Origin of the sequence: Neptuniibacter sp. UBA6509, from assembly GCA_002435145.1 — a bacterium.
GTDB lineage: Bacteria > Pseudomonadota > Gammaproteobacteria > Pseudomonadales > Balneatricaceae > Neptuniibacter.
Genome location: DJLT01000090.1, coordinates 1 through 47,019, shown reverse-complemented (window position 1 = coordinate 47,019; position 47,019 = coordinate 1). Strand labels below are relative to the sequence as shown.

45 protein-coding genes are annotated in these 47,019 nt (G+C 42.2%); 15 read left to right on the top strand and 30 right to left on the bottom strand.

Features of this window, described 5'->3' with window-relative positions:
* The 4 genes from ilvC to B4K11_RS11230 form a co-directional block, all read left to right on the top strand.
* Nucleotides 1-1,078 (top strand): ketol-acid reductoisomerase (ilvC, locus tag B4K11_RS11245; RefSeq protein WP_292959381.1); only part of this gene is annotated, 1,078 nt, incomplete at its 5' end.
* A 150-nt stretch (nucleotides 1,079-1,228) separates the two neighbouring features.
* Nucleotides 1,229-2,674, top strand: a complete 1,446-nt coding sequence (gene modF, locus B4K11_RS11240) for a molybdate ABC transporter ATP-binding protein ModF (protein ID WP_292950448.1) — start codon at nucleotides 1,229-1,231, stop codon at nucleotides 2,672-2,674.
* Between the two features lie 239 nt (nucleotides 2,675-2,913).
* Complete coding sequence (locus B4K11_RS11235) at nucleotides 2,914-3,951, top strand: inorganic phosphate transporter (protein ID WP_292950449.1); 1,038 nt, start codon at nucleotides 2,914-2,916, stop codon at nucleotides 3,949-3,951.
* A 13-nt stretch (nucleotides 3,952-3,964) separates the two neighbouring features.
* A complete protein-coding gene (locus B4K11_RS11230; RefSeq protein WP_292950450.1) occupies nucleotides 3,965-4,609 on the top strand; it encodes a DUF47 domain-containing protein in 645 nt (214 codons plus the stop codon).
* Nucleotides 4,610-4,665: 56 nt separating this feature from the next.
* On the opposite strand, the gene B4K11_RS11225 is transcribed toward B4K11_RS11230, so the two are convergent.
* The gene (locus B4K11_RS11225; RefSeq protein WP_292959380.1) at nucleotides 4,666-5,607 is read right to left on the bottom strand and encodes a D-hexose-6-phosphate mutarotase; all 942 of its coding nucleotides are present in this window, start codon (nucleotides 5,605-5,607) and stop codon (nucleotides 4,666-4,668) included.
* A 126-nt stretch (nucleotides 5,608-5,733) separates the two neighbouring features.
* Between B4K11_RS11225 and B4K11_RS11220 the strand changes: the two genes are divergently transcribed.
* Both B4K11_RS11220 and B4K11_RS11215 read left to right on the top strand, forming a co-directional pair.
* Nucleotides 5,734-6,741: an MsnO8 family LLM class oxidoreductase gene (locus B4K11_RS11220; protein ID WP_292950452.1), complete on the top strand. Its 1,008-nt coding sequence runs from the start codon at nucleotides 5,734-5,736 to the stop codon at nucleotides 6,739-6,741.
* 96 nt (nucleotides 6,742-6,837) lie between these two features.
* The gene (locus tag B4K11_RS11215) at nucleotides 6,838-7,440 is read left to right on the top strand and encodes a DNA-J related domain-containing protein (protein WP_292950453.1); all 603 of its coding nucleotides are present in this window, start codon (nucleotides 6,838-6,840) and stop codon (nucleotides 7,438-7,440) included.
* 80 nt (nucleotides 7,441-7,520) lie between these two features.
* Here the strand turns inward: B4K11_RS11215 and B4K11_RS11210 are convergent, their stop codons facing one another.
* Both B4K11_RS11210 and B4K11_RS11205 read right to left on the bottom strand, forming a co-directional pair.
* On the bottom strand, nucleotides 7,521-8,780 hold the full coding sequence (locus B4K11_RS11210) for a DEAD/DEAH box helicase (RefSeq protein WP_292950454.1): 1,260 nt from the start codon (nucleotides 8,778-8,780) through the stop codon (nucleotides 7,521-7,523).
* Nucleotides 8,781-8,782: 2 nt separating this feature from the next.
* Nucleotides 8,783-9,877: a site-2 protease family protein gene (locus tag B4K11_RS11205; protein ID WP_292950455.1), complete on the bottom strand. Its 1,095-nt coding sequence runs from the start codon at nucleotides 9,875-9,877 to the stop codon at nucleotides 8,783-8,785.
* 76 nt (nucleotides 9,878-9,953) lie between these two features.
* Between B4K11_RS11205 and B4K11_RS11200 the strand changes: the two genes are divergently transcribed.
* Together B4K11_RS11200 and B4K11_RS11195 are read left to right on the top strand one after the other, a co-directional pair.
* A complete protein-coding gene (locus B4K11_RS11200) occupies nucleotides 9,954-10,508 on the top strand; it encodes a sugar O-acetyltransferase (protein WP_292950456.1) in 555 nt (184 codons plus the stop codon).
* Between the two features lie 100 nt (nucleotides 10,509-10,608).
* Complete coding sequence (locus B4K11_RS11195) at nucleotides 10,609-10,836, top strand: ribosome alternative rescue factor ArfA (RefSeq protein WP_292950457.1); 228 nt, start codon at nucleotides 10,609-10,611, stop codon at nucleotides 10,834-10,836.
* A 372-nt stretch (nucleotides 10,837-11,208) separates the two neighbouring features.
* On the opposite strand, the gene B4K11_RS11190 is transcribed toward B4K11_RS11195, so the two are convergent.
* The 3 genes from B4K11_RS11190 to B4K11_RS11180 form a co-directional block, all read right to left on the bottom strand.
* Entirely contained in the window at nucleotides 11,209-12,996 is a 1,788-nt protein-coding gene (locus B4K11_RS11190; RefSeq protein ID WP_292950458.1) for a 4Fe-4S binding protein, read from the bottom strand.
* Nucleotides 12,947-13,390: a hypothetical protein gene (locus B4K11_RS11185; RefSeq protein ID WP_292950459.1), complete on the bottom strand. Its 444-nt coding sequence runs from the start codon at nucleotides 13,388-13,390 to the stop codon at nucleotides 12,947-12,949. The genes B4K11_RS11190 and B4K11_RS11185 overlap by 50 nt, the downstream gene beginning before the upstream one ends.
* Nucleotides 13,391-13,595: 205 nt before the next feature.
* Entirely contained in the window at nucleotides 13,596-14,528 is a 933-nt protein-coding gene (locus B4K11_RS11180) for a winged helix-turn-helix domain-containing protein (protein ID WP_292950460.1), read from the bottom strand.
* A 477-nt stretch (nucleotides 14,529-15,005) separates the two neighbouring features.
* On the opposite strand from B4K11_RS11180, the gene B4K11_RS11175 reads away from it, so the two are divergent.
* Nucleotides 15,006-17,180, top strand: coding sequence for a glutamine synthetase III (locus tag B4K11_RS11175; RefSeq protein WP_292950461.1), 2,175 nt, complete (start codon nucleotides 15,006-15,008; stop codon nucleotides 17,178-17,180).
* A 149-nt stretch (nucleotides 17,181-17,329) separates the two neighbouring features.
* Here the strand turns inward: B4K11_RS11175 and B4K11_RS11170 are convergent, their stop codons facing one another.
* The 16 genes from B4K11_RS11170 to B4K11_RS11095 all read right to left on the bottom strand — a co-directional run bounded on the left by B4K11_RS11170 (nucleotide 17,330) and on the right by B4K11_RS11095 (nucleotide 30,839).
* Complete coding sequence (locus tag B4K11_RS11170) at nucleotides 17,330-17,608, bottom strand: hypothetical protein (protein WP_292950462.1); 279 nt, start codon at nucleotides 17,606-17,608, stop codon at nucleotides 17,330-17,332.
* 125 nt (nucleotides 17,609-17,733) lie between these two features.
* Entirely contained in the window at nucleotides 17,734-18,375 is a 642-nt protein-coding gene (locus B4K11_RS11165; protein ID WP_292950463.1) for a DUF3047 domain-containing protein, read from the bottom strand.
* A 342-nt stretch (nucleotides 18,376-18,717) separates the two neighbouring features.
* Nucleotides 18,718-19,161 (bottom strand): GNAT family N-acetyltransferase, encoded by a 444-nt coding sequence (locus B4K11_RS11160; protein ID WP_292950464.1) that lies wholly within the window; start codon nucleotides 19,159-19,161, stop codon nucleotides 18,718-18,720.
* Between the two features lie 163 nt (nucleotides 19,162-19,324).
* Complete coding sequence (locus tag B4K11_RS11155) at nucleotides 19,325-19,720, bottom strand: MoaF N-terminal domain-containing protein (protein ID WP_292950465.1); 396 nt, start codon at nucleotides 19,718-19,720, stop codon at nucleotides 19,325-19,327.
* 97 nt (nucleotides 19,721-19,817) lie between these two features.
* Nucleotides 19,818-20,474 carry a hypothetical protein gene (locus B4K11_RS11150; protein WP_292950466.1) on the bottom strand — a complete coding sequence of 219 codons (657 nt, stop codon included), beginning with the start codon at nucleotides 20,472-20,474 and terminating at the stop codon, nucleotides 19,818-19,820.
* Between the two features lie 206 nt (nucleotides 20,475-20,680).
* The gene (locus tag B4K11_RS11145) at nucleotides 20,681-21,013 is read right to left on the bottom strand and encodes a DUF4144 family protein (protein WP_292950467.1); all 333 of its coding nucleotides are present in this window, start codon (nucleotides 21,011-21,013) and stop codon (nucleotides 20,681-20,683) included.
* A gap of 70 nt (nucleotides 21,014-21,083) precedes the next feature.
* The gene (locus B4K11_RS11140) at nucleotides 21,084-21,500 is read right to left on the bottom strand and encodes a GNAT family N-acetyltransferase (RefSeq protein WP_292950468.1); all 417 of its coding nucleotides are present in this window, start codon (nucleotides 21,498-21,500) and stop codon (nucleotides 21,084-21,086) included.
* Nucleotides 21,501-21,647: 147 nt separating this feature from the next.
* Nucleotides 21,648-22,115 carry an NADAR family protein gene (locus tag B4K11_RS11135; RefSeq protein ID WP_292950469.1) on the bottom strand — a complete coding sequence of 156 codons (468 nt, stop codon included), beginning with the start codon at nucleotides 22,113-22,115 and terminating at the stop codon, nucleotides 21,648-21,650.
* A gap of 134 nt (nucleotides 22,116-22,249) precedes the next feature.
* Nucleotides 22,250-22,975: a dienelactone hydrolase family protein gene (locus B4K11_RS11130; RefSeq protein ID WP_292950470.1), complete on the bottom strand. Its 726-nt coding sequence runs from the start codon at nucleotides 22,973-22,975 to the stop codon at nucleotides 22,250-22,252.
* Between the two features lie 418 nt (nucleotides 22,976-23,393).
* On the bottom strand, nucleotides 23,394-23,831 hold the full coding sequence (locus tag B4K11_RS11125) for a hypothetical protein (protein ID WP_292950471.1): 438 nt from the start codon (nucleotides 23,829-23,831) through the stop codon (nucleotides 23,394-23,396).
* 24 nt (nucleotides 23,832-23,855) lie between these two features.
* On the bottom strand, nucleotides 23,856-24,032 hold the full coding sequence (locus tag B4K11_RS11120; RefSeq protein ID WP_292950472.1) for a hypothetical protein: 177 nt from the start codon (nucleotides 24,030-24,032) through the stop codon (nucleotides 23,856-23,858).
* A 445-nt stretch (nucleotides 24,033-24,477) separates the two neighbouring features.
* A complete protein-coding gene (gene serS / locus B4K11_RS11115; RefSeq protein ID WP_292950473.1) occupies nucleotides 24,478-25,752 on the bottom strand; it encodes a serine--tRNA ligase in 1,275 nt (424 codons plus the stop codon).
* Between the two features lie 28 nt (nucleotides 25,753-25,780).
* Nucleotides 25,781-26,152: a fluoride efflux transporter CrcB gene (gene crcB / locus B4K11_RS11110; protein ID WP_292950474.1), complete on the bottom strand. Its 372-nt coding sequence runs from the start codon at nucleotides 26,150-26,152 to the stop codon at nucleotides 25,781-25,783.
* A gap of 19 nt (nucleotides 26,153-26,171) precedes the next feature.
* Complete coding sequence (locus tag B4K11_RS11105; RefSeq protein ID WP_292950482.1) at nucleotides 26,172-27,470, bottom strand: replication-associated recombination protein A; 1,299 nt, start codon at nucleotides 27,468-27,470, stop codon at nucleotides 26,172-26,174.
* Nucleotides 27,471-27,519: 49 nt separating this feature from the next.
* The gene (gene lolA / locus B4K11_RS11100) at nucleotides 27,520-28,173 is read right to left on the bottom strand and encodes an outer membrane lipoprotein chaperone LolA (RefSeq protein ID WP_292950475.1); all 654 of its coding nucleotides are present in this window, start codon (nucleotides 28,171-28,173) and stop codon (nucleotides 27,520-27,522) included.
* Nucleotides 28,174-28,196: 23 nt separating this feature from the next.
* Complete coding sequence (locus tag B4K11_RS11095) at nucleotides 28,197-30,839, bottom strand: DNA translocase FtsK (RefSeq protein ID WP_292950476.1); 2,643 nt, start codon at nucleotides 30,837-30,839, stop codon at nucleotides 28,197-28,199.
* A 212-nt stretch (nucleotides 30,840-31,051) separates the two neighbouring features.
* Between B4K11_RS11095 and B4K11_RS11090 the strand changes: the two genes are divergently transcribed.
* The 5 genes from B4K11_RS11090 to infA all read left to right on the top strand — a co-directional run bounded on the left by B4K11_RS11090 (nucleotide 31,052) and on the right by infA (nucleotide 34,750).
* Nucleotides 31,052-31,882, top strand: a complete 831-nt coding sequence (locus B4K11_RS11090; protein WP_292950477.1) for a CZB domain-containing protein — start codon at nucleotides 31,052-31,054, stop codon at nucleotides 31,880-31,882.
* A 64-nt stretch (nucleotides 31,883-31,946) separates the two neighbouring features.
* On the top strand, nucleotides 31,947-32,903 hold the full coding sequence (gene trxB, locus B4K11_RS11085) for a thioredoxin-disulfide reductase (protein WP_292950478.1): 957 nt from the start codon (nucleotides 31,947-31,949) through the stop codon (nucleotides 32,901-32,903).
* A gap of 65 nt (nucleotides 32,904-32,968) precedes the next feature.
* Nucleotides 32,969-33,655: a leucyl/phenylalanyl-tRNA--protein transferase gene (aat, locus tag B4K11_RS11080; RefSeq protein WP_292950479.1), complete on the top strand. Its 687-nt coding sequence runs from the start codon at nucleotides 32,969-32,971 to the stop codon at nucleotides 33,653-33,655.
* Nucleotides 33,656-33,676: 21 nt separating this feature from the next.
* Nucleotides 33,677-34,393 carry an arginyltransferase gene (locus B4K11_RS11075; RefSeq protein ID WP_292950480.1) on the top strand — a complete coding sequence of 239 codons (717 nt, stop codon included), beginning with the start codon at nucleotides 33,677-33,679 and terminating at the stop codon, nucleotides 34,391-34,393.
* Between the two features lie 138 nt (nucleotides 34,394-34,531).
* Nucleotides 34,532-34,750: a translation initiation factor IF-1 gene (gene infA / locus B4K11_RS11070; protein ID WP_027853708.1), complete on the top strand. Its 219-nt coding sequence runs from the start codon at nucleotides 34,532-34,534 to the stop codon at nucleotides 34,748-34,750.
* A gap of 104 nt (nucleotides 34,751-34,854) precedes the next feature.
* Here the strand turns inward: infA and clpA are convergent, their stop codons facing one another.
* Both clpA and clpS read right to left on the bottom strand, forming a co-directional pair.
* Nucleotides 34,855-37,113 carry an ATP-dependent Clp protease ATP-binding subunit ClpA gene (gene clpA / locus B4K11_RS11065; RefSeq protein WP_292959379.1) on the bottom strand — a complete coding sequence of 753 codons (2,259 nt, stop codon included), beginning with the start codon at nucleotides 37,111-37,113 and terminating at the stop codon, nucleotides 34,855-34,857.
* A 12-nt stretch (nucleotides 37,114-37,125) separates the two neighbouring features.
* Nucleotides 37,126-37,470 carry an ATP-dependent Clp protease adapter ClpS gene (gene clpS / locus B4K11_RS11060; RefSeq protein ID WP_414689211.1) on the bottom strand — a complete coding sequence of 115 codons (345 nt, stop codon included), beginning with the start codon at nucleotides 37,468-37,470 and terminating at the stop codon, nucleotides 37,126-37,128.
* A 247-nt stretch (nucleotides 37,471-37,717) separates the two neighbouring features.
* Here clpS and cspD point away from each other — a divergent pair, with 247 nt between their 5' ends.
* Nucleotides 37,718-37,930, top strand: a complete 213-nt coding sequence (cspD, locus tag B4K11_RS11055; protein WP_067869571.1) for a cold shock domain-containing protein CspD — start codon at nucleotides 37,718-37,720, stop codon at nucleotides 37,928-37,930.
* 71 nt (nucleotides 37,931-38,001) lie between these two features.
* Here cspD and B4K11_RS11050 read toward each other — a convergent pair whose 3' ends face one another.
* The 6 genes from B4K11_RS11050 to B4K11_RS11025 form a co-directional block, all read right to left on the bottom strand.
* On the bottom strand, nucleotides 38,002-38,364 hold the full coding sequence (locus tag B4K11_RS11050) for an STAS/SEC14 domain-containing protein (protein WP_292949818.1): 363 nt from the start codon (nucleotides 38,362-38,364) through the stop codon (nucleotides 38,002-38,004).
* A gap of 130 nt (nucleotides 38,365-38,494) precedes the next feature.
* Nucleotides 38,495-39,331 (bottom strand): hypothetical protein, encoded by an 837-nt coding sequence (locus B4K11_RS11045; protein WP_292949819.1) that lies wholly within the window; start codon nucleotides 39,329-39,331, stop codon nucleotides 38,495-38,497.
* Between the two features lie 161 nt (nucleotides 39,332-39,492).
* Entirely contained in the window at nucleotides 39,493-40,473 is a 981-nt protein-coding gene (locus B4K11_RS11040; protein WP_292949820.1) for a tetratricopeptide repeat protein, read from the bottom strand.
* Nucleotides 40,470-44,213, bottom strand: a complete 3,744-nt coding sequence (locus tag B4K11_RS11035) for a LysM peptidoglycan-binding domain-containing protein (RefSeq protein WP_292949821.1) — start codon at nucleotides 44,211-44,213, stop codon at nucleotides 40,470-40,472. Before B4K11_RS11035 ends, B4K11_RS11040 begins: the two co-directional genes overlap by 4 nt.
* A 2-nt stretch (nucleotides 44,214-44,215) precedes the next feature.
* Nucleotides 44,216-44,764: a DUF4123 domain-containing protein gene (locus B4K11_RS11030; RefSeq protein ID WP_292949823.1), complete on the bottom strand. Its 549-nt coding sequence runs from the start codon at nucleotides 44,762-44,764 to the stop codon at nucleotides 44,216-44,218.
* The gene (locus B4K11_RS11025) at nucleotides 44,761-46,878 is read right to left on the bottom strand and encodes a type VI secretion system tip protein VgrG (RefSeq protein WP_292959378.1); all 2,118 of its coding nucleotides are present in this window, start codon (nucleotides 46,876-46,878) and stop codon (nucleotides 44,761-44,763) included. The genes B4K11_RS11030 and B4K11_RS11025 overlap by 4 nt, the downstream gene beginning before the upstream one ends.
* Between the last annotated feature and the right edge of the window lie 141 nt (nucleotides 46,879-47,019).

Below are 47,019 nucleotides of genomic sequence, written 5' to 3'. Positions count from 1 at the left end.
CGGTTTCAACATCGTTGAAGAAGGCATGAAAATCCGTGACGACCTTACAGTAATCATGGTTGCTCCTAAGTGCCCGGGTTCTGAAGTACGTGCTGAATACGTTCGTGGTTTCGGTGTACCAACACTTATCGCTGTTCACGAAGACAACGACCCTAAGGGTGAAGGTCTTGCACTAGCTAAAGCTTACGCTGTAGGTACTGGCGGTCACAAAGCAGGCGTTCTAATGTCTTCTTTCATCGCTGAAGTTAAGTCTGACCTTATGGGTGAGCAGACTATCCTTTGCGGTATGTTACAGACTGGTTCTATCCTTTGCTTCGACAAAATGGTTGAAGAAGGTATCGACGCCGGTTACGCATCTAAACTAATTCAGTTCGGTTGGGAAACAATCACTGAAGCACTCAAATATGGCGGCGTAACTAACATGCTAGATCGTCTTTCTAACCCAGCTAAGATTAAAGCATTCGATCTTGCTGAAGAGTTGAAAGTTATCATGCGCCCACTTTACAACAAGCACCAGGACGACATCATCGACGGTACTTTCTCACGCGTTATGATGGAAGACTGGGCGAACGATGATAAGAACCTTCTAGGCTGGCGTGCAGAGACTGCTGAGACTAACTTTGAGAAGACTCCAGCAGGCGACGTTGAAATTTCTGAACAGGAATTCTTCGACAACGGTATCCTAATGGTTGCTATGGTTAAAGCAGGTGTTGAACTAGCATTTGAAACAATGACTGCTGCTGGCATCATTGCTGAATCAGCTTACTATGAGTCTCTACACGAAACTCCACTGATCGCTAACACTATCGCTCGTAAGAAACTTTACGAAATGAATGCGACAATCTCTGATACAGCTGAATACGGTTGCTACCTATACAACCACGCTTGCCTACCTCTACTAGGCGACTTCATGAAAAACATCAAAACTGATGTTATCGGTAAAGGCCTAGAGTCTACTGATACTGGCGTTGATAACGCTCGTTTGATCGAAGTTAATGCTGCACTACGTAGCCACCCAGTAGAAGCGATTGGTTCTGTTCTACGCGGCCACATGGCTGACATGAAGAAGATCGTATAATTATTTGATATTTATACTTTTTTCTTAAGAGAAAAGATAAAGCCAGGACCTTTGGTCTTGGCTTTTTTTTGCTTCGAATACCCTACTAACCACTAAACCATCACCCATGGAGCGGCAAATATTCAACTGAATATTGCGCTAATAAAAGTCATGAATAGCATAAAAGTAGAAAACTATACGGCAGACTTTGGTGAATCTTTCACCTTAAAAAACATAAACTGGAACCTTGAGCCTAAGCAGCACTGGGTTATTACAGGTACCAATGGTTCTGGTAAGTCTGCCCTCTCTGCTATCTTGACCGGTGCGGGTGACAACATCATTGGGACCATTTCTGGCTTACCCTCTCATATCGAAATCGTCTCATTTGAAGCGCAAGCAGAACTGATTGAGCGCGAGTTAAAAAAAGATGATGCCGATATAATAGATGTTATCTCTGAAGGCACCCCTGTCAGAGAGATCTTAGAAGAAGGCAAAGCAACCTATCCTGAATTTGATACAGAGCTACTTAACGAACTCGTTTCACTATTCAACCTAGAACATATGCTAGATCGCAGCTTTAGAAAGCTATCGACAGGCGAAACCCGTAAAATCATGCTAATTCGTGCCCTAGCGAATAACCCAGACCTTATTATCCTGGATGAGCCTTTCGATGGTTTAGATGCTGATTCGATGAAGCTTTTGCACGACTTACTAGCAAGCAAAGTAGATTCAATGGGCATGATTCTAGTACTCAACCGTTTTGATGAAATGCCAGACTTTATCACTCACGTAGCTTACACAGATAAAGGCGAGCTTCACCACACGGTTGATATAAACGACAAGCAAGCTTACGACGATCTATACCAGCTGTTGCACCTCAAAACGACCGATCTATCTGTACCGGCAACGGATGAATCTGATCGTCCACCAGCACTTAACCCTGAAGATCCACTCGTTCGCCTATCCGACATTAAAATTGCGTATGCTGACTCAAAAGTGATTGATGGCCTGAATTGGTCGATAAAGCCTGGACAGCATTGGCAATTAAGCGGCCCTAACGGCAGCGGTAAAACCTGTTTGCTGAACCTGATAACCGGTGACCATCCTCAGTGTTACACCAATGACATCTTTGTTTTTGGTATGCAGCGCGGTAATGGCGAAACCATCTGGCAGATCAAACAATATATTGGATATGTCTCTACCGCGCTTCAATGGGAATATCGTGTCAGCATTAGTCTGCGTAACGTTATTATTTCTGGCTTTCACGACAGCATTGGCATGTACACCAAGAGTACAGACAAGCAGAAAGAAGTGGCTGACCAATGGCTTGAATTGCTTGGCATGAAAGATCGAGCTAACGAACCATACAATCAGCTGTCGTTTGGTGATCAGCGTCTATTACTGATAGCTCGCGCAATGGTTAAGCACCCTACTCTTCTTATCTTAGATGAGCCTTGCTTGGGGTTAGATGATATCAACCGCCAGCTTGTATTAGCGCTTATTGAAAAGATCTGCGCAAGTGGTGATACCACTGTGCTTTATGTGAATCATCATGCTGAAGATCAGATCAGTGGCATTAAAGAATATAAACATTTAGAAAAACTTTCTGCCGAGTAAACAGAGGCCTCCCTATCTTCTGTAAAGTTAGTCACTCTATTTAAAGCGCTTATAGGGTGCTAACTTTCGTTATCTTTAATCTTGCTCTCGATATCTATTCAAACTCAATTTTGCCATAGATCAGTAAAATACACTGCTACACTGATATTTTCACATTTTGCTAAAAACCTAATCATTTCAACGTCTATTATTAAGCGATAACCTTTTAAAACTATTCGAGTAAAGGTGGCCAGCAATAAATGGATAGCATCTGGCTTTTTATCATTATCGCTACAGTCATTGTTATCGTTTTCGACTTTACCAATGGCTTTCATGATGCATCGAATATGATTGCATCGGTGATAGCATCCCGTGCGATGACGCCCCTTCAATCGGTCATCGTTGTTGGTACTTTCACTTTTTTAGGGCCTATTCTCGGAGGGACTGCCGTAGCCAATACTATCGGGAAGTTTGTCACATTAGATCAACTACCCATAAAGCTCTCGCTCACTGTGGTTATCTGCGGTCTTTTTGCCGCAACAGCTTGGAACTTCCTAACGTGGTATCGGGGCCTGCCTTCCTCTTCATCCCACGCATTGGTTGGTGGACTAGTTGGAGTCGTCATCATATCTGCTGGTCCGGAACACGTATTGTGGGGCTTATCGCAGTTAGCCCAAGGCCATATAACGGGTGTTACAAAAGTACTATTGGCACTTTTTATATCCCCTTTAGCAGGCTTTTGGATTGGTTTTATCTTCCAACGAGTAACGTTATATCTACTTAGAACCGCCAGCCCACTTATTAATCGAGAATTACGAGGGGCGCAATGGATTACGACAGCAGGACTTGCATTTGCTCACGGAGCAAATGATGCGCAAAAAAGCATGGGGATACTGACACTATGCTTACTTCTTAGTGGTGATATAAGTGAATTTGTTGTGCCCTTTTGGGTCATTTTAGTCTGCGCTATCTCAATTACATTAGGCACAATACTCGGAGGCTGGAAAATCGTCAGAACACTGGCATTCGCCATCTATAAAATCAGACCCTTACATGCAGTCAATTCTCAAGCGACCTCAGCGGGCGTTGTTTTTATGGCATCACTCATTGGAGCACCGGTTTCAACAACTCACGTTGTCTCTTCATCTATTATGGGTATAGGAGCCTCAGAACGCGCCAAAGCCGTACGTTGGGCTAAAGCGCGTGAGATCGCAGTCACTTGGTTGCTAACCATACCCGGCGCTGCACTGGTGGCCATACTCTCTTATAGCTTTCTTTATATGACAGGCCTTACTTAGGCGGTATTAAATTATGAATCAGCCAAAGAAACCAAGCTTCATTACAAAACTACTGAATCGGATTATTCCTACACCGCCAGATTTTTTCACGCTACTTGCAGAGCAGTGTGCCTTAGTAACGGTCACTATTCGTAATCTCCATCTATATATGACAAAGCCTATCCCTGAATTAGCAGAAGTACTGGCTGCAGATGAACATCAAGCAGACGCAATAAAAATACGTAACCTACATCAACTCAACCGTGCATTCTCGACCCCTATCGATCGTGAAGATATTTATCGTGCTATCGCTTCTTTAGATTGGATCATTACCCACTGTAAAAGCACAATAAATGAGATGCTTGATCTGAATGTAGAACCTGATGAACATATGATCATGATTCTTGATGAGTTGTTAGCTGGTTGCGAGGCTTTGGAACGTGGTTTTAATGAGCTATCTACCTATCCAGCGGGCAGTGAAAAAGAGGCTCAAGCGGCACGCCATGCTCATAGAAGAATAGAAAGACGGTACCGCCACAGTCTTGCTGAGCTCTTCCAAGGTGAAGTAACAACTGAGATGTTATGCAAAAGAGAGATCTACCACCATTTGATGGACGGCTCCCGCCGGCTTCATGCCGCCGCTAATGTTCTTCACGATATTATGGTGAAATTAATTTAAGCGGTTTTCAAGCCATAGACAAAGTAAAATATTTAATTTGAGAGCTCTTTCAGAGTTCAATTAACACTTAACTTAACGCCAAAAACGATACTACTACCAGTTGATAATGATTCTGCATTGTCTAAAAGACGTGCAGTTTCAAGACAGATCATCTGCTTATAAGCATCATCATCGAAATGACTTAACCTTTTGGACTTATCAATCCAAGGGTTCCAAACAACCAGATCAGGGGCATTAGAAGCCGTAACCGTAATAGCCCGATTGAATTGCTTATCTTTAAGCTGAACAGGGGATACTACATTGCTATAAATTTGATCAAGTTCCTTATATATCGCAATGGGACGATTAGATTTCCTTACCCTCCAATCATCTAAGGTATCGAAATACTCATATCCCTCTAAGCCTAAAACCTCACAACTCTCCACAGTCCCAAGGTTAAGATATGTATGCAATGCAGAGGAAAAACAAAAGGTTTCAGAACCTGTATTTGTAACCGACAACTTGATATCTAACTCAACTCCAACACTTACCGTGAGTTTCAAAAGTGAGGGGTAAGGCCAAAGCTCGCTAGCATCGATTTCCAATGACAAAACAAGCTGGGTAGTTTCGCTATCGATAAGCTCTACTGAATCAAGCGCCCATTCCTGATCTCTCACAAAGCCATGAGCCGGTATGGATGTTTCAGAAGTTAGCTGAGGAATTTGATGTTTCACTACATCTGGATTTCGTTCTATATCCCCAAACCATGGCCAGCAGATGGGAATACCTCCCCTTAGGGACTTACCCGCTTTGTAATCGCATGACTCACTGAGCCATAGAACAGGCCTTTCACCTATTCGTTTATACTCAGCCACCTGAGCCCCTTGTAGAAATATTGTGGCTGATGCTGCTTCATTTTTTACCGAAATCGCAATTAACTGCTTATACAACTCAACCGTGACACCTTTTAGTGAGCCGTACTTTGCATATAATGCTTGGATTTTGTCACCCAAGTTCATCTATCTACCCATTTATTAGTATTATGTTGAGCATTCTACCCTTCTGTAGCCCTCAGATTAAGTACCTCAGGCATTGCTTACAGTAATATTTATAGTTAATATATTAACTATAAATAGGAGAAGTAAATGAGCATTAAACTGTCAGTTGTAGATCAATCCCCTGTACATGGTTCTCACCCAGCAATAGAAGCCCCCGGCTTGAGTATCGAACTTGCTAAAGCATGCGATGAATTGGGGTATTACCGTTACTGGGTTGCTGAGCATCACGACAGTATGCACTTTGCTAACCCCTGCCCTGAAATTTTAGTCGCCACCATTGCCAGTGTTACTGAAAATATTCGCGTTGGCAGCGGTGGCGTTATGCTTTCACACTATAGCCCTTTGAAAGTTGCTGAGAGTTTCAAAATGATGGCGACTCTTCACCCTGACCGTATTGATTTAGGTATAGGCCGAGCACCAGGCGGTTCGGGCTTAACGTCTCAGGCCTTAGCTGCACCTCATCAAGCCAGACATGGAGATCAGTACCCACAGCAGGCTTTTGACCTAAAGGGCTTTGTCGATGGTTCAATGCCAAACAGCAATCCCTTTCACACGATCAACGTGCTTCCTGACAGCAGCCCCAAACCAGAACTTTGGATGCTAGGCTCTAGTGGTGGTAGCGCTGGGCTAGCAGGCCATCTAGGTTACAATATTGCGCTTGCCCGTTTTATTGATCCCGATAACTGTAATCCTGCCATCTTCACAGAATATACTGAAGAATATAAACGAGCGGGCCATGAAGGATCACCGACCAAAATGCTCGCGATTGCATGCATCTGTGCGGGAACTGAAGAGGAAGCGAAGTTACGTGCGGGAACGGCGGTTTATCGTAAACTGGCAGCTCAGCTAGGATTACGTGAAGCCTTTTTAACACCGTCTGAAGTACAGGATCGTTACGCTCAATTTTCAGAATCGGACAAAGCACTTTATAACCAGATTCTAAATGGCTATACAGTGGGTACGCCCGACCAATGCTGGACAGAAATTGAACAGCTTTCAGAAGATTATCAATGCAATGAAATTGGTACTGTTGCCGTGACTCACAGTTTTGATGACCGTTTAGATAGCTATCAACTACTTGCTAAAGGGCTTTAAGCTTGTAGTAACAGCCTCTTTAGGCTTTTAAAACAAACTTATTCGCTCTATGCTGGGCCACTCTATGTTCTTAATAGCGTTCTTAGAAGTGGCCTCATGCAACTAAACCCTTTTATGTCCCCTATTGCTAAATTTATAAGAAGCAATACCGGGCCCATGTCTGAATACACTTTACTGAAACACCTCAACTTTTCAGATGACGATTTAAAACTCCCGAGCGAAAGTTCGGGGGATTTAGCCCTGTTCCGTAAACACTTCCTCGTCATGAACGCCCTTTATCAGCTTCAACCTATCTTTCATGATGAAGGCTACTACCTGGTTATCTCAGCATTAAAAATTGAGATCATTCCCCATACGGTTTCGGGGGCAACAGATAACATCCAGCAAGATCTTATTCAGCAAACCGCTGATGATAAGATAAAAGCCTATTACCTAGATTGGAACGAATTCACACAGAGTGACCCAAAAAGCGTCGAGCAACTGCTTAATAGCTTCTGGCAACGCTACTATGCAGCCGATGAAGAACAATCGGCATTCTCAATATTAGGATTAAAAACAGACGCTGAATGGCCATTAATTCGCAGCACTTATCAAAAGCTTGCTGCAATACATCACCCAGATAAGGGCGGTGATTCAGAGACCTTCATTTCGATTCGTGAAGCTTATGAACAGTTAGCCTGCTTAAAGCGTATCGATTAATTGAGGATCAATGCTTATGATACACGCCCTCTTATAGTAATAACTGCGCAGACATATTTACACGTTGAGGAATATACAATTTACTTCTTTTTAAAAGCCCGTTTCTTCGCCCTTCTCTTCTGCGCACTACGCGTATTTTTGTTACTTGTTTCTACAGTGCGTGTCAGATCAGGCTCAAAGCCGACTAACCATTGCTGTGCTAGCCGTGTATCTAACAGCACCTCAATCTCTTCAAGAAGATAGTTTTCCTCCTCTATCAGCAGGGTAATGGCTTTACCTTGTCGACCTGCCCGACCTGTTCGGCCAATGCGATGAACATAGTCCTCTGCTTTGTAGGGAACTTCAAAATTAATCACTGCTTCCAGACCTTGAATATCAATGCCTCGCGCGGCCACATCGGTAGCAACTAACACTTGTAGCACTCCGACTTTAAAATCAGCTAAAGCTTGCTCTCGGCTCGCCTGAGATCGGTCCGCATGTATCGCCTCTGCACGAAGCTCACTCTCCTGCAGAAAGGCAGTAATCTTATCTGCGCCTTGCTTTGTACGGCTAAAAATTAACGTTTGTTGCCAGCCCTCTTTAGTAATCAGATGGGTAACTAAAGCAAGCTTGCGCTCAGGGTCACAGTTATAAACCACCTGCTCAACATCTGACGATGCAGTACTACGCTGATCCACTTCAATAAGTTCTGGTTTTACTAAAAGGTTCTTACTGAAACGAAAGATATTGTCATTCAGCGTCGCTGAAAAAAGTAACGTTTGCCTCGGTTTTTTATCGCGTTTTGGGAGCTTGCTTAGGACAGAACGAATCTCATCCTTAAACCCCATATCCAGCATCCGATCCGCTTCATCAAATACCAAAGTTTCTATCTGTGAGAGATTAACGGCTCGCTTTTTATTAAGGTCGAGCAATCGACCCGGTGTTGCCACCAACAGGTCAATTCCCTTATTAATCTGCTCAATTTGTGGTTTTATTCCTACGCCACCGTAAACCACTGCGGACCTAAAATTACTGCCTTTTGCATAACGTTTAAAGCTATCATTAACTTGTTGTGCTAACTCACGTGTTGGCGCTAACACCAAGATTTTTAATGATTTATCTTTTTTGTTTTCATCTTCAGTACCATCGACTGATCCTTCACTCACACTCAATAGCTTTTGCAGCAAAGGCAATGCAAACGCAGCCGTTTTACCGGTGCCTGTTCTTGCACCCGCTAAGATATCCTTGCCAGCTAAAATAGCAGGTATAGCCGCTATCTGAATCGGCGTAGCATCATCGTAACCTGATGCCTCTATCGCATGTTGAATCGTCTCAGCAAATTCAAACTCAGAAAATTTCATCGCTAGCTTCCTAGAATTTTAAGCGGTAAAGCTAAGGCTTCACTGCCACTGTTCCCAAGTACCCAAATGATAGTGCACAACCCTCCAACGGTTAGGAAGTACCATAGAGCAGAGACTATCTGGCCGTAACGATCTAAAGGTAAAAGATCACTGAAGTGACGACGCTTCCATTCAAAAATAATCTCAATACTTCCTACTGCTAGCAGAAAACCCAACAGAGTAAGATTAAAGTAATAGCTCACCGCCACACCCGCAACAGCACCTAGGACACAGCAAATTAATCCAAATACAGAATTAACTGAAAAAGCGATGCTTTTAAGTACATGACCACCATCTAATGGCAAAACGGGCAAAAGGTTAAAAAGATTGAGCAAGGCATTAAAAGCAGCCAAACCTGCGAATAGCTCGACATCGGTAATCCAATAAACTACTAAGCAAACGCAAGACAAGATCAAACCAAAGAACGGCCCCATGATCGATATATAAACATCTTGCCAACGTGTATTTATGCGATCATCAGAGAGAGCCAATCCGCCCACAAAAGGGATAAGGTATATCCCTTTTGTTTTCAAACCAAAACGCTTCATAGCGCGAATATGGCCATATTCATGAAAAACTAGGCAAAGTATCAGGGCTATCGCAAACTCAATGGAGAAGAGCCATGTGTAAGCGGCTAAGCTCCCAGCTGCAAACAATAATTTTATGACTTTGGCACTTTTAAACAGCTTTAATCCGAGAGAACCCAGACCAATAATACTAATCTTATTCGGCTGTTTTGGCCTATCTTCTACCACTTGTTGCTCAATATCTTTTTCGCCTAGCTTTCCTTGACTTAACTCTTGCTGAGTTTGGCCATCATCAACATGCAGCGAATATGCAAGCTCAAACGGCTGCCAATTAAGCTTTAGATGTAACTCACAGTTAAGCTCTTGATCACCTGCCTGTAATTTAAAATGGTGAACAGGTGTTTCGCTAGGGTCAGCCTTAGCATCGTGCTGAGACACCAGTTGATTATCCCAGTACAATGCCTGCCAACCAGCCATTGAGCCTTCTAATCGAAGCTCGCGGCCTAAACAATCGATTCGTAGTAACTGCAAGAAAAAGTGCCTGCTATATCCAGATAATTAAGCGCGCATTATGTAGCAAGTTATGGATGCAAGAAAGTATAAACAGATGAAAACAAACAAAGAGAAGATGTTGGCCGGTGAAGTATTTAATGCGCTTGACTCAGAATTAGTAAACGAGCGGAAGCGCGCTAAAGCTTTATGCTTTGAATTCAATCAGCTGCACCCAGACCAAAAAGGCAAACGGCAACAGAAGTTAAGTTCTCTTTTAGGTAAAGCGCCTAAGCCCACAATCGAGGCGATGTTTCAGTGTGACTATGGATACAACATTCATCTAGGTCGTAACTTTTATGCCAATCATAACTGCGTTATTTTGGATGCAGCGCCGGTCAAAATAGGCGACGATGTCATGTTAGGACCCGGCGTAACCTTAAGCACCACCAGCCACCCACTTTCACCTCAGTTGCGCGGAAAAGGTGAAACCTATGCAAAACCAATCACAATCGGCGATAATGTGTGGATTGGCATGGGTGCCCAGATTCTTCCCGGCGTCACCATCGGCTGCAATGCAGTTATTGCTGCGGGCGCCATTGTTACCAAAGATGTCGATAAAAACTGTCTAGTCGCAGGCGTACCTGCCAGCGTCATAAAACAGATTGATTAGACGAAGATATCTACGGATAAGTATCAAACACCCCATCACTGATTTCTTCATCAACACAAGACTGTTCTAGGAACCACTATATTTTAAAAAAGGTACACACATGAAAAATAAACAGCAGCAGACCTCTGCTAAGTTAGTTAAACAAGGAAATGATGCTCGCCTTCAATCCGTTGATACCGGACGAGGTACAATCCGCGATAACCATTTAGCGGCATTAGTGACATCCAAGCTATTTAAATCCCAAGTAGTCAAAGCTAAAAAGGGCAAAGGAACTTACAAGCGTAAAGATAAACATAAAGGACGGGAGTCCTATTTAATTGCGGCTTAAAACGACTCACCTGCTGAGCCGCAATTGAAATAGGGTTTCTTCTTTCTATGCTACTAGCCTATCTATGATTAAAAGCCTTGTAAGCTTCCAACCTACCTTTTTCCTTACCTTTTCTTCTTCAATAATCTACTTACTAAAACTTCTTTCATTAAACCTTCGTATAAAACCTGCATTTATCTATTCTTGATCTATACTAAAGTCCCAGCGAGAAAAATAGACGTCCTTTAGTGCCGGTAAGTAAGATTTGCATAGCGATAGCGCCATGTTCAAGGTTGCTTGTGGTTCGACTCCACCTACCGGCACCACTTTTCTGCCCCTTATCCTTCTGCCCTCTCCCTTTATGATTACTAATCCCTATTATTTTTATGTCTATCAGCATGAGGCGATCAAATCTGCGTTATCAGTCTGTTTCAGTTTTCGTCCACCACGTTTATCGATAATGAGTGGTACACACATCTCATCACTGTCATGAATCACGACACATTCTAAGCACTGGAAACACTCGTTATAATCAATCGTCCCCTTTTTTTCTATCGCTTCATACTCACACCGATGCTTGCACAGTTGGCAAGGTGATCCGCATTCATCACGACGTGGCAACCAGTTAAAGATTCGAACACGTCCCAGGACTGCCATTGCAGCACCCAATGGACACAAATAGCGACAGTACCCTTTATATACAACGCTACTTAACAGCACCATCACTACTGCCCAAAGAACAAATGGCCATGAACGCTCATAATAAAACGTGATACTGGTTTTGAAGGGCTCTATCTCAACTAAACGATCGGTCCAAATCGGAGAAAAGAATGCGGCAGCAATAATCATGGCTAAAATGAGATACTTTAGCTTTTTTAACCACGCATCCCATTTATCGCAAGGATTTAGCTGCTTAATTTTTAAAAAAGAGAGCATTTTGCTAACCAACTCTTGAAGCGCTCCGAACGGGCACAGCCAACCACAAAAAGTCCCTCTTCCCCATATAAAGAAACTAAACCCGACAAATAACCAAAGAAGTGTTGTCATAGGGTCATACAAAAAGAAATTTAGATTTCCCCCTGCAAACAATGACTGAATCGCCCCTGTGATGTTAACAATAGATAACTGGCCTTGTGCGTAAAACCCGATAAAGAACAGTGTAAATAATAGATAGCCGGTTCTAAAAGCGGAGAAAGCTACGGGGTATCGAGTAACCCAGTTCGGCTTCATTAAAATAGTAAATAACGTGAGAACGCCGACTGTTAAAGTACTGACTTCCCATAACCTATCTGTCCAAATGGATTTCCACGTTTTGTTATTTGGGTCCGGTTCAAAGTAATAGGAAGATGGCACTTGGTAGGAAAACTCTAAACTTCGGGGATCTGAAGCCATGTACGTTTTAGTCTCATCACGTACAACAGATAGGTCAAAATCTAAAGGCAGGGCAATATCTAAACCCGCTGTGCCTATCACGCGATAGACCATCCATTCAGCCGTAGACAACTCTTCAGGTAAATTGATCTTATACTCAGGATTTAACATATCTAAACGATCGTTAAGATCTAAGTCTCGCATTTCAATGGGCAGACCTTCTTGTCGAAGCAACAACCGGTCTGAAATACCTCCACGCAAGAAGTCGACATCCCTGAAAGAATAACGGCCCTGGCTTACCGATAAAATCGCATGATCTCCAGCTTCTAAATTTTCTTGTAAAAATGCCCATGACTCATCAGTTAAAAGATTGCGCCCTAATGTGGGAATCGCCAGATCCATAACATACAGCTCAATGAAACTTTGTTTAGGGTGCTGCATTGCCACACTGTCTTTACCCTCATTACGGCTACCTATAAATAATGACTCTACCTCCTGATTGCTAAACACAGCCTTATGTATCAGCCCTGCCTCAAACAGCTCCTGCCAGCTCATCTTCATAAAAACATCTTGATCAATCTTAGCAATCAAGTCTGGATCTTTACCCCCACCAAAACCGAGTTTGGCTCTAGCCACCTTGAGCGCTGAAGAGAAAAGCGTTTGGTTAAGAACTCTTATAGAGGCGGTCGCTCCGGTCAAACCATCTAAGTAGATATTTTTAGAATCATTGTTTTTCTTCTGCCCATGCTTATCACTAAACTTAATATTTTGCAGTAAGTGATAGACCACTATATTGAGCGACAAAATCATGCATCGGTTTTTCACCATACCCCTCAATAAACATGGGCTCACGATGATATAAAACACGCGCATCCAGAAACTCGCCTTTAAGTCCTAACACAACTAATACGTTATAAGGCACCCCCATAAACCCAGGGATTGACGAAAACTCAATAGACTCATAGATATAACCAACCAGATTTTGGCCTGTGACTTCCTGTTTATAGAGAGGCCATACTGCGACATCTTCATCCTTGTCACCCACCACAAAAGGATCTGTATAGATCGCTTCTAACTTGACCTTATCCATAACGCTAACAACTTTAGGCTGCCAGCCACTCAGATCTCCACCCGCCCAAGCAGGCATTGATAAGAATAGAATTAAGATAGGGACAACAACAAAAGAGAGGCCAGTTTTAAGCACAATAAAACCCTTTCTAAATACACCGAATAACCAGAAGGAAAACCTTCTGAATGATTGAAGTATTTAAAAGGATAAGTGGGATCAGGTTGTCAGAATTTTAAAAGAAAGATGCAAAAGTATTGATAATCAATCAGTTACCATAAAACAGGCAGATACAATCAGCAACGGTCATAAACAGTTACCAGAGCTTTAAAAATTAGTAAGGTTACACAGAAGGGAAGCGGTAGCCATGTCCATGGACTGTTTCAATCAACCTTTTACGCTTACGTTCTGGATCTATCTTTTTACGTAGCGTCATAATATGTTGTTCTAATGCGCGGCTACTTGGAACAAAATCTCGCCCCCAGCCTGCATCGTAAAGAATATCTTTAGATAACACTTCATCCGGACGTTCAACAAAACAACTTAAGAGTTTTAAATCACGTACCGTTATATTCGCAGTCAGCTCATCCCGCATAATAAGCATACGTTTAGGATCAATTTCCATATCCGCCATACGCAAAGTACTCCGTGGTTCAGATTTGGCTGCCGGCGCATTCTTGCGATAAAGCACTTTCCAACCGACTCTCCAACCGACTCTCCAACCGACAAATGCTAAAACAATGATTAACGTGATTAGCAAATACTCTATTACAGATAGCGTTACACGATCTGAAGGGAAAAGGCCTGAAAGAAGCTCCTCTTTAGTGGTCTCTATCGCTACAGCCAGTTCATCCGTTTTGATCACAGCACAAATCGACAACGCAAACGTACTGCGCTGACAATAAAGCAGAGAAGCGGAATTAACATCATAACGCTCCCAAGCTGTTTTATCGGTTGATGCCAGTAACGCTTCTAATCTAGATTCACTGCGCAAGAAGATATAATCATCAATATAGGTGTCTGACGCTTTCTCTGGAAACATCAAGTGACCATTAGGTTCCCATACTGCCAGCGCATCAAAAAGCGGGGTTGAGGCAATTTTAATCCGTAGGTCGGTTTCCCTTCTCTCTACAATCGTCTGCTGTAGCACTGATAATTGCTCATCAACATAACGTTCAGCTAACTGCTTTTGCTCATCTCCAGCAAACAGCGAATTGCTAACAAAGCATAAATAGAAAATAGACAACCAACTAAGGGATAAACTACGACAGGTCATATACAGGACTTATAAGATATTAAAGACAACCCTTTTCTAGGGTAACCAAAACTACGACACACTAGCCTAGGCACTTTCAATTAACAACTCATGATCAAGACTTCAACATCATGCGCAATAGAATTCACCCTCAAACACCTCGGCACAATCATCATAAGAAGCTAGCAATTAATAAAAAAAAATAAAATTTACAATTCTCATCTACCCTATTCTGAAGACATGAACCTAATAGATATATTGCGCAGCAAAACGCTTCAAAATAGTGCATAATTGCACCAATAAAATGCAGGACTAATCACAACTTTACAAAAAGCACCTTTAATCAGTATTTTTTCCATATTTTTCAAGCTTTAACCTTCTGGTCTAAAAATTGCTAAATAAATATTAAAAATCGGATAACCGTGTGCTTCCGCATGCTTTGAAACATTTAGTGTGCGGGTATATACAAGTATTGAATAACTTTTTTGGGGTAAAATAATGAGTGGCAACGCATCAAGATTATCATCTATCAGTGCGATCAACAGTGGCAAATCTATCGATGTAGAGATGCCAAAACCGCTAAGTAGCATTTGGGCTAGTGATGTATTTAATCTAGCCTCAATGGAAGAAGCTTTATCTAAAAACGCATTCAAAGAGATGAAGAAAACCGTACAAACGGGTGCGCCTTTAGATCAAGCAACAGCTGATATTGTTGCAGCAGCGATGAAAGATTGGGCTATGTCAAAAGGAGCTAAATTCTTTTCTCATATTTTTTACCCGATGACTAACGCAACAGCCGAGAAGCATGATGGTTTTATTATTACCAATGCTGATGGCAATGCTATTACTGATTTTACAGGTAGCCTACTGATTAAAGGTGAACCAGACGGATCATCTTTCCCGAATGGTAGCTTACGTATGACCAATGCTGCACGTGGTTATACTGCATGGGATCCAACTAGCCCTGCCTACATTATGAATACGGCTAACGGTGCGACATTGATGATACCAAGTGTATTTATGTCGTGGACTGGTGAAGCACTAGATAAGAAAATCCCTCTTCTACGCTCCAATGCTGCTATGAACGATGCAGCAAACAAAGTTCTTACTTTGATGGGCGAAACAGACATTGCCACTCTTAATTCGAGCTGCGGTGCTGAACAAGAGTATTTCTTGGTCGACGAAAATTTTGCTAACAGCCGACCTGACTTATTGCTTGCTGGCCGTACCTTATTTGGTGCAGCTCCGGCAAAAGGCCAACAGTTTGATGATCATTACTTCGGTGCTATCCCAGAGCGCGTTCAAGTATTCATGCAGGACTTCGAAGATCAACTATTCAAGCTAGGCATCCCTGCTAAAACCCACCACAACGAAGTAGCACCGGGTCAATTTGAAATAGCACCTTACTTTGAAGCAGCAAACGTAGCTGCCGACCACCAGCAGCTGCTAATGACTGTTATGAAGAACACAGCTAAGAAGCATGGCTTCCTTGCTCTACTTCATGAGAAGCCATTTGCTGGTATTAACGGTTCAGGTAAGCATGTTAACTGGTCTGTAGGTAACTCGACTCAAGGTAACCTGCTAGACCCAGGTCATACACCTGAAGAAAACTTAAACTTCCTACTATTCTGTGGTGCGGTAATCCGTGGTGTTCATTTGTTTGGCCCACTACTTCGCGCAGTCATCGCCTCGGCATCAAATGACCACCGTCTAGGTGCAAACGAAGCACCTCCTGCAATTTTGTCTGTATACCTAGGCGATCAGCTTGAGAAAGTATTCAAGCAGATTCAGTCTGGCGACCTTCAGCCTTCTGTATGCGGCGGTTTAATGGACCTAGGTCTAGATCAAATTCTTGGCTTCACCCGTGACCCAGGCGATCGTAACCGTACTTCACCGTTCGCTTTCACTGGTAACCGTTTTGAATTCCGTGCGGTTGGTTCTTCTCAGTCTGTATCTGGCCCACTTGTTGCCATGAATACAATGCTGGCAGATTCATTAAACTGGATTGCAGAAAAACTAGAGTCTTCACTGAGTTCTGGTCTGGAACAGCCTGAAGCAGTACTTGCTGTACTGAAAGAACTAATGGACGAACATGGTAATGTTGTTTTCGGTGGCGACGGCTACTCTGAAGAATGGCATACACAGGCTGTCGAAGAACGCGGTTTAAAGAATATTCCAACAACAGCTGACGCTCTTCCTGCTTTACAAGAAGAATCAGTTATCAAGCTTTTTGAAAGCACTGGTGTTCTAACTCCTGTTGAACTAGAAAGCCGCTATGAAGTTTATTCAGAGCAGTACATCTTGTCGATTGAAGTAGAAGCAAAACTTGTGATTGATATGGCAACGACGTCTATTTATCCAGCTGCTGCAAACTATCTATCAGAACTAACATCCACTATTGCAACTGCATCTAGTGTTGGTGTAAGCCTTGATAATGGTCTTGCGCAAAAAGTAGCGACTACTGCGGACGCTATGATGGCTGATGTAGAAAAACTGTCTGCTGCCGTTGCTGAAACTGGTTTCGCTTCAGCAGAAGATCATATGAAGTTCTGCGCTAATGAAATCCGTCCCCTAATGGACAGTATCAGAGAGAACGGAGATCTACTGGAAACACTTGTTGCCGATAGTGCTTGGCCGTTCCCTAAATATTCAGAAATGTTATTTATTAAATAATTCTGTTTTATGAACAACAAGGCCGCATTTATGCGGCCTTTTTTTTAAACATTCAATCTAAAGCTCAACCTTAAACTAAAAACTAAACCTAGAACTCAACCCTAAATACATATCAGCACGGCTTACAGTAGGCTCTAATATTGTCTCGACTATCGACTACCCCATATCTTTGCAACGGCCCGATCAGTCCCTAAAAAGCCAACAATGACACAAACAAAGCCCACTACAAAAAAGACCAGAATAGGAATAAGCCCACCCCACTGTCCAGAAGCAAAGGCACTAATACCTGAGAGTGTTGAAAGCACAAAAAACAAGCTTCCCATATACATAAGAATTTTTCGGTGGGATGGTCTATAGCTATATTCCTCATCGCCCGATTCTAAAATATTTAAAATCGGAGCAAAGAGGCCTCTTAACTGATTCTTCATAAGGTTACTTTGATAAACAGTGTTATTTATAAGGTATTACCTTACCACTTTTAAGATAGAACTTCGTGTATATCATTGATAAATGATGTATCGCTATTTTACTAAATAAGACACCATTATCCGGTTCATTCCGCACTAAATAATATGTCTCCATAATAAGATTCAGCATGGCTCTCACTATTATCTGTGTCAGTCATAATAGCGATGATATCAATAAACCGGTATGCCTTAAGGTTTGCTTTTTCGCTACCTTTATCACCAAAATATTTAATCAGATCTTGATACACGTTACGCTTTTCACTGTACCAGTGCCCTATTCGCGCGTCCTTACCACGCACAGATATCATTTTGACATTAGATCCAGCAAAAGCATTATCCCAGACTTGTTCTTGAGACTGATTACTTGACCATACATAGCTCAGCGACTTAGTTCGCCAAACGAATAATCCACCATCAATCACCACATAGACTCTAGCGACATAATCATCACCGCTTTTACTCTGCTCATCTAATAAGGGTAGTTTTCTTGCGGCTAGCCAGCTCCAGTTAAGATAAGGTGTTCTGCTTAAATCTATCTTTTGTTTCAGGACTAGGCCCGAAGCTGAATTATCACTAATAGCCCTTAGCGCTGCCCTCCCATCATACTGAACAATGTCATAGACGGTCTTATCAGACAGCACCTCATGCTCCCAATTCCGGATTCCATTGTCATAGAACGAGGTTAAATTAATCGAAGCACTGACGAGTAACACTAAGCACTGAAACATATCATACCCATACAGATTCTTGCGTTTGAAGAAGGCCCTATTAACCTGGCAATTCTTACACTTAAAACTAGATCCAAACTAAACAAAGAGCTAAACGAAGAGCTAAGAAAAGGGATAAGCACATCGGGGGATTCAGAGACTCTCACCACAAACACTAGTCGCTATAAACAACAGCACCTTACAAACAACAGTCTTTTATAAATAGTAATCCCCTATAAACAACAGCCCCCTTTTACAACCTTACCAATAGGACGCATCAGAAAGGGCTTCAACGCATTTCGCACGCCCCTGCATTGCCTGAATAGGCGCACCATCAAGTGATTGAGCTAACCATCCCTCAGGCTAACTCAACTCAAAAGGAGGCTTAACAACACTTTCTGTTATTTGATCGAAACCAACCTTGGCATAAAAGCCCGGATCCCCATAAGTAAAAACCAAGCCTACATCCAAAGATTTCAAATGCTTCAATCCATAGTTAATCAACCCCTGACCCACATGTTTCCCTTGCTGCTCAGTTGACACAGCAACCGGGGATAGTAGAAAAGCAGACTCATTACTCGGCAGAATAAAACGACTAAAGAAGATGCAACCCACAACAGAGTTATCACTGTATGCCACAAAACCAAACAAATCGTTTGAGGGTGTTAAAGAGATTAGTTCAGAGACTAAATCAGCCACTATCCCCCCCTCGGTTTCACCCTCTGATTGTGTGAATACCTTATTAAATAGCGTGAGCACGTCCTGAGCTGAACAAGATTCGAATATTGAATACTCAATGCCAGTCATAGGATCTTCCTCTAATTAGGGTGAAGGCTCTTTAAGATGACTGCTATGACGATTAAAAGCCTATAGAGAATAGATAAAATAGCTTAAAATCTTCATTAATGGTTCACAAGAATACGGGATTGGCCCTTTCAAATGAGAGCAAAACAAAGCCCAACTTAACTCACTATTTGCGCTCTACTTTGACTATATTAGCGCCATGAAAATGAACCTCTTTTCCTGAAATAATTGCACTTCCATACAAAAGATTATTATCAAAATTGATCAGTAAGGTTACATAATCCCCGTACTCTTTCTCAAACCAAGAAGCCATAAATTGATTGGGCTGTACTTCAAATGCGTTATACGGAAAAGGCCCCCACCACGTCTCAGGTTTAGACCCCGTCAAATAGCGATAACTGATACCTTCAGGCTCAAATTTTACATTGTAAGACCGCCCACTGGTATATTCATAACTGATGCTGACACCGTCTAACTTTCTTGTTTCCTTTGCTAACCCATCTGCAGATGCGAGCAATGGAAATAGGAAAGCCAGAATCATAAAACTTTTTAATATTTTCATAGGGATATACTCTATTCATTTTCTTAAAATATTTCTGGGTTCACATAGAAAACGGCAACTATTTAAGCTGCCTTTGATATTCACTATGCTGACCTATTTACTTTGATTTCAATTCCTGAATAAACGAATTAATAGCACGGTAGATAGCTGTCTCAATCATAGGCAGATCCATCTCATCCCTACTAGGCACAAACACCTCTTTAATTTCATAAACCTTACCATTGATTCTAGCGCTAAAATCGACCACACCCACCAGCTGATACTGTGGATTAAGGGAAAGGTCATACCCTCCTACTTTGCCCTCTTCTTTCCAGCATGCATAACTGCTTACAAAAGAATTAAACATTTCTTGAATTACTATGGCACTTGCTGCATAACTAAAAGTAATACCTTTTGAGCGGGCTCTCAGGAATGATTGATTATTAACAATGACAGAGAACTCTAAAAGTTCTATTTCCTCACCGCTTAAATTTAAGCTGACAGCCTCTTGCTCTAATCGACTCTTAAGATAAGTTATACGATCAGGAACAGTAATTTGGTCTTCAAAACGGAGTAAGCCATGATCACAGCTCATAGAATTAGTAGAACCCACACTTCTCAATTTGCTTTCTTCTGGTCTAAGGTCCTTTAAACTAAAAGAAGTCTCTTTGTTAAGTTCTACATACCCCTGGATAGGCTCTTTGGGTTTGACGGGAACAGTCGCTGTACAGCCCTGAATTAAAACGATTAAAGCAATTGAAAGAAAAACTCTCATTCATAGTGTCCTTACTAAATGGTTAATTAGCATTATGATTACGAACCTCATAGGTTTTTTAACTCCCAAAGCAACGAGCTGCCACTTTACGACATCCGTATCCTTTATTGAAAAAATTGATAATGCTCGATTCATGATCAAGAACCCAGTAGTGAGTGTTCTGATTAAAACCGATATGTTCGTAATAGCTCCTATTGATAACCGCCTTATTGGTCGACTGACCCAACAAACCTTATACCTTCAGCAATTGTCTTAATCGCAAATTTAGAAACGCAGCACTCACCTATAGATGAAAAATGTTCTTTGATCATTTCGAGAATTTCGTCTTTATCGAAACTAAGGCCTGTAGCCTCTGGCTTAATACAATTCGCTACGCTTTGATTTAGGGTATAAATCGCCCCAGCAGAATCCACAAGGCGATCACCCTCTTCATATGAGAAGAAATGAAGGTCGGCATCACTCTCCCATTCTGATGCACTATCAACGAATGTTAGTTCACTCTCGCCTTCGTACTTAATGATCGCTGGCCACAGAATCACAATGCTTCCTTATAAAATAAACGGCAAAAGTATCAAACCCTGATTTATTGAAACCTGCAGCTTTCGCTTGTTAATTGGTAATTCTTGATTCGCGCTCAAGAACCCAACAGCGAGGGTTATGATTAAAACCGATATGTTCGTAATACTCATTGGCCGCGGGAGCCGCTAGAAGTATTAATTTACACTTGGGACCAAGCTGCTGTTGGGTGAGAATTTGCAGTTGTTTACCAATACCCAACTGCTGATGCGCTTCGCTTACCGCTAAATCTGATAAATAACAGGCGTAATGAAAATCTGTGACACTTCTGGCAATCCCGATAAGCTCGTCACCCTGCCAAGCGCTAACAATAAGATTACTATTAGCGATCACACCCTGCATGCATTCTCTATCTTCAATCGGCCGGCGTTCTGTCAACGTTGAAGCCTCCAATAGCCCTATAAACTGATCAGCGGTTACGGGTTCATTGACCTTGTATTCAATACTCATAAATTCCTTGGCCGGCTAGGTAGAATGTCTGATTTGATCGAATGATCTTTTTCATGAATCATATTTATTCATAAAAAAATTAAGAACTATTTAATACGAATAGAAACCGAAGCAGAAAACAAACGTTCCCCCACCTTTAATCAACGTCTAACTAGATTCTTCACGTAACTTGTCACGGACACCCATGAGCATCTGGCCAAAAGCATTGTCACCACGCATATCACGACCACTACCCCAGAAATAATCATACTGGCTAACTTCCGCGATCTCGATATCACCTGTCTCTAATAATGTTTGTGCAACATCAGGATGCGTACGGCACTTAATGTAGGTAGCGCGTGTCATGTAGGTCACCTTCACCTTATCCCAGTCTTTTCGCCGTTGATGTTTCTTACTTTTACCCAGCTTGGCAGCCTCTGCTGGTGTACTTGCATCGCGAATCAAATCAGCATATTCAACATCACCAAATTTCTTTGCTTGATAATAGTGTTCTACGGAGGGCCACTCATAACCATCAAGTTCAAAAGCATGTTTAGAGTATGATGCCAATGAATTATCAGGATCGGTCATCGTCAAGGTGAAGAGTTTTTTCTCTTTTTTAGTACCAAAAAACATAATACTTATCCTAATTCATAGAGGCCGATAAGAAATACTATAAAAGCGATTGGCTGCAAGGAAGTATTATTTTGGATAAAGCATTAAAGAATGGCAGTACATAAGAATGACTGCCCCTTCTGACTTGTCTAATCTCAAAATGTCTCTTTTAGGTATTCACTAAAGCGCTGCCAAGATTTTTTATCCGCTTTCTCGTGATACTTTGATGATCCCAAAACAGTGAAAGCGTGTGGAGCACCACTGTAGGTTGCCATTTCATGTTCTACCCCAGCGGTCTCCAGTTGCTCTGCAAGTGATGCAAAATCACTCATTGGTACGACCTTATCTGCTGTACCGTGAAAAACAAAAACTTCACCCTTAGTGTCTTTGTAGCTTTGGTCATCAGGTGTTGCAAGACCTCCATGGAAACTAACGAAGGATTTCATTGGAATACCCGCTCTCGCCATTTCCAATGTTACAGAACCACCAAAGCAATAACCTACAACGGCAGCATTATCTCTGTTACCACCCAACGAAGATGCATGAGAAATACTTGCTGACATTAGGTCGCGCATTTTTTCTCTATCTTGATAAAGCGCTGAAGTCTGCGCTCGTTTATCTTCAACACTCTCAGGGCGCACTCCTTTCCCATAAAGATCAACAGCAAAAACACTGTAGCCTTGTTCTTGAAGCATAGCCGCCCTAGTTTTTTCATATTGAGTAAGGCCATCCCAGTCATGCACCATAATAACTAATGGGGTATTTTCACCTGCAGAAAGATAAAAACCTTCATATTCAACACCCGCTACAGAGTAATCAGTAGACTGGCTGTATGCGTTTAGCGAAACTATCGCAGTAAAAACCGTAAGCCACTTCAACATGGAGATATGCCTCTTTTAATTTATTTTGAATAATTATTGTAGACTAATTTTTTCGCATAGAGCCCGCCAAGGGACGACTTCACATCGACTACCTTAAAGTGACTATCCCTTCTTACAACCATCTTAACTTACCGTTGTACTTATTTTTTGACTCAGGCTAAAACAAAACCAAAAATAATTAAAAATAAAGCTACGAGGTGGGATAATTTTTTTGGCAACCATAGTCAATTGAAATAACCATCAATATCACACCACCACTATGAGATAAAAAATAATTTATCTGCTTAATTTCCACTGATGAAAAATAAAATGCTTCAGAGTAAATTAATATCAGTAAAAATATAGGCCACTTCAATTATGATAAACCACCTCAAGAACAATAGTTTTTTTCACAAACAAAATCATTCACAACAGATTACTAACCGTGAATATAACTCATTAGCATTAAATAGTTATCATTTAGTTTATCCAAAGAAAAATCACTATTTTTAAGACCCAGCTTATAATGCTTATAACCTTCATTTGTATTGTATGTAATTGAAATAATACTTTGATTTTTGAATCTTTTAAATATGTGATCTTTTTCTTGATCGCTTAGTGCTATTGCTACAGTATGATATAAAAAGTCATCATTTGAACGATCTAAAATACAATCAGAACAACTCTTATCATAGATTTTTAATTTTTTCCCAGTATTATCTTCCAAGTGAATATGAGAAAACTCATTAATCACTATATTTTTTCTATTGAAATAATCAAAAATCATATACCACTGTTCATCCATGAATATAAATCCAATTTGCGCACCTACTTTTGCATTTAAATAGAAAAAGTTATACTTATTATTACTATGCATCGCATAAGTACCGGCAGTATTCCATTATTTATCAGTTAATTTATAAGTTTTTTCACGTGCCTCCTTATCACCTTTTTTTGTTTCTTTATATAGCTCCTCAAACATTAACTGTTGACTTTCTTGCGGAGATATCGTCTCAGCTTGTGATATGTTTATAAATAGCATCATAAACATTATTTTAATTAAGAACTTTATATTCATAATTCACCCTTAACTGTCTATTTTTATTAAGTTGCCTCTGGAACTATATGGTACTCATCAATTAAGACCTACTCTGCTTCTTTCTCTGATATTAGAGATGAGTTGTAAAGTACAGCGCTATCAATTACACGTGCATTTTTCGTTTCAGGTAAGGCCACCACATACCTGATTACTACTCATTTTTTATCCTAACTTAAAAGCATAAACAAGTTATCTCACCCACTCTTTAGTTGTAATTTCATACCAAATACGGCTAGCCCTATAATATTTTGCATAGCTAACCTTTAAAGAGGAACAGAAAGAACACTCGCGCACACCCCTCTCCCTACGGGTAAAAAGAGTGGCTTCCTAAAAGTTTAAATAAGCACATAAAATTCAATCCTCCCCCCAAAACAAAAAAACACGCCAAAAGGCGTGTTTTTAAAAACTGAAAAAGAACTAGAAACTAGATCTCTGTTTTACCGCCCATGTAAGGCAGTAGTACTTCAGGAACGGTGATCTTACCTTCTGCAGTTTGGTAGTTTTCCATCACTGCAAGCAAGGTACGACCTACTGCAAGACCTGAACCATTCAGTGTATGAACAAGTTCTGGTTTACCCGTTTCTGGATTTCTGAAACGTGCTTTTAGTCGGCGAGCTTGGAAATCTGTCATGTTTGAGATTGAGGAGATTTCACGGAATTTGCTCTGACCTGGCAACCAAACTTCAATATCGTTTGTTTGTGCCGCACTAAAGCCTAGATCACCACCGCAAAGGGTTACAACACGGTAAGGTAGGTTTAGCTTCTGTAGGATCGCTTCAGCGTGACCTGTCATCTGATCCAGTGTTTCCCAAGATTTAGAAGGTTCTACGATCTGAACCATCTCTACCTTTTCAAACTGGTGCTGACGAATAAGTCCGCGTGTATCTTTACCAGACGCGCCCGCTTCTGAACGGAAGCATGGCGTATGCGCAGTAAACTGCATCGGTAGCTGATCAGCTTCAACAATAGAATCACGTACCATGTTGGTTACAGGCACTTCGGCTGTTGGGATTAGGTAATACTGACGATCACCAAACGGTACTTTGAAAAGGTCTTCACCAAACTTAGGTAACTGGCCAGTACCACGTAGGCTGTCTTCGTTAACCATGTAAGGTACGTACGCTTCAGTATAACCGTGCTCTTCTGTTTGTGTATCCAGCATAAACTGAATAAGTGCACGATGAAGGCGTGCAAGCTTTCCTGTCATAACAGAGAAGCGAGAACCGGTCAGTTTTGCTGCGGTTTCAAAATCTAGCTCTTTGCTATTTTCGCCTAACGTAACGTGGTCTTTAGGTTCAAAATCGAACTCACGAGCGGTGCCCCAAGTGCGGATCTCTACGTTGTCGTCTTCGTCCGCGCCTTCAGGTACGTTATCGCAAGGGATATTCGGTACGCCACTCAGCAGATCATCTAGATTAATCTGAACGTCGTTTAATTCTGATTTAGCAGCATCCAGCTTTTTGCCTAGGTCAGCCACTTCAGCCAATAGAGGCTGAATATCTTCACCCGCTGCTTTCGCTTTGCCAATACCTTTGGACCGGGTATTGCGCTCATTTTGCAGGTTTTCTGTATCTACCTGCAGTTGCTTACGCTGATTTTCCAGTTCTACAAACTGACTAACAGGAAATTCGTAACCTTTTTTCTTCAATAATTGTGCAACTTCTTCCGGGTTTGCACGGACAATTTTCGCGTCAAGCATGAGCTTTTAAAACACCTATTAAGAAAGATTAAAACAAGCGTGTTAATAACAGGCCGCCATAAAGGGCAACCAGACATAACAGAACGCTTAATAATATATAAATCGCAGCAGACATAACATGCCCTTCCTGCAGCATTGCGACAGTTTCCAGAGAAAAAGTGGAAAAAGTTGTAAATGCACCCATAAAACCCACCATTAAAAGCGGTCTGAGCTCTGGGCTTAGTTTAGATTTCTCTAGGATCAGCACAAAACAGACTCCCATAAGGAAAGAGCCAACAACATTACAGGTTAATGTGCCATAAGGGATCTTATGCTCTGCATTATTGAGCAATCCACCGATCCAATAGCGCCCAAGTGCGCCAACCGCTCCGCCGATAGCAATTGCGATAATATGTTGCACCGATTATCTCCCCTTCTTTTTAATCATTATCAGAATAACGTTGCTGCGGGCTTTGTTGATCCTGATTTTTCAGATGACGTAGCTTCTCGCCTATTTTAAGTTCTAAACCTCTTGGTTCTGGATAGTACCATTGTTGCTCTGCAATTTCTGGCGGTAGGTAATTTTCCCCCGCGGCATAAGCATCCGGCTCATTGTGAGCATAACGGTATTCATCCCCATACCCCATCTCTTTCATAAGATCTGTTGGAGCATTTCTAAGATGAACAGGCACATCAAAACTTGGATTAGCTTTTACATCGGCTAAACACTGATTAAAAGCTTGGTAAACCGCATTGCTCTTTGGTGCAGATGCGCAATAGATAGCAGCCTGCGCGATTGCACGTTCACCTTCGGCAGGGCCAACACGTTCAAACGCATCCCAAGCAGATAATGCCACTTGCATCGCTCTGGGGTCTGCATTACCTATATCTTCTGAAGCAACGGCCACCAGCCGACGTGCAATGTATAAAGGGTCACAACCGCCATCCAGCATCCGGCAGTACCAATAGAGCGCCCCATCCGGTGAAGAGCCCCTAACGGACTTATGAAACGCTGAGATCATGTCATAGAACAGATCACCCTGCTTATCATAGCGACGACCGTTTGAACGCAGGACTTCTTCTAAAACCTGCTGATTAATGATCTCGGTGCCATCATCTTGCTTCTCAGCAAGATCAGCCGCGATCTCAAGTAGGTTTAATGAACGTCGGGCATCACCGTCTGCCGCTTGCGCAAGCCGATTGATCATATCCTCGGATATGACCAGTGATCGATTACCTAAACCTTTCTCTTTGTCATTCAGACCACGATGGATCACTTCAAGGATATCACTCTCATCAAGCGATCTAAGCAAGTAGACACGCGCCCGTGATAGCAAAGCGTTATTGAGTTCAAAGGAAGGATTTTCAGTAGTGGCGCCGACAAAAATGATGGTGCCATCTTCGATATAGGGTAAAAACGCGTCTTGTTGGGATTTATTAAAGCGATGAACCTCATCCACAAACAAGATCGTCTTTCTGCCTGTTTGTGCGGCGTGCTGTTTAGCCTGCTCAACGGCAATACGAATATCTTTGACCCCAGATAACACAGCAGACAGGGTAATAAAATGCGCATCAACATGATGCGCAATCAATTTAGCTAAGGTTGTTTTCCCTACCCCTGGCGGCCCCCAAAAGATCATTGAGTGGGCTGAACCTTGCTCTAAAGCCGTTCTTAGAGGCTTACCTTGGCCTAAAAGGTGAGCTTGACCGTAATACTCAGCAAGAGTTTGCGGCCGCATTTTTGCGGCTAAGGGCTCATAAGCGGGTGCTTGGGAAAACAGGTCCACACTATTCCTCTATATCTATAATGACATCAGTGTCTTTCGGGATACGAAAAAAGAAACTTTCTGGTTTTATTTCCGGATTTAATTGCTGATCTGAAAAAACAACCGACGTTTTTTGACCTAACGAGTCTTCAAGCATCAGTTCAGAGATCACCTCACCGGAAAAAGCCAAACGAATACGACTAAAATTGTGCTGTTCTGTCAGCGGCTTAAGATCAAATAGCTGCTCAGAACCGGTGTCTTCCACCAGCCTAATACTATAGGTCTTTTGTAACTGCGCGATCTGGCCGTTCAGAATCAACGCTGGGGCGCTCCCCTGTTGTGTATCTGCTGAACGCTGAGTGACTTGTTCTAAATCTGGATCATAGATCCAAATAAACTGCCCGTCAGAGACAATTTCTTGAGGAAACGGCTGTAAAGTTTCCCATCTAAATAGATTAGGTTTAGCCAGTAACAGACTACCTTCAGTCTTTTGTGCCTGCCGTCCATTGTCCGCCAACGTTACTTGTTGGAAGTTAGCGGAGAAGCTGCCATAACCTTGTAATAACTCACCTAGCTTTTCAGAACCGGGCATTGCAGATGCCCAAGATGATAACAATAAACCTGTACTCAATGCTGATGAAACTAAAAACTTCTTTGTTAATGATGTAAAACGCATAAACAGTAACCTTGTTTGGTAATTTACATTTCACCGTTAGGTGAAGGTGCCAGCACTTCACGCTGACCATTACTACCCGCTGTGCTTACTACACCAGCTGCTTCCATCGATTCCACCATACGTGCCGCACGGTTATAACCAATTTTTAACCGTCGCTGCACACTGGAAATAGAGGCTTTACGGGTCTCCAATACAAATGCCACCGCCTCGTCGTAGAGGGGGTCTTGTTCATCATCGAACATTGAAGCTGAACCGCCGCCGTCTAAACCGCTATCACCTTGCGTAATTTCAGTAATATAGTCAGGTTGACCTAACTTTTTCCATGCCTCAACCACACGGTGTACTTCATCATCACTTACAAATGCGCCATGAACACGGTTAGGTAAACTTGTACCTGCCGGCAAATACAACATGTCACCCCAACCCAATAGATGCTCTGCACCGGACTGATCCAAGATGGTACGTGAATCAATACGTGAAGATACCTGGAACGCTATACGTGTCGGAATGTTTGCTTTGATCAAACCTGTGATGACATCAACAGATGGGCGCTGCGTCGCTAGAATTAAGTGGATACCGGCAGCACGAGCTTTCTGTGCAATACGTGCAATCAGCTCTTCAACTTTTTTACCGACAATCATCATCATGTCGGCAAACTCATCAATCACAACCACAATATAAGGTAGTGGCTCTAATTCTGGTGCTGGCGTTCCAAATGGCTCGCCGTTCTCTTCTGCGTTCCAAAGTGGATCTAAAATAGGTTTACCTTGCTTGCGCGCTTCCTCTATCTTGTCATTAAAACCAGCTAGGTTACGCACACCCATTTTCGCCATTAAACGATAACGGCGTTCCATCTCACCTACACACCAACGCAGACCAGAAGCCGCATCTTTCATGTCGGTAATAACGGGTGTTAATAGATGAGGAATACCTTCATAGATTGAAAGCTCCAACATCTTTGGGTCAACCATGATAAGGCGAACCTCATCAGGTGTCGCTTTAAAGAGTAACGATAAGATCATGGCATTTACGCCCACTGACTTACCTGAACCAGTCGTACCCGCTACCAATAAGTGCGGCATTTTACCTAGATTGGCTACAACAGGGTTACCGGCAATATCATTTCCTAAACCGATAGTGACCTTTGAAGAAGCAGATAGATAAGGTTTAGAGCTCAACACTTCACTTAAGTGTACGGTAAGCCTTGATTCGTTCGGGATCTCAATACCCATCACAGATTTACCTGCGATAACCTCCACCACACGTACACTACTAACCGCCATTGAGCGAGCAAGGTCTTTAGCCAAATTCGTGATTTTACTGGCTTTAACACCGGGTGCAGGCTGTATTTCAAAACGAGTAATAACCGGCCCTGGATTTACCTCTACAACTTCAACTTTCACCCCAAAGTCTTTCAGCTTAGTCTCAACGAGGCGAGACATATGCTCTAGTTCTTCTAATGAGTAGCCGGTATCGGTGTTAAGTTCTGGAGGGTCAAGTAGATCAAGTGGCGGTAACTGGCGCTTCACCTTGCGTTTTTCTGCTGCGCCATCTTCTAGCCCAAGCTCTGTATCTTGCATCGGCTTATGGGTTTCAGACAGAGGTACAACTTTGACTTGCGGTTTAGCTAGTGGGCCAGGTGAAACTGTCCCAAGTGGTATATCTTTAGTGACAATCTCTTCGGCATCCAACTCGAATGGCGGTTCACTTTCCTTCGTGCTCGCCTTATCAGTTCTCTCCGCTTCAAGTGATGCCTCTGATTCGGGTGAAAGAAAGCTACGTTCAGTATTTTCAGTAAAGCTGATATCCGCGTCCTGAGGTTTGACCGTTGCAGGACGTACAATAGGGATCTCATCAACAGGAGGATCGATTGGGTCAGCTATATTGTTTTGGAAACTTGGTGCTACAGGCTCGGTAACATCAATACGTTCAGTCACAATCGGCGGCTGTTTTTCTTCAGCTAAACGGTCTTGATATAGATCTTTTCTGAAGGAAGCTTCTGCTTTCTGCAGTTGCTCTTCAGATAAATTCAACGGATCAACTTGCCTTTCACTCGGCAGAGCAGACTGTGTACGCTTTGCCAGCGTTCCACCTATTGATTCTAAAACGGCACCCCAGCCCATCTCTAATAAAAGAGTGACGCCAAAGACAAACAGTGTAAAAAAGATAACAGAACTACCAACAATGCTTAACCATTCAACAGACCAGTCCGAGAACGCTTCCCCTAATACACCACCTGAACTAAAAGGAAATTCAAAACCCGCATTTGAAATATGTGTAGAACAGAGTGCACTAAACGCGACTAAAAGCACCAAACTGCCTACCGCTCTCACAATAAAGAAAGGAATCGTATCCATAACCGTTTGCTCTTTCCGGAAAAAGAAACGTACACACGGATAAACAAGGAGAAATGGAATAAAGAAAGCACTTAAACCAAAGCCCGATAGAAAAAAGTCTGCCAACCAAGCCCCTGCAGGCCCGGTGAAATTTCTTACCTCAGGCTGATAGCCTAAGTGAGACCAACCCGAATCTCTGGGGTCAAATCCAAGTAACGAAATAAATAAAAAAGCACTAATGGCTACTACAATAATAAGGCTAGATTCACGGCTAATTCTTGCAAGCAAGGCGGTAAAACTTAAACGTTGTCCGTTATCGGTCGCGCTCAAGGGTAAAGCTCCATAATCAATATAAAAAAATATGCGCTAACAATAACATAATTTAATGGATGACTAACGGTTGATGAGATGATGTTTATGATTCATAGTTAGCTAAGTTACTATTGTGTCCATTTACGAAGATCTCAGCCGCTAAATGCTGCTTAGTTCATCTTTTTCTTCAAGTAGCACAATGAATTACGATCAGATTAGGGATTTTTTTCATGTCACTGAATAATACTAATACAGATACTCAACGTGCTCTCACGTTTACTATCGATCAAAGTTCTTTTGGTATCGATGTTAGTCATATTTTATCGTTTTCAGATAGCTTCGGTGACATCAAGTATTCAACTAATGACGCTGAAGGCTTTATTGGCTACCTAGATTTTCGTAACACGCTTGTTCAAGTATTTGAATGCGCTACAGCACTGTCTCAAACAAGAGAACGTGAATCTGTAATCAAACTAGTAGGTGATATCAAAACCTATCAGCAAGCACATATCGACTGGGTGGGCGCTTTAGAACATTCAATTACTTCGAGTGAACCTTTTACTAAACCGCGTGATCCTCGCCTTTGTACATTTGGTCAATGGTTTTATGCCTTTGAAACGGATGACGACGGTTTACGAGCGTTGCTTAATAAAATCGAAGACCCTCATAAACATATTCATTCATTAGCAGACAAACTGTTAGATATGGCCGCAGCGGGAGATCAAGCCCAAGCGATCGAAGAGTTACGCATAGAGAAACAAACAACGCTTAAAAAATTACTTCGCGTGCTCGATTATATAAATGATTACTTAAACAATAGTATTCATCCTATCGTTATTCATCTAACAAAAGATGGAAGAACCCCTTGGTTCTCGCTTGTGCTGGATACAATGGGAGATATTGCTGAGTATTCCTCCTTATCACTGGATGATATGCAGTCTGTTAATCAGAACGAGCCTATTAAAGGCTATGTTCGTGACCCTTCCGGTAATAGCTTTATGCTGTTATCGCTTGATAAGCTTTACGATCAAGTAAATTCTAAATTTAGTATTGCGGGTTGAATTCACAGTCAGAACCCCCACTTTCTTATAATCAATTTCACTAACGGATCTTATTCTTATTACCATGAGCGACGTACAACACCACAACCTAATCATTCTTGGAAGCGGCCCTGCAGGATACACTGCGGCTGTTTACGCTGCGCGTGCAAACCTAAAACCTGTTGTTATTACAGGTATGCAGCAGGGCGGCCAACTTACAACGACAACTGATGTTGATAACTGGCCTGGCGATGTAGACGGCGTTCAAGGTCCAGAACTAATGCAACGCATGCAGCAGCACGCTGAACGCTTTGATACTGAGATCCTTTTTGATCACATCAATGAAACTGATCTTCAAAACCGTCCTTTCCGTCTAAAAGGCGACATGGGTGAGTATACGTGTGATGCACTTATTATCTGTACGGGTGCATCTGCGCAATATCTAGGCCTTCCATCTGAAGAGGCATTTGCAGGCCGTGGCGTTTCAGCCTGTGCAACCTGTGATGGTTTCTTCTATCGCGGCCAAAAAGTTGCGGTTGTTGGTGGTGGTAATACAGCGGTTGAGGAAGCTCTATATCTTTCCAACATCGCTGAAGAAGTAACACTGATTCACCGTCGGGATAGCTTACGTTCTGAAAAAATCTTACAAGATAAGATCCTAGAGCGCGCTAAAAATGGCAATATCAATATTATCTGGAACCACACTTTAGAAGAAGTTCTAGGCGATGATACTGGTGTTACAGGCCTGCGCATCAAAGGCACTGAAAACGGTGAAGAGAAGCAGCTAGACGTTGCTGGCGTGTTCATCGCAATCGGCCACAAGCCAAATACCGATATTTTTGAAGGCCAGCTTGAGATGAAAGATGGCTATGTGAAAATTCATTCGGGTCTTGAAGGCAATGCAACACAAACCAGTGTTGAAGGTGTATTCGCTGCGGGCGATGTGAGTGATCATATCTACCGTCAAGCAATCACTTCTGCAGGTTTTGGTTGTATGGCTGCACTTGATGCTGAGCGCTACCTTGATGATCTCGTCAAGTAACGGTTAGTGTCGCTTTATCAGCGGAGTTACAGCATCAGCTTTAACTCCGCTATGAGCAAATAACTATGATTCCTTGGTTACAAGACGAAACAGCCCCCTTTCCTCCTATCGATCAAGCTATTGATGAACCTAACGGTTTACTTGCTGCCGGTGGAACATTAAGTCATCAACGATTAGTGAGTGCATATCGTGCAGGTATCTTTCCTTGGTATAGCCCTGGAGAGCCTATCCTATGGTGGAGCCCCGATCCACGCTGCGTATTAGTTCCAGACCAGCTTCACATCTCTAAAAGCATGCGTAAGCGCCTTAAGAAAGATGACTACCATGTTACGTTCAATCGCAACTTCTCAGCAGTCATCGATGCCTGCTCTGCCCCACGTAAAGGTGAAGACGGAACGTGGATAACGAACGAGATGAAAGCAGCTTATGAAAAACTACATCAGCAGGGTCTAGCGCATTCGGTAGAAGTTTATATCGAGGGTGAATTAGTAGGTGGGCTATACGGCCTATCGATGGGCAAACTATTCTTTGGTGAATCTATGTTCAGCAAAGTGAAAGATTGTTCGAAAATTGCTTTTATAAAAATGGTCGAACAGTTACAAAAGTGGGGCTATGCTTTAATTGATTGCCAAGTAAGTAACGATCACCTGTTTTCATTGGGTGCGCAAGAGATTTCCAGGGATGAGTTCCAGCGATACCTTGATCAATACATTGACAGTCATTCGCAAACTAAATGGGAATTTGATAGTTAACATGAGCCGATGGAGTAATATGTGACAAACCTCAGGACGATCAATTTTTACGCTACCCCTGAGCATGATTGCAGTTACCTTGAAAACAAAATAGCAAAAACGCTCTTTGTTGATCCTCAAGTCGAACTCGATCAATCCTCTTACAGCCAACTTTCAGATCTTGGATTTAGGCGTAGCGGGAAACACGTCTATCGTCCTCACTGCGAAGGCTGCCAAGCTTGCATCTCCGTAAGGATTCCACTCGCTGTATTTAGTTTACGCAAAAGCCAGAAGCGGATCATTTCAAAGAATAAAGATCTTACCGTCACCATCTCCAAGGCATCTTTCTCTGAAGAGTATTATGCTCTCTACACACGCTATATTAATGAGCGCCACAAAGATGGTGATATGTATCCGCCAAGTCTTGAGCAATTCAACTCTTTCTTAATTGAGGGCGATGAGCATACTCAGTTCTTTGAATTTAGAGACACCGATAACAAACTTGTGGCGGTTAGCGTTGTCGATTTATTAGAGCAAGGCTTATCAGCAATCTATACATTTTTTGATCCTGACCTACCCAAACGCAGTTTAGGTACCTTTTGTATCTTGTGGCAGTTAGATTATTGCCAGAGAAAAAACCTTAATTACCTGTATCTAGGTTACTGGGTAAAAGAGTGTCGCAAAATGAATTATAAAATCTCTTTTCAGCCCTTCGAGCTGCTAATTGATGGACACTGGACCCTAGTTCAGCAGAAATAATGCCTTTTTAATGCGCAATTTCACTAATACACTCTTCATTGTTGATTTACCTTTGATCTAAAAGAGAATTTCAGGCACAATACCGCGCAATTATCAGGTCCAGATTTCTGGAGCCTCTATCAACAAGGTAAAGAATTGATGGCTAAAGAAGATAGCATTGAAATGGAAGGCACCGTGGTTGACACGCTCCCGAACACTATGTTCCGTGTTGAGCTTGAAAACGGTCACGTTGTAACTGCACACATCTCAGGTAAGATGCGTAAAAACTACATCCGTATCCTGACTGGCGATAAAGTTAAAGTAGAATTAACGCCGTACGACCTAAGCAAAGGACGTATTGTGTATCGCGCACGTTAATTCATTGCTCTCTTGTCTATCGTTATAGCTATTACTTTAACGGTCAGACAAACGTAAAAAAGGCAGCCATTGGCTGCCTTTTTTTATTTCAGCATGATAATCAACTAGCTGACACAGCTACTCGCTTCAACACTGATCTCACCATCCGCATCAACGCCGACAATAACCTCACCACCCTCTTCAGCTAACTCGCCAAATAGAATCATTTCGGCTAAAGGCTTTTTAAGCTTCTCTTGAATTAGACGCTTCATTGGACGAGCACCCATCTGCTCATCATAGCCTTTCTCTGCAAACCAAGTACGCGCATCATCATCTAAATGAAGCACAACCCGCTTGTCTTCAAGTTGAACCTGAAGCTCAGCAAAGAATTTATCAACCACGCCTTTAATAATGCCTGTGGTAAGCGGTTTAAACTGAATAATGCCATCAAGACGGTTACGGAATTCCGGGGTAAACATCTTCTTAATCGCCGACATACCATCAGATGCATGGTTCTGCTTAGTGAAACCAATCGATGCACGGCTCATATCTTGTGCACCGGCATTGGTTGTCATCACCATGATTACATTACGGAAATCAGCTTTACGCCCGTTGTTGTCTGTTAATGTACCGTTATCCATTACTTGCAACAGCAAGTTAAAGACTTCAGGGTGCGCTTTTTCGATCTCATCAAGCAATAACACACAATGGGGTGCCTTGGTAATCGCCTCGGTAAGCAATCCGCCCTGGTCATAACCTACATAACCCGGAGGCGCACCGATCAAACGAGATACCGTATGACGCTCCATATACTCTGACATATCGAAGCGAACCAGCTCAATACCCATGACACGGGCTAGCTGTTGAGTTACCTCAGTTTTACCGACACCTGTAGGCCCTGCGAAAAGGAAGCAGCCTACTGGCTTGTCAGGCTCTTTAAGGCCTGCCCGTGACAACTTGATAGCAGAGGATAAAGTATCGATCGCTTCGTCCTGACCCAGCACAACCATTTTCAGGTTGCTATCCAGCTTAGCTAACTGAGTTTTATCAGAAGCAGAAACACTCTTCGGAGGGATTCGCGCTATTTTGGCGACAATGGCTTCAACATCTTCTACACCAATCTCTGCTTTACGCAGTTCTTGCGGTAGTAATCGCTGATAAGCACCGGCCTCATCAATCACGTCGATGGCTTTATCAGGCATATGCTTGTCATTAATATAACGACCCGCCAGTTCTGCAGCCGCTTTTAAAGCAGCATCCGCGTACGTCAGCTCATGATGATCTTCGAAACGTTGTTTAAGCCCGCGAAGAATGGCATAAGTGTCATCAATACTCGGCTCTAGAACATCTACTTTTTGGAAACGACGCGCTAAAGCACGGTCTTTTTCAAAGATGCCACGAAACTCTTGGAACGTTGTAGAACCAATACAGCGAATCTGTCCAGAACTCAGTAATGGTTTTAACAGATTAGAAGCATCCATCGAACCACCAGACGCGGCACCCGCACCTATGATCGTATGGATTTCGTCAATGAAGAGAATCGCTTCCGGCTGCTCTTTTATTTCATTAAGTAAACCTTTAAGACGTTTCTCAAAATCACCGCGATATTTAGTCCCTGCCAATAACGCACCAAGATCCAAGGCATATACAATAGAATCTTGAATAACATCAGGCACTTTGCTTTCAATAATGAGTTTTGCAAGACCTTCTGCAATGGCAGTTTTACCAACTCCTGCTTCACCCACGAGCAAAGGATTGTTCTTACGACGACGCGATAAGATCTGAACGACACGCTCTACTTCCGAGTCACGGCCAACAAGAGGATCAATCAGCCCTTTCTCGGCCTCTGCGTTCAAATTCACCGCATATTTAGCTAATGGGCTGTCATCTTTGGATTCTTCAGCACCACCCTCAACAGATGAATCCGAATGCTCATGATCATGCTCTGACATTTTAGAAATGCCATGAGAGATATAGTTAACCGTATCAATACGCTCAATGCCATGCTGCTGCAAAATGTATACTGCTTGGCTTTCTTGCTCACTAAAAATTGCCACAAGTACATTCGCGCCAGTTACTTCGTTTTTTCCTGAAGACTGAACATGGAAAACGGCTCGTTGTAAGACACGTTGAAAGCCCAAAGTAGGCTGAGTATCTAGATCCGGTAAGGTCTCAGATAATAAAGGGGTGGTCTCCTCTATAAAATCCGATAAATTTTTTCGTATGCCATCAAAATTAGCACCACAAGCAGCGAGTACTTGGTGTGCCTCATGGTTTTCCAACAACGCTAATAAAAGATGTTCGACAGTAATAAATTCATGTCGTTTCTCTTTTGCTGCCTGGAAAGCTGCACTGAGCGTGTCTTCGAGTTCTCGGTTTAACATAACGGTTCCTCTTCAGACTTTCTCGACTTCACAAAGTAATGGATGGCTATTGTCTCTCGCATATTGATTAACTATAGCTGCTTTTGTGTCTGCTATATCTCTTGTAAAGATTCCACAAACACCTTTACCTTGAGTATGGACCGATAACATCACTTGTGTTGCTTTTTCTTCATCCATATTAAAAAACATTATTAACACAGCAACAACAAAGTCCATCGGCGTATAATCATCATTCATTAATACCACCCTATACATTGATGGTTTCTTAACCTGCGGCTTCGCTTCTTCTGTAACGAGCCCATGATCATCACCATGCTCAAAATCGTGATCATGATCTTCATTAGACATTCGTGGCATTTTTCGTTCAATTTTCATACACATCAATAAATCTTCTAATTTTCCACTACAATTAACTACTGAACAGTGATTGTACACCTGTCACACCTTCCTAAGGGGGTGCTATAATCCATAATAGCAGGGTTAGGTAATAACCTCAGTTGTACCTGCAACTATAAGAAAGCACTCTTTAATAGCTATTCTAGCAGTTAAAGGTCGTACGTTCAGGTTAACAATCCAAAAGACGTCTTGGATATGGGAGTTAGTTATGCAGACAGGGAAAGTAAAGTGGTTCAACAATTCGAAGGGGTACGGATTTATTTTATCCGACGAACATAATGAGGATCTCTTTGCCCATTATTCTGCTATTGAAGTAGATGGCTATAAAAGCCTGAAGGCTGGCCAAAAAGTCGAATTTGATACACAGCCTGGCCCTAAGGGAACACATGCAGTACAAATAAAACCGCTCGAAACACAATAATAAAGACTAGATGGTTTCCATCTTACATCTCGATATTAAACCAGCTTAATGCTGGTTTTTTATTATCCTTGTTATTGATTAAGGAACGCAATAGCCTCGTCTTCATCCCCTGCTAGAAAGAAACGCATATCAATACCCGTAAAGATTTTGTCCTCAAACTCAACCACCGTCTTCATCCATGCCTTATCTGTAACAATGGCGATTTTATCAATATTAGAAATGCCTACGTTATAAAGATATTTAAATTTTTGAACAACCGCTGAGAATTCAACACCTCCCAAAGAATCTACCTTTTCAAAAAAAACTATTTGACCAAAGCGATCCGATCTTTCTTTAGCTGAATCCAATACTAGGGACATATCAGCTTCAGTAATCACTCCCGAGATCTCAAATGCTACTGCATTATCAACCCCTATATCCAGCATCTTAAGCATAAGAGTCTCCTTTCATAGCTCATTAAAGTACCTATGATAAATTTAGATACAAAATTGGGAATAAATTTGGCTCATCACACAGTATAGGGCTCTTTTAGTACCGTGCTTACAGCCCCCGTTACCTCACTCCCTACTCCGAAGCTGAAATGGGTACTCTCCAGCGCCGGTCGACAACAACAGTACGGCCTGACAGCGCCGTAAACTCTCCGGCTAACTCAATATACCAATGAATTTTTCCTGATGAGCCATTAGCAAAACTTGGCAAATAATTTTCAGGAATAATAGTTTCAAATTCAATATCTGATTGACCACTTAAATTACTATCAATTAGCGGCTCAATCTCTTGCTTAAGTCTTATGATTTCACGCAGCTTAATTTCATCATTAACACGTGTTTTATAAAGCTCCTTACAGATTAAGTGTAAATCCACTTTTTTAGCCGTAGGAATCCCTTTTATATTGAACCGACCTGCTATATCACCACCAATAACACCTCGCCCTTCATCCAACAACAGAAGTAAAGGTCCGAACTCGTTATAGTCTCGAATTTTCCCACGACCGTAGTTAAAGAAGAAAAAACCAATGACTGAAAAAAGCCAAAAAAAGTAGTGAAAGTTATCATCAGTTCTAACGTTAAACTCTATCAGAATAGGCGCTAGCCCAAATACAAACATTACAATGAAACCAAGGACAATAAACGTCGTAGATTGCCGCTTGGAAATATCTATAATTCCGTCTATAGATGCCTCCGTGAATGATCCAACGTTACTTTTTCTTGCCCTAATTATTAGTCGTGTTCCAATCCAAACAATCAAAGCCCCTCCTATAAGCCCTCCAAATGGATCATCAGAAGACAAAGCCGCCAGGCCAAATACCAGACCTAAAAAGCAGGTAAAAAAACCTATATATGCACCACTTAGTGCACTATCAGGGGAAGCATCATTAAGGAAATCTATATCGAAGCGCATACTAAATCCTTTTAGTAGAACAAGATGAGGCCCAGTTAGAGCCTCATGAAGCAGTTAAATGTAAAACAAGCTTACTAGGAAGCAGTCTAATCAGCATGATAGAATTAACCTGAGAAGTAATGCAGATTATTCTACATATTGAGGGGAGGAACTAAACCAGATTAAACATCTGGCTTGAACATAAACATAAAATCCATTTCGTCGAAATTAATTACATGATCAATACTGTCGAAAAAATCTTCTGATTTTTTATTTAGCCCAGATATTTTTTTTTCTTCGATTTTAAATTTTACAACATAGAAATCTTCATCAAAATCTTCACCCGTACCAATATGCTTAGCCCTATTGAAAACATAAGCTTCTTCGGCAGATATCAAATCATCTCTAATCGCCCAATCATAGCGCCTTCCGCCATAACCTTTCTTAAGGCTATCAATATAAAGCCTTCTACGCTCGTCTTTTGTCATACCTTCATATGGATTATGAACAAAATGCATCGCTATTTGAGGATCCTTATCGATGTTATCGAGTAAAGCTTGATACATTTCTTCCCCCCAATACTCTTGATAGGTTTGCCCTGTAGTATGAAGGCCAATCATGGAGCTAGCTAAAGGCCTAACATATCCTTTTCTAGCGGCCTCTAGAAAGTACTCAACACCCTTGCCTGAAAATTTATCATAGAACCTTTCTAAGTAAGAACGATCATGAATACGAGAAAAGAATTCAGCTTTTGCATCCCCTTCTTCAGATAGCTCTTTCCATAGAGAAACAGCTTTATCCAAGTTATCATCACTGCATTCCCAACCATTAACTTCGCAAACCTCTCCCGTAGAATCAGCTCCCGATAATTTAAATAGTGCATAGGGGTTACCCAATTCCCCTGCCTGTTGAAACCACTTGTAAGCCCCATAACGATCACGACCAAAGTTTTGCTGCTTCATATAGCCATACCAAAACAGAGCTTTATCATCACCCTTAAGTACATAAGGCTCTAACTTTGCCATTGCTTCATCATATTTTTTATAGCGAATATCAATCATGATTGGATAAAGATAATGGCCTTTATCAACATAGCCAGTTGCATTTACCAGAGATGAAGACAATAACGCGGTTGTAACCACTAAACGTAGAAAAAACATCATGCTAACCCTTCTATATCCATAAGTGAGATCGTTATGTAGTTCTGATTAATATTGGCTGCATGTTTTCGGGCACCTTGTTCTACAGGGTCATTCTTACAGTCCCCAATATAGATTGCAGCGTAAGAATTACTTAGATAGCCATTCTCAACATAAAATTGATAGTCACTGGCTAGCACATTTAACAACCCTCTAAAGCTAATAATCTTATTGGTTCTATCGGATTTTTTCATGTCAGTATCAGCATCCGCCCAAGTTGCCGAGCCATACAAATAAATCATTCGACGTAGATTGCTTAAAAACGTCTGCCATTCAGCCTTGTAGCTATCCGGCTTCTCACCCTTACTGCTCATACGCGATAAAGTTTCCTCAAAGTGACGTCTCTGCTGGTCAGACAGTTCTGAGGGATAAGCAATATCATAACCTTTGATACGGCCATCCACTAACCATACCAGCACCCGTTCAAAGGCATTGCGCTGTCGAACATTCCGACCATAATCAAGAACTAAGCTTGGATTTCCGCTCATATTAACCAGATCACTAGCACGTTCACCCAGACTATACGTCTGCTTATCCGTCAGCGTATACAACAACCTCCCCAATGTTTCCGGTGGCATTTTCTTAACCCAAGGGATAGCTGCTTCTGCCTTCTCATTTATAAAATCAGCAAGTACAGGCGCTAGTTTTTCGCGCGTACTCTCATCATTAAAAGCTTTAATTTGCTCAAATGGAAGCAACAGCACATCAGCCGCTTTTAAACCGGTGACCATAACAGCAGTCAAAAACATATTAAACAGTTCGAAGGAGCTTTCGCCGCTTTCAGGATCAGCCCCTTCATCAAACAGGTTGATACGGCGAAAACCTTCTTGATTCATAATGGTGAGGATATGATCGATAAAACCATTAATAGCTAAAGGGGATATTTCAAAGCCTACTTTACCCCCTACACCTGGACCTAGCGCTAATTTAGCAGCCATAATAAAAATGATTTTTCCACCGCTCACCGTGAGTTTAATAACACCATTGGCCGATGCTGCAAAAGCGGCTGCCGCTTTAGCGGTGAACTTACCAAATTCAACAAAGTGCTCTGATGTTGGTTCTCGCCAATTAAGGCTTCCTACAAATTCACCACCTGCTTCTACTCCCGCAAACACACCTGCGGTTGCTGTAATATCTGCAGCTTTACTAGGCGCTAGTAGATTGCCATCGGCATTTTTAACTTCGGCCATGTCTTTACGATGGGCATTGTAGCCTTGATAACTCTGTGTAAAACCTTTAACTCCCACACCGCCTTGATCAAGGTTACCAAATTCTACGCTCGCGCCTAAATTTATAGAGGCTCCCACCATTCCGTAGACGGTAAACGTTCCTTGCAACATGATATTACCGCCACGAAACACTTGCGGCTGTTCTTTGCGTGCGGCTTTATAAAAAGCTTCTTGTTTAATTTTAAGCGGTTCCGCAGGTACGTAGGCAATGTAAGGGATTTTAAACGCATGGCCTGCCGCACTTGGATACTGAACAGTAAGCGTAGATTGCCCTTGCGCTAGATTTAAATCTACTTTGGCTTCAACTAAACCAAATTTTACACTTTTGTTTTTGATAGTGTCGTTCAGCTTTGTAGCATCCAGCTCGTCCCCTACACTTACCGATGCCGAAAAGCGCATAAATTGGCATTCTGCACTGACATGATAAGCGGTTTCGTTAATATCAGGACCTTCAGTCTTCCACTCATAAACCTTTTTGATCAAGGCTTCATCAAATGCTACTAGCGATGATTTAAGGTTCATCTTTAGCGGAAATTCTTTACTTAGCTTAGCAATATAGGCTTTGGTACGTTTTTCGAGCTGAGTTTCAATAGGGGCAGACTCATCTTCGGGCTTTGGAATGGGCTCGCCATCTTCGACACGGTTTTTCTTAGCTGTAGGCTTACTGGACTCTACTGCTTTTAAACCCGGCTTAAGGTCTAAAAAGTGATCGCCACATTCTAACCATGCATTTGAATCTTCCGGTATCAACCAACTTGGCCCGCGAACAAATGCGGTACGACCTTCTTCACTGCTTAAATAACACTCTACAACGGACAGGTCAGCTTTACCTGCATCTGTATATAAACTGCCAATTTTCTTTGCAGGCTTCCATGATTTCTCTTTAAAAATAGGGGTGTAAACTCGGTCAGCAGAGGAAAACAACCGCTGATAGTTTTTTGCAGCAGCTTGTTTTTTAGCTTTTTGTTCGAAGTACTCTACACGAGCAAGCAACGCTTTTTTACAGTGAACTAAATCCCCCAATACCTCTTTAGGCAATTTACCTACGCCCAATAGATTTTGAAGTTCAGACATTTTAGCTTTTAGTGACAATTCAAGCTTATGTAGTAACGCGATACAAGGGTAGTAACCCCAAGGTAGAGCCTGCTCTGAAACTGTATCGATTGAATGAAGGTTAGGTATAAATTGAAACACTTCATTGATAAGATTCTTCTCAGCCGCATCATCAAGGTCATCATAATATTTGAAGGTTTTAGGCTGCTTTCCCAGTAGATCTTTATCCGTTAAGCATTGCTCAATTAACACCATTAAATGAGTATTAAGTGTAAAAATAGGCGTAAAACGACCTGCAAAACGCGCACTAAATTCATAGGATGTCAGTCTAGAAGCGATAGTGCTGTCTTGCTGCCATAACTCAAGCCTACGCAGGATAGATTCAGGCTTATCATCACAAATATCTTCAAGTTCAAGACCATACATCCCCCGCGCTTTATGGACATTACCTAGAGCATTATGAATGGTATCTTGCTGTTTACTGGTGAAGTAACCCATTTTGTCTGAGTAGGTAAATGGCGTACCATCATCAGAGATCTTTTTCTGAGCTTCTTTGCGCGCCTTCTTTTCAAGTTTTTCAATCTCATCCGCAAGCTGTTCCATTACATCTTCGATTGCACTTTTGCGAACCTCTTGATAATTCAACCTGAAGTCATCTTTTGATGGCCCCTCTGTCAAAAAGCCAAAGGGGGATTTTTTAAGTACTCCTTTTGCCGTCACGTTCAATAATGTCTTACAGCCTTCCCATAACTCTTGCTCTTTATACGCCCATTCATAACGCATAAGAAACTCGGTACTAACTTCTTCATCATTCATCGCTTGATCAAACAATATTTCAGGGACACTCAGCACTTCAAGCTTAAGTGCTAACTGTAATAACAACAGCGTACGATACCGATCCTTATCATCCTGTTCTTCTATAAACCGTTCATGATCACTACTTTGGAATTTTGATAATATGCCATATTTACTCAACTCCATCATTGCATCGTTAACATCTCCTGCTAACATAGCCTGCATGATAGAGCGCATGTTAGCGATCTCTTCATCCAACTTATCTTTTGCTTTTTGCGTAATGGCAAACCAGCCCTGCTTTCCGGTTTTAGGCATAGAGGGATAGAACACTACATCAACATATTCCATCGGCTCACAAACATTTCCCAATGCATCAGGTAGTTGGGGTAACTGAATTCTCTGCTCAGTTACTGGTGCAGGCTTTATTTCTTCTTTCGGCAGGACATCGGTAGATTCGGCTTTCTCAGAACTATCATCAGGTATATTCAGTAAATTACCCGCATAGATCAGATCTACATTCTTTATCTGATCACTATTCATTGCCTGTAGCTCAGCCTCCGAGATTCCTAATCTTTTAGCGATTCTTGAAAGGCAATCCCCTGCTATGATTTCGTATTTTCCACCCATGATTATTCCATTAATCCTTTATAAAACTGTTCAGGTAACTGATAGGCTTTTTTAAATACGTTAGGTGTAATATCTACCTGCTGTTTAAGAGAACCGTTAGCCCAAACAATCTCTGATATTCCGTTTAGTAATTTAGTTTTTTCAGTCGATGAGAACTGCTGCGTTAGAGTGTCCAGTAAGGCCGGTGAATAGAACCTAAACACCATGGCATTACCCAAAGGTGATTGCGCAACGGTCCGGCTTTGAACCCAGCCTAATATCTCTTCTTTGCTTTGTTTGGGATAACCAATCACTAAGCTTGAGCCAGCCTTCCAGTAAGCATCGCTCTCCCATTGCTGCTCAGTAATATGGTTGTATAGAAAAGGCGATTCCGATTGAAAAAACACACACCAAGGCCCCTCTTCAGCGACTGATTCGAGTATTGTGCCGTCGAACAATCTTACCAACTCTGGGCATTCCTCATTTTGGAACACGGCAGCTAAAGGGTCTGCATGAAAACGGTTATGATCTAGGATTAGACAATACCAAGTGTCACTGTATTCTGGGATCATGCCGCGCCTCGACATGGGCAGTCAGACCTTGGGCAAGTTGCGATGGAACCACCATCTTTCATGCATAACCCTATTGCAGGTTGGTCCATTAAAGCCATGCGTTTTAATGCTGGGGCTGGTATCCAAGGCTCTACCGCCTCTTTACCTTCGGTCACAAAGCCTGCTTGATCTAGATCCGCTTCTAACGGCGGTTGCGGTGCGACCGGGGACGCTGAGGCTGCGCCACCGCCTCCACCGCCTCCATTTAGGTTGACCGCTGCACCATTGACACTAACGCCTGCGGGATTGATCTTTATGGTGCTGCCACCCGCTTTGATTAGGATCTCGCTGCCGGCTTCAAATAGAATTTTTTGGCCACTTTTCCAATCACTGTTACTACCCGCATGCTGGTATCCGCTATCACCGAGCTTTGTATGATGATTGGGTGCGATGGTGTGATTGTAGTTTTGTTGTATTTCACGGTGATAGTTGCCTTTAGTTAAGGCGTGTTCTTCGTTATAAAACTCACGATACTCGTTATGTTCCACTAGCTGATGGTGTTCATTGCCGACCCATTGTTTATGCGTGTCTAATGTACGCTGGTCTAGATCTTTTTCGGCATGTAAAAAGAGCTCTTCATCGCCCTTTTTATCTTCAAAACGAATTTCGTTAAAACCGTCACCACCTTTGCTAGAAATCGTTTTGATGGTGGATTTGGTTTTGTGCTCAGGCAAGCTATAAGGAGGCATATTATGCCCGTGGTAAACCCTGCCCGTTATGATAGGACGGTCTGGATTACCTTCAAGAAAATCGACGATGACCTCTTCACCTATGCGCGGCAAGAACATACTACCGAAAGCGCCGCCTGCGCTATTTTGGCTAACTCGCACCCAGCAAGAGGAGTGTTCATTAAAGCCTCCCTCTCTATCCCAATGGAACTGCACTTTTACCCTGCCATGCTCATCGGTATAGATCTCTTCACCCACGGGTCCGGTCACCGTGGCTGTTTGCGCACCTTGTACAAACGGGATTTTATCCGCACAGATTTTGGGCCTAAAAGGGTTGGCCATTGCGATCAGTTTTAGCTTGTTTGTATAGCGTGAGCCTTCTGTTGTTGCCCCCGTTTCTAAAACCTGAGGCTGCGCACAATCATGCTCAACTCGCGCAACAAAATACTCACCATTAAGCGCATCTCGATCAACATCAGAAACGGCAAAACTGTAGCCCGGTAAACAACGATTAACATCACTTTCTGCCATGACAACCTGACGCTTACGATTGGCGGCCTCTAATCGTACATGGGTTAAATGCTCACCACGTTCCGCATCCATAAACTGTGAGGGGTAATCGTAGATCTCCAATGCACTGTCCTGCGGGTGCTGTTCATCCTGTGTGAGGTCTAAATTAGGCTTTTTGAAGTTAAAGTCACGCAGTGAAACTTTACCCGGCCGCATCGCTTCTGCGTATTGAAAACGGAAAAGATGTTGCTCCGATACTGCACCTTGGGCGTGATGAAAATATGGAATTTCACTATCTCCACTAAGGTACGGAGATGACATGGAGGAATCACTAAAAACAATGACATGTTTATCCTCAACATGTTCAAAATAATAGTGGATACCTTCCTGTTCTAATAAACGCTCAATGAAGTTAAGGTCCGTTTCACGGTACTGGACGCAGTAATCACGCGGCTCATAGACACGGGTAAGATCGAAACGATATTCATCCGCTTGATATTCATGCTCTACAAGTAGGCTGTCGATGATTTGTCGCGTGGTCGCGAATTGATAGATTCGGCTATTCTGACGATGCCCCAACAGCCAAACTTTAGGAACTAATATGATCTTATAACTACTTTGACGCACACCCTCTTCGCCAATATGCGCTTGAGATATGAGACCATGTATATAACGTGTCTGTTCATTTTCATCACACGTCTGATCGAGCAGAGTAACAACAGCAGCCTTGCCTATAATAGAACTGAGCTCTATATCTGGCTGCTTTGAGACTAACTCAATCTCTATTGCAAAAACAGTCGAGACTTCCTCCACGCCTGAGAGCTTTACAAGCGAAAACTCTACCTCACTGTCCTGCACTTTAAAAAGAAAGCGTTCTTCGTTCGCTTTTAAAAACATGAATCATTCCTTTGATGCGAAACACTGCTCAGCTATATGCAGTGAACAAACCTATCATTCCAAGAAAGGTAAGCATGGATTGTGCCATATACTTTTTAGATGGTGAATAAAGGCTTGAATGAGCTGAATCCTTCCATGAGT

What these genes read in the sequence shown, in the direction of transcription:
- B4K11_RS11030 (WP_292949823.1), bottom strand. Translation starts at nt 44,764, where the DNA reads ATGATCCCAGAATACAGTGACACTTGGTATTGTCTAATCCTAGATCAT.
- B4K11_RS11200 (WP_292950456.1), top strand. Translation starts at nt 9,954, where the DNA reads ATGAAAACAAACAAAGAGAAGATGTTGGCCGGTGAAGTATTTAATGCG.
- B4K11_RS11180 (WP_292950460.1), bottom strand. Translation starts at nt 14,528, where the DNA reads ATGACCTGTCGTAGTTTATCCCTTAGTTGGTTGTCTATTTTCTATTTA.
- B4K11_RS11105 (WP_292950482.1), bottom strand. Translation starts at nt 27,470, where the DNA reads ATGCGGCCGCAAACTCTTGCTGAGTATTACGGTCAAGCTCACCTTTTA.
- B4K11_RS11050 (WP_292949818.1), bottom strand. Translation starts at nt 38,364, where the DNA reads ATGCTTAAGATGCTGGATATAGGGGTTGATAATGCAGTAGCATTTGAG.
- serS (WP_292950473.1), bottom strand. Translation starts at nt 25,752, where the DNA reads ATGCTTGACGCGAAAATTGTCCGTGCAAACCCGGAAGAAGTTGCACAA.
- B4K11_RS11130 (WP_292950470.1), bottom strand. Translation starts at nt 22,975, where the DNA reads ATGTTGAAGTGGCTTACGGTTTTTACTGCGATAGTTTCGCTAAACGCA.
- B4K11_RS11215 (WP_292950453.1), top strand. Translation starts at nt 6,838, where the DNA reads ATGCAACTAAACCCTTTTATGTCCCCTATTGCTAAATTTATAAGAAGC.
- cspD (WP_067869571.1), top strand. Translation starts at nt 37,718, where the DNA reads ATGCAGACAGGGAAAGTAAAGTGGTTCAACAATTCGAAGGGGTACGGA.
- clpA (WP_292959379.1), bottom strand. Translation starts at nt 37,113, where the DNA reads ATGTTAAACCGAGAACTCGAAGACACGCTCAGTGCAGCTTTCCAGGCA.
- lolA (WP_292950475.1), bottom strand. Translation starts at nt 28,173, where the DNA reads ATGCGTTTTACATCATTAACAAAGAAGTTTTTAGTTTCATCAGCATTG.
- B4K11_RS11140 (WP_292950468.1), bottom strand. Translation starts at nt 21,500, where the DNA reads ATGAGTATTGAATACAAGGTCAATGAACCCGTAACCGCTGATCAGTTT.
- B4K11_RS11125 (WP_292950471.1), bottom strand. Translation starts at nt 23,831, where the DNA reads ATGCATAGTAATAATAAGTATAACTTTTTCTATTTAAATGCAAAAGTA.
- B4K11_RS11175 (WP_292950461.1), top strand. Translation starts at nt 15,006, where the DNA reads ATGAGTGGCAACGCATCAAGATTATCATCTATCAGTGCGATCAACAGT.
- B4K11_RS11150 (WP_292950466.1), bottom strand. Translation starts at nt 20,474, where the DNA reads ATGAGAGTTTTTCTTTCAATTGCTTTAATCGTTTTAATTCAGGGCTGT.
- B4K11_RS11160 (WP_292950464.1), bottom strand. Translation starts at nt 19,161, where the DNA reads ATGACTGGCATTGAGTATTCAATATTCGAATCTTGTTCAGCTCAGGAC.
- B4K11_RS11120 (WP_292950472.1), bottom strand. Translation starts at nt 24,032, where the DNA reads ATGAATATAAAGTTCTTAATTAAAATAATGTTTATGATGCTATTTATA.
- trxB (WP_292950478.1), top strand. Translation starts at nt 31,947, where the DNA reads ATGAGCGACGTACAACACCACAACCTAATCATTCTTGGAAGCGGCCCT.
- B4K11_RS11225 (WP_292959380.1), bottom strand. Translation starts at nt 5,607, where the DNA reads ATGAACTTGGGTGACAAAATCCAAGCATTATATGCAAAGTACGGCTCA.
- clpS (WP_414689211.1), bottom strand. Translation starts at nt 37,470, where the DNA reads ATGCCACGAATGTCTAATGAAGATCATGATCACGATTTTGAGCATGGT.
- B4K11_RS11170 (WP_292950462.1), bottom strand. Translation starts at nt 17,608, where the DNA reads ATGAAGAATCAGTTAAGAGGCCTCTTTGCTCCGATTTTAAATATTTTA.
- B4K11_RS11230 (WP_292950450.1), top strand. Translation starts at nt 3,965, where the DNA reads ATGAATCAGCCAAAGAAACCAAGCTTCATTACAAAACTACTGAATCGG.
- aat (WP_292950479.1), top strand. Translation starts at nt 32,969, where the DNA reads ATGATTCCTTGGTTACAAGACGAAACAGCCCCCTTTCCTCCTATCGAT.
- B4K11_RS11090 (WP_292950477.1), top strand. Translation starts at nt 31,052, where the DNA reads ATGTCACTGAATAATACTAATACAGATACTCAACGTGCTCTCACGTTT.
- B4K11_RS11035 (WP_292949821.1), bottom strand. Translation starts at nt 44,213, where the DNA reads ATGGGTGGAAAATACGAAATCATAGCAGGGGATTGCCTTTCAAGAATC.
- B4K11_RS11190 (WP_292950458.1), bottom strand. Translation starts at nt 12,996, where the DNA reads ATGATTTTGTCGCTCAATATAGTGGTCTATCACTTACTGCAAAATATT.
- B4K11_RS11025 (WP_292959378.1), bottom strand. Translation starts at nt 46,878, where the DNA reads ATGTTTTTAAAAGCGAACGAAGAACGCTTTCTTTTTAAAGTGCAGGAC.
- B4K11_RS11220 (WP_292950452.1), top strand. Translation starts at nt 5,734, where the DNA reads ATGAGCATTAAACTGTCAGTTGTAGATCAATCCCCTGTACATGGTTCT.
- B4K11_RS11040 (WP_292949820.1), bottom strand. Translation starts at nt 40,473, where the DNA reads ATGATGTTTTTTCTACGTTTAGTGGTTACAACCGCGTTATTGTCTTCA.
- B4K11_RS11155 (WP_292950465.1), bottom strand. Translation starts at nt 19,720, where the DNA reads ATGAAAATATTAAAAAGTTTTATGATTCTGGCTTTCCTATTTCCATTG.
- infA (WP_027853708.1), top strand. Translation starts at nt 34,532, where the DNA reads ATGGCTAAAGAAGATAGCATTGAAATGGAAGGCACCGTGGTTGACACG.
- B4K11_RS11235 (WP_292950449.1), top strand. Translation starts at nt 2,914, where the DNA reads ATGGATAGCATCTGGCTTTTTATCATTATCGCTACAGTCATTGTTATC.
- B4K11_RS11135 (WP_292950469.1), bottom strand. Translation starts at nt 22,115, where the DNA reads ATGTTTTTTGGTACTAAAAAAGAGAAAAAACTCTTCACCTTGACGATG.
- B4K11_RS11045 (WP_292949819.1), bottom strand. Translation starts at nt 39,331, where the DNA reads ATGCGCTTCGATATAGATTTCCTTAATGATGCTTCCCCTGATAGTGCA.
- B4K11_RS11210 (WP_292950454.1), bottom strand. Translation starts at nt 8,780, where the DNA reads ATGAAATTTTCTGAGTTTGAATTTGCTGAGACGATTCAACATGCGATA.
- modF (WP_292950448.1), top strand. Translation starts at nt 1,229, where the DNA reads ATGAATAGCATAAAAGTAGAAAACTATACGGCAGACTTTGGTGAATCT.
- B4K11_RS11165 (WP_292950463.1), bottom strand. Translation starts at nt 18,375, where the DNA reads ATGTTTCAGTGCTTAGTGTTACTCGTCAGTGCTTCGATTAATTTAACC.
- B4K11_RS11195 (WP_292950457.1), top strand. Translation starts at nt 10,609, where the DNA reads ATGAAAAATAAACAGCAGCAGACCTCTGCTAAGTTAGTTAAACAAGGA.